Annotated in this window: 57 protein-coding genes and 2 tRNA genes (2 of these 59 only partly in view); 35 read left to right on the top strand and 24 right to left on the bottom strand. The window is 59.2% G+C overall.

What is annotated here, in order from left to right; genetic code table 11:
- The 3 genes in view from ACG74X_RS05815 to ACG74X_RS05825 are tightly spaced (at most 23 nt apart) and all read left to right on the top strand, a layout consistent with a single transcriptional unit that may run on beyond the window.
- Window positions 1-874: the 3' portion of a cysteine desulfurase gene (locus ACG74X_RS05815; RefSeq protein ID WP_411233206.1), read on the top strand. 347 nt of this gene lie to the left of the window's left edge; the window shows 874 of its 1,221 coding nt (coding positions 348-1,221); the start codon falls outside the window, past its left edge; the stop codon is at window positions 872-874.
- Window positions 875-897: 23 nt separating this feature from the next.
- Window positions 898-1,326, top strand: a complete 429-nt coding sequence (locus ACG74X_RS05820; RefSeq protein ID WP_411233207.1) for a GlcG/HbpS family heme-binding protein — start codon at window positions 898-900, stop codon at window positions 1,324-1,326.
- A 12-nt stretch (window positions 1,327-1,338) separates the two neighbouring features.
- Window positions 1,339-2,121 carry a gamma-glutamyl-gamma-aminobutyrate hydrolase family protein gene (locus tag ACG74X_RS05825; RefSeq protein WP_411233208.1) on the top strand — a complete coding sequence of 261 codons (783 nt, stop codon included), beginning with the start codon at window positions 1,339-1,341 and terminating at the stop codon, window positions 2,119-2,121.
- An 87-nt stretch (window positions 2,122-2,208) separates the two neighbouring features.
- Here ACG74X_RS05825 and ACG74X_RS05830 read toward each other — a convergent pair whose 3' ends face one another.
- Window positions 2,209-2,964, bottom strand: a complete 756-nt coding sequence (locus ACG74X_RS05830; protein WP_411233209.1) for an SDR family NAD(P)-dependent oxidoreductase — start codon at window positions 2,962-2,964, stop codon at window positions 2,209-2,211.
- 129 nt (window positions 2,965-3,093) lie between these two features.
- Between ACG74X_RS05830 and ACG74X_RS05835 the strand changes: the two genes are divergently transcribed.
- From ACG74X_RS05835 to ACG74X_RS05850, 4 genes are all read left to right on the top strand, one after another.
- Entirely contained in the window at window positions 3,094-4,041 is a 948-nt protein-coding gene (locus tag ACG74X_RS05835; protein ID WP_411233210.1) for an MBL fold metallo-hydrolase, read from the top strand.
- Between the two features lie 76 nt (window positions 4,042-4,117).
- Window positions 4,118-5,623, top strand: coding sequence for a choline-sulfatase (gene betC / locus ACG74X_RS05840; protein WP_411233211.1), 1,506 nt, complete (start codon window positions 4,118-4,120; stop codon window positions 5,621-5,623).
- Window positions 5,624-5,713: 90 nt separating this feature from the next.
- Window positions 5,714-6,364 (top strand): thermonuclease family protein, encoded by a 651-nt coding sequence (locus tag ACG74X_RS05845; protein ID WP_411233212.1) that lies wholly within the window; start codon window positions 5,714-5,716, stop codon window positions 6,362-6,364.
- A gap of 81 nt (window positions 6,365-6,445) precedes the next feature.
- Window positions 6,446-6,685: a YdcH family protein gene (locus ACG74X_RS05850; protein ID WP_411233213.1), complete on the top strand. Its 240-nt coding sequence runs from the start codon at window positions 6,446-6,448 to the stop codon at window positions 6,683-6,685.
- Here the strand turns inward: ACG74X_RS05850 and ACG74X_RS05855 are convergent.
- Window positions 6,682-7,200: a glutathione peroxidase gene (locus ACG74X_RS05855; protein ID WP_411233214.1), complete on the bottom strand. Its 519-nt coding sequence runs from the start codon at window positions 7,198-7,200 to the stop codon at window positions 6,682-6,684. The two genes, ACG74X_RS05850 and ACG74X_RS05855, sit on opposite strands and share 4 nt — an antisense overlap.
- Before the next feature lie 156 nt (window positions 7,201-7,356).
- Between ACG74X_RS05855 and ACG74X_RS05860 the strand changes: the two genes are divergently transcribed.
- Window positions 7,357-7,626 (top strand): DksA/TraR family C4-type zinc finger protein, encoded by a 270-nt coding sequence (locus ACG74X_RS05860; RefSeq protein ID WP_411233215.1) that lies wholly within the window; start codon window positions 7,357-7,359, stop codon window positions 7,624-7,626.
- Between the two features lie 309 nt (window positions 7,627-7,935).
- On the opposite strand, the gene ACG74X_RS05865 is transcribed toward ACG74X_RS05860, so the two are convergent.
- The 3 genes from ACG74X_RS05865 to ACG74X_RS05875 form a co-directional block, all read right to left on the bottom strand.
- Window positions 7,936-9,756 (bottom strand): M3 family oligoendopeptidase, encoded by a 1,821-nt coding sequence (locus tag ACG74X_RS05865; protein WP_411233216.1) that lies wholly within the window; start codon window positions 9,754-9,756, stop codon window positions 7,936-7,938.
- A gap of 71 nt (window positions 9,757-9,827) precedes the next feature.
- Window positions 9,828-11,420, bottom strand: coding sequence for an ATP-dependent DNA ligase (locus ACG74X_RS05870; RefSeq protein ID WP_411233217.1), 1,593 nt, complete (start codon window positions 11,418-11,420; stop codon window positions 9,828-9,830).
- A complete protein-coding gene (locus ACG74X_RS05875; protein ID WP_411233218.1) occupies window positions 11,417-12,427 on the bottom strand; it encodes a ligase-associated DNA damage response exonuclease in 1,011 nt (336 codons plus the stop codon). The genes ACG74X_RS05870 and ACG74X_RS05875 overlap by 4 nt, the downstream gene beginning before the upstream one ends.
- A gap of 124 nt (window positions 12,428-12,551) precedes the next feature.
- Here ACG74X_RS05875 and ACG74X_RS05880 point away from each other — a divergent pair, with 124 nt between their 5' ends.
- Together ACG74X_RS05880 and ACG74X_RS05885 are read left to right on the top strand one after the other, a co-directional pair.
- Window positions 12,552-13,322, top strand: a complete 771-nt coding sequence (locus ACG74X_RS05880) for an HpcH/HpaI aldolase family protein (protein ID WP_411233219.1) — start codon at window positions 12,552-12,554, stop codon at window positions 13,320-13,322.
- A 27-nt stretch (window positions 13,323-13,349) separates the two neighbouring features.
- The gene (locus tag ACG74X_RS05885; RefSeq protein WP_411233220.1) at window positions 13,350-13,766 is read left to right on the top strand and encodes a cupin domain-containing protein; all 417 of its coding nucleotides are present in this window, start codon (window positions 13,350-13,352) and stop codon (window positions 13,764-13,766) included.
- Between the two features lie 15 nt (window positions 13,767-13,781).
- Here the strand turns inward: ACG74X_RS05885 and ACG74X_RS05890 are convergent, their stop codons facing one another.
- Entirely contained in the window at window positions 13,782-14,717 is a 936-nt protein-coding gene (locus ACG74X_RS05890; protein WP_411233221.1) for an alpha/beta fold hydrolase, read from the bottom strand.
- Complete coding sequence (locus ACG74X_RS05895) at window positions 14,717-15,007, bottom strand: SCP2 sterol-binding domain-containing protein (protein WP_411233222.1); 291 nt, start codon at window positions 15,005-15,007, stop codon at window positions 14,717-14,719. Before ACG74X_RS05895 ends, ACG74X_RS05890 begins: the two co-directional genes overlap by 1 nt.
- A 91-nt stretch (window positions 15,008-15,098) precedes the next feature.
- On the opposite strand from ACG74X_RS05895, the gene ACG74X_RS05900 reads away from it, so the two are divergent.
- The 5 genes from ACG74X_RS05900 to ACG74X_RS05920 all read left to right on the top strand — a co-directional run bounded on the left by ACG74X_RS05900 (window position 15,099) and on the right by ACG74X_RS05920 (window position 20,196).
- Window positions 15,099-15,653, top strand: a complete 555-nt coding sequence (locus ACG74X_RS05900) for a hypothetical protein (protein ID WP_411233223.1) — start codon at window positions 15,099-15,101, stop codon at window positions 15,651-15,653.
- 46 nt (window positions 15,654-15,699) lie between these two features.
- Window positions 15,700-18,633 carry a helicase-related protein gene (locus ACG74X_RS05905; RefSeq protein ID WP_411233224.1) on the top strand — a complete coding sequence of 978 codons (2,934 nt, stop codon included), beginning with the start codon at window positions 15,700-15,702 and terminating at the stop codon, window positions 18,631-18,633.
- Between the two features lies 1 nt (window position 18,634).
- Window positions 18,635-19,015, top strand: coding sequence for an RNA-binding S4 domain-containing protein (locus ACG74X_RS05910; protein ID WP_411233225.1), 381 nt, complete (start codon window positions 18,635-18,637; stop codon window positions 19,013-19,015).
- Window positions 19,016-19,064: 49 nt separating this feature from the next.
- On the top strand, window positions 19,065-19,403 hold the full coding sequence (gene fdxA, locus ACG74X_RS05915) for a ferredoxin FdxA (RefSeq protein WP_411233226.1): 339 nt from the start codon (window positions 19,065-19,067) through the stop codon (window positions 19,401-19,403).
- A 274-nt stretch (window positions 19,404-19,677) separates the two neighbouring features.
- On the top strand, window positions 19,678-20,196 hold the full coding sequence (locus tag ACG74X_RS05920) for a CarD family transcriptional regulator (protein ID WP_411233227.1): 519 nt from the start codon (window positions 19,678-19,680) through the stop codon (window positions 20,194-20,196).
- Between the two features lie 46 nt (window positions 20,197-20,242).
- Here the strand turns inward: ACG74X_RS05920 and ACG74X_RS05925 are convergent, their stop codons facing one another.
- Window positions 20,243-22,123, bottom strand: coding sequence for a monovalent cation:proton antiporter-2 (CPA2) family protein (locus ACG74X_RS05925; protein ID WP_411233228.1), 1,881 nt, complete (start codon window positions 22,121-22,123; stop codon window positions 20,243-20,245).
- Between the two features lie 139 nt (window positions 22,124-22,262).
- Window positions 22,263-24,728, bottom strand: a complete 2,466-nt coding sequence (locus ACG74X_RS05930) for a hypothetical protein (RefSeq protein WP_411233229.1) — start codon at window positions 24,726-24,728, stop codon at window positions 22,263-22,265.
- Between the two features lie 199 nt (window positions 24,729-24,927).
- Between ACG74X_RS05930 and ACG74X_RS05935 the strand changes: the two genes are divergently transcribed.
- The 3 genes from ACG74X_RS05935 (at window position 24,928) to ACG74X_RS05945 (ending at window position 28,693) form a co-directional block, all read left to right on the top strand.
- Window positions 24,928-25,581, top strand: coding sequence for an SIMPL domain-containing protein (locus ACG74X_RS05935; protein WP_411233230.1), 654 nt, complete (start codon window positions 24,928-24,930; stop codon window positions 25,579-25,581).
- 72 nt (window positions 25,582-25,653) lie between these two features.
- Entirely contained in the window at window positions 25,654-26,658 is a 1,005-nt protein-coding gene (locus ACG74X_RS05940; RefSeq protein ID WP_411233231.1) for a hypothetical protein, read from the top strand.
- A gap of 157 nt (window positions 26,659-26,815) precedes the next feature.
- Window positions 26,816-28,693, top strand: a complete 1,878-nt coding sequence (locus ACG74X_RS05945) for a DUF4214 domain-containing protein (RefSeq protein ID WP_411233232.1) — start codon at window positions 26,816-26,818, stop codon at window positions 28,691-28,693.
- A gap of 155 nt (window positions 28,694-28,848) precedes the next feature.
- Here ACG74X_RS05945 and ACG74X_RS05950 read toward each other — a convergent pair.
- Window positions 28,849-28,938, bottom strand: a tRNA-Ser gene (locus tag ACG74X_RS05950).
- Between the two features lie 194 nt (window positions 28,939-29,132).
- On the opposite strand from ACG74X_RS05950, the gene ACG74X_RS05955 reads away from it, so the two are divergent.
- Complete coding sequence (locus tag ACG74X_RS05955) at window positions 29,133-29,840, top strand: hypothetical protein (RefSeq protein ID WP_411233233.1); 708 nt, start codon at window positions 29,133-29,135, stop codon at window positions 29,838-29,840.
- Here ACG74X_RS05955 and ACG74X_RS05960 read toward each other — a convergent pair.
- A complete protein-coding gene (locus tag ACG74X_RS05960; protein WP_411233234.1) occupies window positions 29,777-30,586 on the bottom strand; it encodes a helix-turn-helix transcriptional regulator in 810 nt (269 codons plus the stop codon). The genes ACG74X_RS05955 and ACG74X_RS05960 overlap by 64 nt on opposite strands.
- A gap of 196 nt (window positions 30,587-30,782) precedes the next feature.
- Here ACG74X_RS05960 and ACG74X_RS05965 point away from each other — a divergent pair, with 196 nt between their 5' ends.
- The 8 genes from ACG74X_RS05965 to ACG74X_RS06000 all read left to right on the top strand — a co-directional run bounded on the left by ACG74X_RS05965 (window position 30,783) and on the right by ACG74X_RS06000 (window position 38,059).
- Complete coding sequence (locus ACG74X_RS05965) at window positions 30,783-31,604, top strand: DUF2059 domain-containing protein (RefSeq protein WP_411233235.1); 822 nt, start codon at window positions 30,783-30,785, stop codon at window positions 31,602-31,604.
- Between the two features lie 189 nt (window positions 31,605-31,793).
- Window positions 31,794-32,447 (top strand): 50S ribosomal protein L21, encoded by a 654-nt coding sequence (locus ACG74X_RS05970; protein WP_411233236.1) that lies wholly within the window; start codon window positions 31,794-31,796, stop codon window positions 32,445-32,447.
- Between the two features lie 13 nt (window positions 32,448-32,460).
- The gene (rpmA, locus tag ACG74X_RS05975; protein WP_411233237.1) at window positions 32,461-32,730 is read left to right on the top strand and encodes a 50S ribosomal protein L27; all 270 of its coding nucleotides are present in this window, start codon (window positions 32,461-32,463) and stop codon (window positions 32,728-32,730) included.
- A gap of 106 nt (window positions 32,731-32,836) precedes the next feature.
- Entirely contained in the window at window positions 32,837-33,379 is a 543-nt protein-coding gene (locus ACG74X_RS05980) for a GNAT family N-acetyltransferase (RefSeq protein ID WP_411233238.1), read from the top strand.
- A 52-nt stretch (window positions 33,380-33,431) separates the two neighbouring features.
- Window positions 33,432-34,466 carry a GTPase ObgE gene (gene obgE, locus ACG74X_RS05985; RefSeq protein ID WP_411233239.1) on the top strand — a complete coding sequence of 345 codons (1,035 nt, stop codon included), beginning with the start codon at window positions 33,432-33,434 and terminating at the stop codon, window positions 34,464-34,466.
- Window positions 34,454-35,560, top strand: coding sequence for a glutamate 5-kinase (gene proB / locus ACG74X_RS05990; protein WP_411233240.1), 1,107 nt, complete (start codon window positions 34,454-34,456; stop codon window positions 35,558-35,560). The genes obgE and proB overlap by 13 nt, the downstream gene beginning before the upstream one ends.
- A 50-nt stretch (window positions 35,561-35,610) precedes the next feature.
- Window positions 35,611-36,876 carry a glutamate-5-semialdehyde dehydrogenase gene (locus ACG74X_RS05995; RefSeq protein WP_411233241.1) on the top strand — a complete coding sequence of 422 codons (1,266 nt, stop codon included), beginning with the start codon at window positions 35,611-35,613 and terminating at the stop codon, window positions 36,874-36,876.
- Window positions 36,877-36,994: 118 nt separating this feature from the next.
- A complete protein-coding gene (locus ACG74X_RS06000) occupies window positions 36,995-38,059 on the top strand; it encodes an ABC transporter ATP-binding protein (protein WP_411233242.1) in 1,065 nt (354 codons plus the stop codon).
- Window positions 38,060-38,066: 7 nt separating this feature from the next.
- On the opposite strand, the gene ACG74X_RS06005 is transcribed toward ACG74X_RS06000, so the two are convergent.
- The 3 genes from ACG74X_RS06005 to ACG74X_RS06015 all read right to left on the bottom strand — a co-directional run bounded on the left by ACG74X_RS06005 (window position 38,067) and on the right by ACG74X_RS06015 (window position 40,008).
- Window positions 38,067-39,125: a flagellar motor switch protein FliG gene (locus tag ACG74X_RS06005; RefSeq protein ID WP_411233243.1), complete on the bottom strand. Its 1,059-nt coding sequence runs from the start codon at window positions 39,123-39,125 to the stop codon at window positions 38,067-38,069.
- Window positions 39,126-39,343: 218 nt separating this feature from the next.
- Window positions 39,344-39,508 (bottom strand): carbohydrate-binding module family 14 protein, encoded by a 165-nt coding sequence (locus ACG74X_RS06010; protein ID WP_411233244.1) that lies wholly within the window; start codon window positions 39,506-39,508, stop codon window positions 39,344-39,346.
- A gap of 74 nt (window positions 39,509-39,582) precedes the next feature.
- Window positions 39,583-40,008: a DUF6314 family protein gene (locus tag ACG74X_RS06015; RefSeq protein WP_411233245.1), complete on the bottom strand. Its 426-nt coding sequence runs from the start codon at window positions 40,006-40,008 to the stop codon at window positions 39,583-39,585.
- Window positions 40,009-40,202: 194 nt separating this feature from the next.
- Between ACG74X_RS06015 and purB the strand changes: the two genes are divergently transcribed.
- The gene (purB, locus tag ACG74X_RS06020) at window positions 40,203-41,507 is read left to right on the top strand and encodes an adenylosuccinate lyase (protein ID WP_411233246.1); all 1,305 of its coding nucleotides are present in this window, start codon (window positions 40,203-40,205) and stop codon (window positions 41,505-41,507) included.
- Window positions 41,508-41,578: 71 nt separating this feature from the next.
- On the opposite strand, the gene ACG74X_RS06025 is transcribed toward purB, so the two are convergent.
- The 4 genes from ACG74X_RS06025 to ACG74X_RS06040 form a co-directional block, all read right to left on the bottom strand.
- Entirely contained in the window at window positions 41,579-42,709 is a 1,131-nt protein-coding gene (locus ACG74X_RS06025; RefSeq protein WP_411233247.1) for a saccharopine dehydrogenase family protein, read from the bottom strand.
- Entirely contained in the window at window positions 42,706-43,755 is a 1,050-nt protein-coding gene (locus ACG74X_RS06030) for a saccharopine dehydrogenase (protein ID WP_411233248.1), read from the bottom strand. Before ACG74X_RS06030 ends, ACG74X_RS06025 begins: the two co-directional genes overlap by 4 nt.
- A 179-nt stretch (window positions 43,756-43,934) precedes the next feature.
- On the bottom strand, window positions 43,935-44,594 hold the full coding sequence (locus ACG74X_RS06035; protein WP_411233249.1) for a histidine phosphatase family protein: 660 nt from the start codon (window positions 44,592-44,594) through the stop codon (window positions 43,935-43,937).
- A gap of 77 nt (window positions 44,595-44,671) precedes the next feature.
- Window positions 44,672-44,986 (bottom strand): DUF1476 domain-containing protein, encoded by a 315-nt coding sequence (locus ACG74X_RS06040; protein WP_411233250.1) that lies wholly within the window; start codon window positions 44,984-44,986, stop codon window positions 44,672-44,674.
- A gap of 193 nt (window positions 44,987-45,179) precedes the next feature.
- On the opposite strand from ACG74X_RS06040, the gene purC reads away from it, so the two are divergent.
- From purC to ACG74X_RS06065, 5 genes are all read left to right on the top strand, one after another.
- Window positions 45,180-45,941, top strand: a complete 762-nt coding sequence (purC, locus tag ACG74X_RS06045) for a phosphoribosylaminoimidazolesuccinocarboxamide synthase (RefSeq protein WP_411233341.1) — start codon at window positions 45,180-45,182, stop codon at window positions 45,939-45,941.
- A gap of 87 nt (window positions 45,942-46,028) precedes the next feature.
- Window positions 46,029-46,259, top strand: a complete 231-nt coding sequence (gene purS, locus ACG74X_RS06050; protein WP_411233251.1) for a phosphoribosylformylglycinamidine synthase subunit PurS — start codon at window positions 46,029-46,031, stop codon at window positions 46,257-46,259.
- Window positions 46,259-46,927, top strand: a complete 669-nt coding sequence (gene purQ, locus ACG74X_RS06055; RefSeq protein WP_411233252.1) for a phosphoribosylformylglycinamidine synthase subunit PurQ — start codon at window positions 46,259-46,261, stop codon at window positions 46,925-46,927. Before purS ends, purQ begins: the two co-directional genes overlap by 1 nt.
- Before the next feature lie 68 nt (window positions 46,928-46,995).
- A complete protein-coding gene (locus tag ACG74X_RS06060) occupies window positions 46,996-48,759 on the top strand; it encodes an ATP-binding protein (RefSeq protein WP_411233342.1) in 1,764 nt (587 codons plus the stop codon).
- A 4-nt stretch (window positions 48,760-48,763) separates the two neighbouring features.
- The gene (locus tag ACG74X_RS06065) at window positions 48,764-50,098 is read left to right on the top strand and encodes a sigma-54-dependent transcriptional regulator (protein ID WP_411233253.1); all 1,335 of its coding nucleotides are present in this window, start codon (window positions 48,764-48,766) and stop codon (window positions 50,096-50,098) included.
- A gap of 79 nt (window positions 50,099-50,177) precedes the next feature.
- Here ACG74X_RS06065 and ACG74X_RS06070 read toward each other — a convergent pair whose 3' ends face one another.
- Both ACG74X_RS06070 and rocF read right to left on the bottom strand, forming a co-directional pair.
- A complete protein-coding gene (locus ACG74X_RS06070) occupies window positions 50,178-51,218 on the bottom strand; it encodes an ornithine cyclodeaminase (RefSeq protein ID WP_411233254.1) in 1,041 nt (346 codons plus the stop codon).
- Window positions 51,219-51,227: 9 nt separating this feature from the next.
- Entirely contained in the window at window positions 51,228-52,151 is a 924-nt protein-coding gene (gene rocF / locus ACG74X_RS06075) for an arginase (protein ID WP_411233255.1), read from the bottom strand.
- Window positions 52,152-52,267: 116 nt separating this feature from the next.
- Here rocF and ACG74X_RS06080 point away from each other — a divergent pair, with 116 nt between their 5' ends.
- Window positions 52,268-52,696, top strand: coding sequence for an Lrp/AsnC family transcriptional regulator (locus ACG74X_RS06080; RefSeq protein WP_411233256.1), 429 nt, complete (start codon window positions 52,268-52,270; stop codon window positions 52,694-52,696).
- On the opposite strand, the gene ACG74X_RS06085 is transcribed toward ACG74X_RS06080, so the two are convergent.
- The gene (locus ACG74X_RS06085; RefSeq protein ID WP_411233257.1) at window positions 52,693-53,160 is read right to left on the bottom strand and encodes a disulfide bond formation protein B; all 468 of its coding nucleotides are present in this window, start codon (window positions 53,158-53,160) and stop codon (window positions 52,693-52,695) included. The genes ACG74X_RS06080 and ACG74X_RS06085 overlap by 4 nt on opposite strands.
- Before the next feature lies 1 nt (window position 53,161).
- Window positions 53,162-53,776 carry an exopolysaccharide biosynthesis protein gene (locus tag ACG74X_RS06090; protein ID WP_411233258.1) on the bottom strand — a complete coding sequence of 205 codons (615 nt, stop codon included), beginning with the start codon at window positions 53,774-53,776 and terminating at the stop codon, window positions 53,162-53,164.
- 204 nt (window positions 53,777-53,980) lie between these two features.
- Here ACG74X_RS06090 and ACG74X_RS06095 point away from each other — a divergent pair.
- Window positions 53,981-54,066 (top strand) — tRNA-Leu (locus ACG74X_RS06095).
- Between the two features lie 54 nt (window positions 54,067-54,120).
- On the opposite strand, the gene ACG74X_RS06100 is transcribed toward ACG74X_RS06095, so the two are convergent.
- Together ACG74X_RS06100 and ACG74X_RS06105 are read right to left on the bottom strand one after the other, a co-directional pair.
- Window positions 54,121-55,341, bottom strand: a complete 1,221-nt coding sequence (locus ACG74X_RS06100) for a DUF2201 family putative metallopeptidase (RefSeq protein WP_411233259.1) — start codon at window positions 55,339-55,341, stop codon at window positions 54,121-54,123.
- A 2-nt stretch (window positions 55,342-55,343) separates the two neighbouring features.
- Window positions 55,344-55,608 carry the final stretch of an AAA family ATPase gene (locus ACG74X_RS06105; protein WP_411233260.1) on the bottom strand. The gene runs 842 nt beyond the window's last position, so only the last 265 of its 1,107 coding nucleotides appear in the window; the start codon falls outside the window, past its right edge; its stop codon occupies window positions 55,344-55,346.

Here is a 55,608-nt window from a genome sequence, read left to right on the forward strand (position 1 = left end):
CCTGTCGGTGATGGAGCACCACGCCAATATTGTGCCCTGGCATTTCCTGCGCGAACGGCAAGGGATTGTGATCAAATGGGTCGATGTCGACAGCACCGGATATCTGGATCCGCAAGCGATCCTTGATGCGATCACGCCAAAGACCAAACTGATTGCGGTCACACATCTGTCCAATGTGCTGGGCACCGTTGTTGATGTGAAATCCATCTGCGATGGGGCGCGCGACAAGGGCGTTCGGGTGTTGGTGGATGGATCGCAGGCGGCGGTGCATATGCCGGTCAATGTCGATGAGATTGGGTGCGATTTCTACGCGATCACGGGGCATAAACTCTATGGCCCGTCCGCCTCGGGGGCGATCTTTATGAAGAAAGACCGCATGGCCGAGATGGTGCCCTTTATCGGCGGCGGTGACATGATCCGCGAGGTTCACAAGAACGAGGTGACCTGGAACGACCGGCCCATGATGTTCGAGGCGGGAACGCCGGGCATCGTGCAGCAGATCGGCCTTGGCGTGGCGCTTGAGTATATGATGGGCCTGGGGATGGAGAACATCGCCGCCCACGAGCAAAACCTTCGGGATTATGCGCGCAAGCGGCTGGACGGTCTGAACTGGTTGCAGGTGCAGGGCACGACGCCGGACAAGGCAGCCATCTTTAGCTTTACGCTGGATGGGGCGGGCCACGCGCATGACATTTCGACCATTCTTGACAAAAAGGGTGTTGCGGTGCGCGCCGGGCAGCACTGCACCGGGCCGCTGATGGATCATTTGGGGCTGAACGCGACCTGTCGGGCGTCCTTTGGGCTTTATAATACGGTAGAAGAGGTGGATGTTCTGGTCGATGCGCTTGAATTGGCGCATGATCTGTTTGCATAGAAAACCGACAGGGAAAGAACGACATGGCAACTCTTTCATTGCGCCGCGCGCGTACGATCATCCGCAAGACATTCGATGCCGGGCAGGCTGCCGGGATGAAACCTCTTTCCGTGTGTGTGCTGGATGCCGGGGGCAATGTCCTGGCGTTTGAGCGCGGAGACGGTGCCAGCCCGGGGCGGTTTCAGATCGCACAGGGCAAAGCGTATGGGGCTGTTATGCTGGGCATGCCCGGCAGCGCGCAGAAAGCGCGCGCCGAGAGCGAAGCGTTCTTCATCGCCTGCGCAAATGGCGCGTTGGGCGGCCAGTTGATCCCGGTTCCGGGCGGCATTCTGGTGCGGGATGCCAAGGGCCGCGTCCTTGGGTCGATCGGTGTGACCGGAGACACGTCCGACAATGACGCCGCAGCCGGCAAGGCGGGCATCGAAGCGGTTGGATTGGTCGCAGAAATCTAGGGGAGACACAGCATGGCCCGTCCGGTTGTTGGTATCATTGGAAACCAATACCTGATCAACGATCAGTACCCGGCGCATGCAGGTGGCCTGATGAATTCTGAAGCGGTTGCGCAGGTGTCGGGATGTTTGCCATTGCTGGTTCCGGCCGACCCGCGCTTTGTGAGTGTGGACGAGCTGCTTGACACCTGTGACGGGTTTTTACTGACCGGAGGGCGGCCCAATGTCCACCCCGAGGAATATGGCGAGGCAGAAACCGCGGCGCATGGTGAATTTGACCGCGCGCGCGATGCCATAACCTTGCCGCTGATCCGGGAATGTGTGGACCGCGGCCAGCCGTTTCTGGGCATATGCCGGGGCTTTCAAGAGGTGAACGTGGCGATGGGGGGCACGCTATATCCCGAGATCAGGGATTTGCCGGGCCGTTTGAATCACCGCATGCCGCCGGATGGGACGCTTGAGGAAAAATTCGCCTTGCGGCACGTAGTGACGCTGGACGAGGGCGGCGTGTTTCATCGCTTGTTCGGCACGACAGAGGTCATGACCAATACCTTGCATGGTCAGGGCATAAAGACACCTGGCGCGCAGATTGTGATTGACGGTCATGCGCCTGATGGCACGCCCGAAGCAATCTATATCGACGATGCGCCGGGCTTTACCCTGTCGGTGCAATGGCATCCGGAATGGGACGCTGCCAACGATCCGGTGTCGCGCCCGTTATTCGAAGCATTCGGCGATGCGGTGCGGGCGTGGTCCGGTCTGACGGCACCGGTGAACCGTCGCGCGGGTGCCATGTAGTCTGCGCAAGTGCGAAAGGGGCAGTGTGATGCTCAATCCGGGCGTGTCATGTTATCCGCGCACCGCGTTTCGGATCACACCCGGCGGTTAAAACTCACCTCCGGCGATCTGAATGGCCTGGCCGTTGATGCTGCTTGACTTGGTGTGACACAGCCAGAGTGCGGTCTCTGCGACCTCTTGCGGAGCGATCAGGCGGCCATGCGGGTTGGCCCCGACCATGACCTGTTTCGCTTCTTCTTCGGACATGCCAGTGCGGGCCATGATGCGTTCGACGTTCTGCGGCACGATGTCGGTGTCGACATAAGCGGGGCAGATGGCGTTGAACGTGAAGGGCTTACCCAGATAATCGGCAGCCAGCGCACGGATCAGCCCCACCATCGCGTGTTTGGATGCGGTGTAACAGGGCGCACCTTTGAGACCGCGCAGGCCCGCGATAGAGCTGATTGCAATAACGCGCCCCCAGTCGGTTTGATGCATGGATTTCAGGCATTCGCGGATGGTCAGGAACGTACCATCAACATTGGTGGCCATCATGGTGCGCCAGAACTCAAGATCGGTTTTGTGCAAGGCCCGGCCTTCGGCGATGCCCGCATTGGGCACACAGATCTGAACCGGGCCGTGATCGTCAACCGCTGCGGCCACACCGTCTATGACCGAGGATTCGTTCTGAACATCCATCACGCAGGGGGTCAGCCCGTGCTTCTTTGCGGCGCGGTCCAGCACGTCCTTGCGCCTGCCGGTGATTGTGACGGTGGCCCCGGCATCGCGCAAGGTGGCCGCGATGGCCAGCCCGATACCCGTGCCGCCACCTGTGATCAGGGCATGTTTTCCTGTCAGCGCCATCCGTGCCTCCGCGTCGCCATTGCGCCAAGCGTAACGGTCTGACAGGCCGTGGCAAGGTGACGGGGATTGAGGGGATTGTTTTTCCCATTCAGATCCGTGAATGTATCGTCAACCAAGGGAGGAACCATTATGCGTTTGACCGTATTTGTTGCCGCAGCGCTGGCTACGCAGGCCGCAGTGGCAAGTGAAGACATCGCCGACAAGTATCCGCAATCCGAGTTGTATAACAAACCGGTCGAGGTGATTCCTCATGTCTTTTCGGCGATCGGGGCCACCGCTCCGCCGACCTACGAAAACTCTGGTCACAACAACAACCTGAGTTTCGTCGTCACAGGCGATGGTGTGGTGGTGATCAACGGCGGGGCATCCGCCCGTCTGGCCGCTGCGCTGCATGACGAGATCAAGGCCGTCACCGACCAGCCGGTGAAGCTGGTGATCAATGAAAACGGGCAGGGCCATGCGATGCTTGGCAATTCGTATTGGGCCGGGCTTGGGATCGATATCCTCGCGCATGAGGACGCGATTGCCGAGGTAGAGCAGAACGGGCATTTCATTCTGGAAGGCATGAAGCAATACAACCGCGACAAGGCCGAGGGCACGGAAGTGGTGGCCGCCAATCTGAGTTTCTCGGACAGCTATGTTGTCGAAATGGGGGATGTCACGCTTGAGGTTCTGCATCTGGGCCCGGCGCATGATCCGGGGGATGTTCAGGTCTGGATTCCGCAATGGGACATCGTGATCGCCGGTGACATCGCTTTTCATGAACGGATGCCGCCGATCTTTCCGCATACCTGCACATCGTGCTGGATCGAAACCTTTGATGGCCCGTTCACCGCGCTGAATGCCACCTATGTGATCCCGGGTCACGGGCATCCGACGAATATGGCGCAGGTCACCCGCTATACCACCGATTACATCAAGGATCTGCGGGCCAAAATCGGCGCGCATATCGACGAGGGTGGAGATCTGACAGAGGCCTATTACGTCGATCAGTCCCGCTGGGCGCATCTGGATACGTTCGAGGAACTGGCGACCAAAAATGCCGGCCGTGTCTTTGAAGAAATGGAGTGGGAGTGATCCGGGCTGCGCGATGATTGACGGGTGACGCGATAGCCTCCAGTGTCGCGTGGATTGCGGGGCAGTGGGGGACGGTATGCAACCGAATATTCTTATTTTGATGGTGGATCAGCTGACCGGAACACTGTTTCCCGATGGCCCGTCAGACTGGTTGCACACTCCGAACCTCAAGCGTCTTGCGGCCCGGTCGACCCGGTTTCAAAACACCTACACCGCCAGCCCGCTTTGTGCTCCGGGGCGGGCGGCGTTTATGTCGGGACAATTGCCATCGGTCACCGGGGTATATGACAACGCCGCCGAATTTCCCTCTGCACTTCCAACCTATGCGCATCATTTGCGGCGGGCGGGGTATTTCACCGCGCTGTCGGGTAAAATGCATTTCGTCGGTCCAGATCAGTTACACGGGTTCGAGGCCCGTCTGACAACTGACATTTACCCGGCTGATTTTGGCTGGACGCCAGATTATCGCAAGCCCGGTGAACGAATTGATTGGTGGTATCACAATATGGGATCGGTCACCGGCGCAGGTGTGGCCGAGATTTCCAATCAGCTCGAATATGATGACGAGGTAGCGTATCAGACCAAGCTGCAGCTGTATGATCTGGCACGGCGCAAAGAGGATCGCCCGTGGTGCGTGACGGCCAGCTTTACCCACCCGCATGACCCGTATGTCGCGCGCAAAACGTATTGGGACCTGTACGAAGACTGCGCGCATCTTCTGCCTGAAGTCCCAGCCATGGCCTATGACGATCACGATCCGCATTCACAGCGTATCTTTGATGCCAATGACTGGCGCAGTTTTGACATCACCGAAGACCACATCCGCGCTGCGCGCCGGGCCTATTTCGCCAATATCTCGTATCTGGACGACAAGATTGGCGAGATCCTTCAGGTGTTGGAGGATACGCAGCAAGAGGCGATCATCCTGTTCGTGTCGGATCACGGCGATATGCTGGGTGAACGGGGGCTGTGGTTCAAGATGAGCTTTTACGAAGGATCATCCCGCGTGCCCTTGATGATCTCGGCTTCTGGAATGGAGCCTGGGGTGGTGACCGACCCGGTCTCAACCATCGACGTCTGCCCGACGCTGTGCGATCTGGCCGGGGTCAGCATGGACGAGGTCATGCCCTGGACCACGGGCGAAACGCTTGTGCCGCTGGGGCAGGGGGCGTCGCGCGACACACCGGTGGCGATGGAATACGCGGCCGAGGCGTCCTATGCGCCGATGGTGTCGTTGCGTTATGGCCGGTGGAAGTACAATCGCTGTGATCTTGATCCAGAGCAGCTGTTCGATCTTGACGCCGATCCGCATGAGTTACGCAATCTGGCGAACCTTCCCGCGCACCAGGGAACGCTGCAATCGCTGCGCGCTAAATCCGAGGCACGCTGGGATCTGGCGCGCTTTGACGCAGAAATCCGTGCCAGTCAGGCCAAGCGCCACGTGGTGTATGAGGCGTTGCGGCAGGGCGGGTATTTCCCCTGGGATTACCAACCGCTGCGCGATGCCTCAGAGCGGTTCATGCGCAACCACATGGATTTGAACCAACTGGAAAACAGCCAACGCTTTCCGCGGGCGGACTAAGCCCCAACCAGCCTTTGTGCCATTTTGAGGCCATAGTTTCATGCTGTTGTTCACAGTATGTTAAGGATTGCTGTGTTCTCTTTTTTGCTAATGATCGGGACGGACGCTGCGGCCGAACCGAACGGGGTTGTGCGGGTGATCGACGGCGACACGATTGATGTCGCGGGCACGCGCGTGCGCCTGCACGCCATCGACGCGCCGGAAACCGAACAATTGTGCGCATCGGCGCAAGGGGCCGATTGGACCTGCGGTGCGTGGGTGACACAACAGGTGACAGCCCTGTTTGACGGCAAACAGGCGCGGTGCCGCACAAAAGACACCGACCGCTACGGGCGTGCCGTTGCCAAATGCCAGGTGAATGGTCGCGACATGGGCGACGTGCTTGTGGCGCAAGGTCTGGCCTTTGCCTATCGTCGTTACGGTCTGGATTATGATCTGCAAGAAAAGCGCGCGGCCACCAATGCGCGCGGCTTACATGGATCACACGTGCAATCGCCTGCCGCATTCCGCAAGGCGCAACGCAAGGCGCAGGCGGTAAACACCAAGGCCTCCAGCCAGGCAGATGCATCGTCGCGGTCGTGCCGAATCAAGGGAAACATCTCCCGCTCGGGCGAACGTATTTTCCACGTCCCTGGCCAGGAATATTATGCCGCAACCCGCATCTCGCCCAACAAGGGAGAGCGGTGGTTCTGCACCGAAGCAGACGCTCGAAAGGCTGGGTGGAGAAAGGCGCGAAAATGACTGTGGATTGATCCGCGTCAAAGTGCGGATCGGCCGTCTCTGTCAGTCTTGGTCCGAACAATTACAGGAGCAAGGCGCGCCATGTCGCATACACCCCACGAGCTGGCAGAAGAATTCCCCGAACATGTGGAAAAAATGAGCAATCTCAAGCAGTCGGACGCACATTTCGCCAAATTGTTCGACACGTATCACGAGGTGAATCGCAGAGTGCACCGCGCTGAAACCAATGTCGAACCGATGGAGTCACTGGCCGAAACGGACTTGCGCAAACAGCGCAGCGCGCTCAATGACGAGATCTGGTCTTACTTGCAGAAATCCTAATCCAAAAACGCTGTGACCGCCGAGGTTATGGGTCGCGACATGGGGCGCGCGTTCGCCCCGAATGTCGCGGCCACGCGTCCATCGGGGGCGATGAGAATTTTGTTAAAATTCCAACCCGGCTGGAACCCTACCTCGTCTTTGACCCATTTGTAAAACGGATGCGCGGTGTCGCCAAGAATGGGGGTGATTGTAGTCATTGGGAACTCCAGGCCGAAATTCACCTCGCAGAATTCCTTGACGTCTTCATTCGACCCCAACTCTTGACGAAAATCATTGGAGGGTACGGCCAGCACAACAAGGCCCGCATCCCTATAGGTTTCATACAGCGCCTGAAGCCCATCATACTGACGGGTGTAGCCGCAGCGCGACGCCGTGTTGACCACCAGCACTGGCTGTCCGCGCCAGTCTGACAAGGATATGTCGCCGCCATCTATCGACGGAAAGGTGAAATTGGCGGATGCCGCCTGTGTGATGCTTGCTGCACACAGAAATACCAAGGCCAGAAGGCTGCGCATGTGAACTCTCCTTTCCGCACGATGTAGCGGGCGGCGGGCTTAGGAAAAGACCATAGGTTCTGGAAAGTCTCGCAACTTTTGCAATTTGCCCATGTCTTGGCAGATTGCCTGCCATATCCCATATATGACCAAAGCAACTGGCAAGGATGAAGGACCATGGCGGGCGGATGGGCGCGTGACGGCGCTGTTCAAGAACAGATCGATGCTTCCATCAACGATGAATTGGCGCGTCTGAAATCACAAAAAAGGCTGGTCGGGGAAAGCCTGACCCATTGTGCGGAATGTGAAGAACCGATCCCGGAAAAACGCCGCCTTGCGCTGCCGGGGGTGAAGCTGTGCATCGACTGCCAACAGGAACGCGACACGGCCTATCAGGCGCGGGGCGGGATCAACCGGCGTGGATCGAAAGACAGCCAGTTGAAATGATGCGCGTTCGCATTGTCTGAGGATTTGCCCCCCAAACCAGGCATCGCCCCTGTCTGGTACAAACCAGTTTTCGGCTGCTTTGACGTGTCTCAGACTGGCACACTTCGGACATGGATATTTTCAGCAAGAAGAAAGGGATGCCGGTTTCCCGAACATCCCCTGGAAGGTGAAACCTTCTCCTTGCACGGCCATCGGCGTCCCCGCCTGTACCGCGCCACAATCGTTGCACAGCTTGGTTAATATTGCGTTGACGGCTTTCTTCTTGCTAAAAATATCCCCGCCGGAGGCATCCCACGGGGACAGGCGCGCTTAGCGTTCCATGGCTTCCAATTCGTCGATAAAGCCCGAGATCATGCTTAGCCCCTTGTCCCAGAACTTGGGATCGCTGGCATCAAGGCCGAAGGGCGCAAGCAGGTCTTTGTGGTGCTTTGATCCGCCCGCTTTCAGCATGTCGAAATACTTGTCCTGAAAGCCATCAGGGTTTTCTTCGTAGACGGCATAAAGCGCGTTCACGAGGCCATCGCCAAAGGCGTAGGCGTAGACGTAGAAGGGCGAGTGCACGAAATGCGGGATGTAGGCCCAGAACGTCTCGTACCCGTCCATGAATTCAAACGCCGGTCCAAGGGATTCGGCCTGCACCGACATCCACAGCGCGTTGATGTCGTCGGGCGTGAGTTCGCCCGTCCGGCGCGCGGCGTGGAGTTTGCATTCGAAATCGTAGAACGCGATCTGGCGGACGACGGTGTTGATCATATCCTCGACCTTGCCCGCCAGCAGGACTTTCTTTTCGGCATCGTCCTTCGCGTTGTCGAGCATCCGGCGGAAGGTCAGCATTTCCCCGAACACTGATGCCGTTTCAGCAAGGGTCAAGGGCGTGGAAGCCAGCATTTCGCCCTGTTCGGCGGCCAGAACCTGATGCACGCCGTGGCCCAGCTCGTGTGCCAGTGTCATCACATCGCGCGGCTTGCCCAGATAGTTGAGCATCACGTAGGGGTGCACCGTTGTGACGGTGGGATGCGCGAAGGCGCCAGGGGCCTTGCCGGGTTTCACGGCGGCGTCGATCCAACCATCGGTGAAAAAGGGCTTGGCGATCTCGGCCATTCGTGGATCGAAGGCGTTGTAGGCGGACATGACCGTCTCGGTCGCCTCGTCCCAGTTGACGATCTTCGTGCTTTCCATCGGCAGGGGCGCGTTGCGGTCCCAGACCTGCATCACGTCAAGGCCCAGCCACTTGCGCTTGAGCTCGTAGTAGCGGTGGCTCAGCTTGGGGTAGGCGGCGACCACGGCGTCGCGCAGGGCTTCGACAACCTCGGGTTCCACATCGTTCGACAGATGCCGCCCGGTCTGTGCGCTGGGCATGCCGCGCCAGCGGTCCATGATCTCTTTTTCCTTGGCTTGGGTGTTGTGGACGCGGGCGAAAATCTTGATGTTTTCGGCAAAGACAGCAGCCAGCTCTTTCGCTGCCGCTTCACGTTTGCTGCGGTCCTGTTCAGTCAGCAGGTTCAACGTGCCTTCGATGTTGAGCGGCTCTCCGTCCACCTCGAATTCCAGCCCTGCGATGGTTTCATCGAACAGCCGTTCCCACGCGTCGCCGACAACGCCCAGATCGTGCAGGAATTTCTCCATCTCGTCGGACAGCTGATAGGGCTTCATCGCGCGGATGCGGCGGATGGCGGGTTTGTAGCGGGCCAGATCGGCGTTCTCGTCGAACAGCGCGTCGATCTTTGCATCCTCGATCCGGTTCAGTTCGAGCGTGAAGAAGACCAGAGGCGTGGTGTAGATCGTGATCTTCTCCTGATGGTCTGACATGAACTTGGCGCGCTCGGCGTCCGTGGTCAGCTGGTAGTAGCGCAGGCCCGCATAGGACATGATGCGGCCCGCGATGTTTTCGATCTTTTCGTGGCGGTGGATGGCGGTCAGAAAGCCGTCGGCATCCAGATCGGCCAGCTTGCCTTCGTAATCGGCGGCAAAGCTGCGGCAGGCCTCTTCCAGCCAATCCAGATCGCGCTTCAATTCGGCGGCGTCGTCGGAGGGGTAAAGATCTGTCAGGTCCCATTCCGGCAGGTTGCCAAGGTCCTTTCCCCCGCTTTGGGCGTTTGCATCATAGGTCGGGGAAGGGGTGCGCAGCATGGGTCGTCTCCTGTTCTTTTGTTATCCCTGAACCTGTGCTGTGCGCCCCGAAGGTTCAAGGGGCAAAGCGGTCAGCCATAGGTTTCCAGCAGCACCTTGAGGTGATCAAGCGTGTTCGCCTCTTGCAGCGGTTTGTCGTGCCGCCAGCGGGACATACGCGGAAACCGCAGCGCGATGCCGGATTTGTGCCGGGGAGAGGCGTGGATACCTTCAAACGCGATCTCGAACACATGATGCGGCGTGACCTGCCGCACGGGTCCAAAGCGCCGCTGCGTGTTCTTGCGCACCCAGGCAGTGATCTTGCGAAACTCCTCGTCCGTCAGGCCGGAATAAGCTTTGGTAAACGGCACCAGATCGTTGCCGTTCCAGACCGCAAAGGTGAAATCGGTGAACAGGTTTGCGCGCCGCCCGTGGCCTTGCTGGGCATAGATCATTACGGCGTCGACCGTGAGCGGGTCGAGCTTCCATTTCCACCAATCACCCTTCTTGCGGCCTGCAAGGTACGGGCTGTCCTTGCGTTTGAGCATAAGCCCTTCGGCGCGCGCGTCGCGGGCGGTGGCGCGGATGTTGGCAAGGGTGTCCCAACTGTCGAAAGTAAGCGGCGGCGCTGGGCGGATGGGGGCGTCTGCGGGCAGATCGTTAAGCAAAGCATCCATCCGCGCGCGGCGGTCTTGCAGGGGCAGATCGCGCAGGTCTTTGCCATTTTCTTCCAACAGATCATAGGCGAGGAGGATTACTGGCGCTTCTTTCAACAGCTTCTTGGGCACCGTCTTGCGCCCGATCCGGGCTTGCAGCGTGTTGAAGGGGAAAGGCTGTGTGCCGTCCCAGGCGACGATCTCTCCATCCAAAACGATACCATCTGGTAAAAAATCCCGCAGGCGGGCGAATTCGGGGAAGCGGTCGGTCATCAACTCTTCGCCGCGGGACCAGACGTGGTGCGTGCCACCCCGCAGGATCACTTGGCCACGGATGCCGTCCCATTTCCACTCCGCTTGCCAATCCTCGGGCGCGCCAAGGCTTTCGGGGCCATCTTCCAGTTGGTAGGCAAGGTAGAACGGGTATGGGCGGCTGTCGTCTGCGGCGGCGTCTTCGGCCTCGATCAAGTCGTGATAGGTCGTTGTTTCGGGAGTCCAGCCCCCCATGAGCCTATGTGCGAGGCTGGCCTCCTCTTGCCCCGTCGCCTTGGCCAAGGCGCGGGTCATCAGTTTCTGGCTGACGCCAATGCGAAACCCGCCGGTGATCAGTTTGTTGAACAGGAAGCGTTCCGTTGGGTCGAGCTGATCCCACGCGTCAAGAATACGCGCCTTGCGTTGGTCAATGTCGCGCGCCGCGAGCGATTTCAGCTCGGTGATCCAATGGGTCAGCGGCAGGTCGCTTTCCCGGCAGGGTGGCGGCAGGATCAGCGCGATGGTTTCGGCCAGATCGCCAACGATGGGATAACTTTCTTCCAGTAGCCAAAGGGGAACGCCGCCCACCTCGGCCGCCCATTCGCGCAGTTGGGTTGTGGTGACAGCACGCTTGGGGCGACGGCCCGAGAAGAGGGCGATGGTCCACAGCTTATCGTCGTCGCTGGCGCGGGCAAAGAAATCCGCAAGGGCATTGGTTTTAAGCGTCGTTTTGGTGGTCTGATCGACCGTGGTAAACAGGGCGGCAAAGTCTTTCATGCGGCTTCTTCCGCCTCATCGTCCTCGCCACCGAATTCGGTTGGCACCACCTGCGCGTTGTAGCCTTGTGTGTTCAGCCATCGGGCAAAGATATCCGTGTAACCATGCGTAGCATATATGTTTTCAGCGCCGGTCTGTTCAATCGCCTGCATCAAACCGGGCCAATCCGCGTGGTCTGAGATGACAAAGCCCCGATCCGCGGCCCGGCGGCGGCGGACACCGCGCAAGCGCATCCAGCCCGAGGCGAAGGCCGTGGAGGATGGGCCGAATTTGCGCGACCAGGCCGAGCCCAATGCCGAGGGCGGCGCGATGACCAACGCGCCGGGGTGGTCCTTGACGTTCAGGTCCGCGGTGACGTGGATCGTGTCAGGCAGGCTGTAGCCTTGGGCGCGCAGCACCGCGTTGGTGTTTTCCACCGCGCCGTGGGTCAGGATGGGGCCGATGTCTGCGTCGACCATCGACAGCAGGCGCTGTGCCTTGCCCAGCGAGTAGGCCCCGAGGATGGACGCTTTGCCGTCGCGCGCATTGGTCGCCCACCATTGGTTCAGCGACGCGGCCACGTTCTTCTGTTCGTCCCATTTGAAGACCGGCAACCCAAAGGTGCATTCGGTGATGAAGCTGTGGCATGGGACCGGCTCGAACGGCTCTGAAATGCCGTCGGGCACCACTTTGTAGTCGCCCGATGCGACCCAGACCTCGCCCTTGACCTCGACCCTGATCTGGGCAGAGCCGGGCAGGTGACCTGCGGGATGGAACGACACCAAAGCTTCGCCAATTTTACGCGCCTCACCGAATTTAACGGTTTCGACACGGATATCGCCCAATCTGTGCCGCATCACCGGCGCGCAGGCATCGGTGCACAGGTAGCGGCGATGCCCGGGGCGCGCGTGGTCGGCGTGGCCATGGGTGATAAGTGCGCGGTCAACCGGCCGCCATGGATCAATAAAGAAATCACCTGCCGCGCAATAAATGCCGCGGTCGGTGAAACTGAGAACTTGGTGGGTCATATGTGTCAGTATAGGGCCTGCACATCGCATCTCCAGAGGGTTGCCAAGCGCGATCCGGGGCGTAGTGTGGCGAAAACTGTCCCTAATCGCCTGACCATGGCGACCCGACCAGACGGAGTTTGCCATGCAAATCGACGGATTTCGCCAACGTCTATTGTCTCGCCTGCCATTGGCCGGCACTTTTCTTAAAACGCCCGCATATCAGTTGATCGAAATTCTGGCGCAGTCTGAACTGGATTTTGTCTGTTTGGACGCCGAGCACGCGCCATTTGATCGCAGCGCGATTGATGCCTGCTGTGCCATGGGGCGGGCGCTTGATTTTCCCGTGCTGATCCGGGTTGCCGACAGCTCTGCGCGGGAAATCCTGCAAGCCCTCGATTGTGGGGCGGTTGGGGTTGTGGTGCCGCATGTGGACAGCGCGGAAAAGGCGGCTCATGTTGCACGCTCAGCACGGTTCGGGCGCGGTGGGCGTGGCTATGCGGGATCGACGCGATGGGCTGGCTATGCCACTCACTCGATGCCGGATTTGCTGAAAAAATCGGTCGAAGAGACCGTTGTGATGGCCCAGATCGAGGAACCTGAAGGGGTCGACGCCTGTGACGACATCGCAGCAACGGACGGGATTGATGCGCTTTTTTTGGGGCCTGTCGACCTGTCGGTCGGGTATGGGCACGACAATCAGACATCGGACGACCTGTTCAATGCGATGGAGCGGGTTGGACGCGCGGCAACCGCGGCGGGCAAGGCGTATGTGTCGTGGGTGGCCAACGCGCAGAAAGCGCAGGATTGGTCAAAATACGGGATGAGCTGCTTTTTCATCTCGTCCGAACATTCCTGGATGCGGGCAGGGGCCACGGCAGAGGCGCGCGGCGTGCATGAAATCGGCAAGATTTGAGGTCTGAGGGCCAAAAAAGGACGACGTATGAAAGAAACATCGCTTCCGCCAGCTGCTGATGCAACATCGCCTGCTGGTGCCGATATTCGGTTCATCATGGACGGACCGACGGGAAATATGATTCACAGCACCGTTCCGCCTGGACAGATCAACAAAGCGACGCGTCATGCCACGGTCAGCGAGTTTTGGTATGTTCTGGAAGGCGAAGGAGAGATCTGGCGGCGAGAGGGTGATGCAGAACGCGTCACACGCCTTGTTCCCGGGCGTTCGATCGACATCCCTGTTGGAACCGCGTTTCAGTATCGGAATATCGGCAATATGCCTTTGACATTCATTTGCATTACAATGCCGCCCTGGCCCGGCGATCACGAAGCATCGCATCTTGACGGCGCATGGGAGCCAACCGTGGGAACCGATCATTCCAAGCCGCGATCAAAGACCTGACGCCCGCAAGTGGTGTCACGCCAGCCCCGAAAACAGCGAAATGGCCGACCCTGTGACCTGACGGCGGGTATTGGCGGCTTCCATGAGCACTTCGTGTTCTGCCCCGTCCACCAAAAGCAGTTTTCCCCCCGACCAGCGGGTCATGCGGTCGCGGATGGCCTGTGTGTCGACGATGCGTTCATTTGCGCCCACAAAGCACAAGGCCGGAATGGCCGGGGCGGGTTTGTTGGCAAGCGCGCCGCATTCGGTCAAAGCCGATTGCAACCAGCTGTAAGAGGGGCCGCCTAGCCCGAACCTGGGTTCGGCTTCGACATGGCGACGCATATAGGCAAACATCCCGGGATCGGTGGTCAGTAGGTTGTCCTTGAACGGGGCGCTGGTCAGGTAGCTTTCCCGTGCCGTGCCGGGGGCAAGGCGGTGGCCCTGACCAAAAAGCCCCATGACCCGTGGCAACACCCATGCCGCCGGGCGTAAATATGGGGCCATCATGATGCCCCACATCGGCCCGGTGAAAACGACGGCAGTCATATCAGCACCCTGAACAAGCGCGCGCAGCCCGATACAGCCCCCCATTGAATGCGCCAGCATGAACCACGGTTTCGGGAGCGCTTTTTGCAGGGCAAAGGCGCGCATCGCGGCCCAGTCTTTCTGGAAATCCTGAAACCGGTCAACATGACCCACCATCGGATCGGGGCTCAGGCGGTCTGCCATGCCCTGATTGCGCCAATCAATGGTCAAAACGTCAAATCCGGCCCCGGTAAAATCATCGGCGGTGTGGCCGTATTTTTCGATATATTCGGTGCGCCCTGGCAGAATAAAGACCGTGCCCTTGGCCTGGCTGCCGGGGGCATGCCCCACGCGAATACGCACCCCGTCCGAGGTGCGCAGCCAGTGGGCCTGGGTCTGTGGCCCTTCGGCCAGATCCGCCCGGTACGGTGCTGGGTCGGCCATCAGGCCAGCGTTGACGCCAGTTTCATCGCCATACCCATATCGCCGTCAATGGTCAGCCGGCCCGACATAAAGGCCGAGGTCGGATTGAGCGAGCCGTCAAAGATTTCACGATAGGTGTCCGCATCGGCGGTGAAGGTCACGTCGGCATCGCCTTCGCCTTCGCGCGCACCTTCGCTGTCGACGATCATGCTGCCTTCGCCTTCGATGTTGAACTGCGCGGTGCCGTCAATCCCGTTGCCACCCAGTTTTTCATTCAGGGCGGTCACCGCCTGTGCCACAACATCGCTCATACGCCTGTCTCCTTTGTGATCGCGCATTGAAAGGTGGGACTGGCTTTGTGCCAGCCACACGCTAGACTTAGCTCAAGTTATGAGGTGCTCCATGCGCAAATACAAATCTGCCGTTGCGGCATTTCTTTTGGTCTCGGGTGTTGCTGCGGTGCCTGTTGTCGCACAGGACGATCCGCTGGAAACCCTGATGCGGGATCTGGCGCAATCCGAGTCAGAGCAGGCGGCGGACCGGCTTGAACGTCAGGTGCGCCAGGAATGGGAGAAATCCGGCTCGGCTGCGATGGATCTGTTGCTCAAGCGTGGCAAGGACGCGATGGCGGTCGACGATAACGAGGCTGCGATGGACCATCTGACTGCGCTGACTGACCATGCCCCGGATTTTGCCGAAGGCTGGCATGCCTTGGCGCTGACCTATTACCGCGCCGAGATGTTCGGCCCTGCCGCCGATGCGCTTGAGCGCACGCTGGCGCTTAACCCGCATCATTTCGGGGCACTGCGTGGCTTGGGGGCCATCCTTGAGCACCTGGACAAGCCTGCGCTTGCTTATGATGCCTATTCGCGGGTACTGACCTTGCGTCCGCACGACTCTGATGTCATCGAGGCGATTGAGCGGTTGGAACGCGAGGTGACGGGCACACGCCTGTAACATCTGCAGCATCTGCGCTGGAACGAAGCGGTAAAAGGCAGGCAACATGGCCGGACACGCGCGGGTTGCGGCCATTCTTGGCCCGACCAACACAGGCAAAACCCACTACGCCATTGAACGGATGCTGGGCTATCGCACCGGCATGATTGGCCTTCCGTTGCGGCTTTTGGCGCGCGAAGTGTATGACAAGATTGTCGCAATTCGCGGGCCATCGGTGGTGGCGCTGGTCACTGGTGAAGAACGGATCGTGCCGCCGCGTGCGCAATACTGGGTCTGTACGGTTGAGGCCATGCCCGAGGGGATGGGCTGCGATTTTGTCGGTATTGATGAAATTCAGGTCTGTGCCGACCCCGAGCGGGGGCATGTGTTTACCGACCGGTTGTTACGGATGCGCGGGCTGCATGAGACCTTGTTCATGGGCTCAGACACCATGCGCGGGCCTATCGCGGAACTGGTGGATGGGGTTGAGTTTGTCCGCCGCGAGCGGATGAGCCAGCTGACCTATACCGGATCGAAAAAGATCAGCCGCTTGCAGCCCCGCACGGCGATTGTCGGCTTTTCGGTCGAGAACGTCTATGCGATTGCCGAATTGTTGCGCCGCCAGAAGGGCGGGGCGGCTGTTGTCATGGGTGCGCTCAGCCCCCGGACGCGGAATGCGCAGGTGGACCTCTACCAGAACGGAGAGGTGGATTACCTTGTCGCCACCGACGCTATCGGGATGGGGTTGAACCTCGATATCAAACATGTGGCGTTTTCGTCGTTGACCAAATTTGACGGGCGGCGGATGCGGCCTTTGATGCCAAATGAACTTGCGCAAATCGCGGGCCGGGCCGGTCGGGGCATGTCGAACGGCACATTTGGGGTCACCGGAGAGGCCAGCCCGCTGCCCGATGACGTGGCTGACGCGATCACCAATCACCGGTTTACCCCGTTGAAAAAGCTCAACTGGCGCAGCGCAGATCTGCGCTTTGGCAGTATTGATGCGCTGATTGCGTCGCTCGAAGTGGCTCCACAGGATGACCGTCTGGTCAAGGCGCGCGAAGCGGATGATCTGCAAGCGCTCAAGGCGCTAAGCCAGGTGGCCGAGGTCGTCGCCCGCGCCTCTGATCCGCGTTCGGTGCAGCTTTTGTGGGATGTGTGCCGTATTCCAGACTTCCGGGGCATCAGTCATGCGGAACATGCGGGGCTGTTGGACGTTATCTTCGGGCATCTGCACCAAAAAGGCACGATCCCGGATGATTTTCTGGCGCGACAGGTCAATCGCATAGATAGGACAGATGGCGACATTGACACGCTGTCCAAACGATTGGCGTATATCCGCACATGGACCTATGTGGCGCAACGCAAAGGCTGGGTGCATGACGAAAGCCATTGGCGCGGTCTGACGCGCGCTGTAGAAGACCGATTATCCGACGCCTTGCACGAGCGTCTGACACAACGATTTGTCGACCGGCGCACATCCGTGCTGCTGCGGCGGTTGAAACAGAAGGAGGCCCTCTTGGCCGAAGTGAATGATAAAGGTGAAGTCACCGTCGAAGGCGAATTTGTCGGGCGACTTGAAGGGTTTAGGTTCCGTCAGGACAAGGACGCGACCGGACAGGAAGCCAAGACGCTGAAAACAGCATCGTTGCAGGCATTGGCCCCGCATTTCCATTTGCGTGCCGATCGGTTCTATAACGCGCCCGATACCGAAATTGATTTCACCGAACAAGGTGGCCTCATGTGGGGCAATCAGGCGGTGGGCAAGCTGACCGCAGGCGATGATCCGCTCAAGCCGCGTGTTGTGGCCTTTGTCGATGATGAGGCCGGAGTGGACGTGGCCCAAAAGGTCGAACGCCGCTTGCAGCATTTCATTGACCGCAAGATTGCCGCGCTGTTCGAGCCGTTGCTGAACCTGCAAAATGACGAAACCCTGACCGGCCTGGCCCGTGGCTTTGCCTTTCGCATGGTCGAGGCGATGGGCATTTTGCCGCGTGCTGACGTGGCCGATGATGTCAAAGCGCTGGATCAAGAGGCGCGCGGGATGCTGCGCAAGCATGGTATCCGGTTTGGTCAGTTCACCATCTTCATGCCGCTGCTTTTGAAACCGGCCCCGACGCGTTTGCGTCTGGTGTTGTGGAGCCTCGCCAAGAATCTGGATGTGTTCCCCGAATCGCCGCCTCCGGGGCTGGTCACGGTCCCGAACACACCCGGCACACCTGCCGAGCATCATATGGTGTCAGGTTATCGTGCCGCCGGGGATCGGGCCATTCGCATCGACATGCTGGAACGGCTGGCCGATCTGCTGCGGGCGCAGGACAGTCGCAAGGGCTTTGAAGCCAATCCGGACATGCTGTCGATCACCGGGCTCACGCTTGAACAATTTGCCGATCTGATGGGCGGGCTGGGCTATAAGGCCGAAAAGGCCGAACGCGAAAAGGTCCGTCCGGTCGATGCGGTTATCCCCGGAGCGGATGCCGCTGTCGCCAAGGATCAGGACGCCGCCACGGACGGGGCGGTGCCGGTCGAGGACACGCCGGTGATGGATGCCGCGCACGACGGCGCACCCGGCGCGGTGGCCGACCCGGTCTCTGAAGAGCCCGCGCAGGTGGCCGACACAGGTGTTGCACCTGTCGCGGAAACACCGGTCGAAGCCCCCGCCGAAGGCGGTGTCGACGTCAATTCCGAAACCGAGATTGATCCAGGCGCAGCGCCGGACGCGGATGTGGCGGGCCCCGAAACCGAAGTCTTTTACACCTTCACCTGGCGCGGCACCCGCCCGAACCGCCAGGGCCCCCGCGATGGTGGTGCCGCACGGCGCGACGGCAAAAAGCCCCAAGGCGGCGACCGCCCACGCGGCAAAGGCAAACCGAAAGGCAAAGGCAAACCACGGGATGTAGGCCCAAAGACCTTTGCAGCCAAGCCACCGCGCAAGGAAAAGCAGATCGACCCGGACAATCCTTTTGCAGCAGCTTTGATGGGGCTGAAAGGCAAGGACTGACTTGACCGACGCGACGCAGAAACTGCGCGTGGACAAATGGCTGTGGCACGCGCGGTTTTTCAAGACACGCAGTCTGGCGGCCAAAGTGGTGTCGGCGGGTAAATTACGGGTCAATGGGCAACCGATTGCCAAACCGGCCTATGGGGTGGCCGCGGGGGATGTGCTGACCTTTCCGCAAGCCAAAGAGGTGCGGGTGATCAAGTTGATTGCCCTTGGTGAACGGCGCGGCCCTGCGCCCGAGGCACAGGCGCTGTACGAAGATCTTGATCCTCCCAAATTGCGGGATACAGTGCCGCAAGTGCCTCGTTTTGAAGGAAAAGGGCGTCCGACAAAGAAAGATCGTCGCGCTCTGCAACAAACCGGGTCTGATCTGCTTGAATGAGTCTAAACTCTGGCTTAGCTAGCGGGTGAACGTGTAACGGAAGCCTGACATGACATACATTGTTAATGACGCCTGTATTGCCTGTAAATACACCGACTGCGTTGAAGTGTGCCCGGTTGACTGCTTCTACGAAGGCGAGAACATGCTGGTGATCCACCCGGACGAATGTATCGACTGCGGTGTGTGCGAGCCGGAATGCCCTGCCGATGCCATCCGTCCCGATACCGAACCGGATATGGACAAGTGGGTGGAATTCAATCGCAAGTATTCCGAAATGTGGCCGGTGATCATCACCAAGAAAGACCCGCTGCCTGACGCTGAAGAGCGGGACGGAGAGAGCGGCAAGCTTGAGAAATACTTCTCCGAAGCGCCCGGCGAAGGCGGTTGATGATTCGCGCCGCAAACGGATCAGCCAAGGATGTGGCGCGTAGATGTCTGAATTTGTTGGGAAATGCGCAGGAATCTGAGCCCTACCGCAAACCGGCGATTCGTGGTATGCTTTGCGCAATGCAAACGACACATATGAGACATCGCCCCGCTGTTAGGGGCAGGATAGCTGACGCAAGCTAATTCTGAGTATCGGCAACAAACGTCCGGAAGCTTTGCTTCCGAGCGTCATTTTTGTTTGCGATCTCGCAGGTTCACGCCAGGAAAGGTTCCGAATGACCAAGTCAAAGAAAACAGAGTTTCGCCCGAATGAATATGTGGTTTATCCCGCCCATGGGGTAGGTCAGATCGTCTCTATCGAAGAGCAGGAGATTGCCGGGATCAATCTTGAGTTGTTTGTCATCTCTTTCGAGAAGGACAAAATGACGTTGCGGGTGCCGACACACAAGGCGACGGAAATCGGGATGCGCTCACTCAGCTCTCCTGATGTTGTCAATCAGGCGATGAAAACGCTCAAGGGCAAGGCCAAGGTGAAGCGGGCCATGTGGTCACGCCGGGCACAGGAATATGAACAGAAAATCAACTCGGGCGATCTGATTGCGATTGCCGAGGTGGTGCGCGACCTGCACCGCGCTGATGACCAGCGCGAGCAAAGCTATTCAGAGCGCCAGCTGTACGAAGCCGCGCTGGAGCGCTTGACGCGCGAGGTTGCCGCGACCTCTGGTGGAGACGAGCTGGCAGCGGCCAAGCAGGTCGGTGACGTTTTGCTGTCGCGCGCGCCCGCTGCCGCCTGATCCAGTCTGAATAATGTCAAAAACGGCTCCGCTTGGGGCCGTTTTTTTATGCGGCGTCGTTGGTATTGGCCTCAAGCGTGGCCAGCAGGGATGTTTCCAGTTCTTTATCAAGCTCTTTCGCGCGTTCAATATAGGCTTCGTTCTGCACCGACGGCACGTCCGGGTCCCACAGATTGGCCAGTTCCCGCACGGCGTATCTGTCGTGATGATAGAACAGACGTTCGGCCTCTGACGCTTCAAAATCGCTAAGGCCGACATTCTCAAGCACGTACCGTCCGGCGCGCAACGAACTGTCGAACAGTTCGCGCACAATGTCATTCGCACCGGCCTGATAAAGCCGGTACGTGTGCGTCCGGTCACGGGATCGGGCCACAATGTGAATGTCTGGACGGACGCGGCGCGCGTAATGCACCAGCTTTTCGGCCGCCACAGGATCGTCCAGAGCCACCATCAAAACGCGGGCTTTTTCGATCCCGGCGGCGTGCAAAAGATCAGGGCGCAGCGGATCGCCGAAAAATCCCTTGTATCCGTAGCGACGCATCAGCTGGATGGTTTTTAGATTGTTGTCGATGACGATGGTTTTAGCCCCGACCGATTGAACAAGGCGGTTCACGATTTGACCAAATCGGCCAATTCCGGCGATGATCACGGTGCCCTGATCGTCGATCTGGTCATGTTCAGGGTCTTCGGTGCCGTCTGTGATCCGTTTGGACAGAATTTCATACAAAATAAACGCCAAGGGTGTAATCAACATCGACAAGGCCACAATCAGCAGCAGTCGGTCCGCCATTTCTGGGGGCAGGATGGATTGCTGTAGCGAAAAGGAAATCAGCACGAAGCCGAATTCTCCGGCCTGTGCCAGCCCGAGTGTGAACAGCCATTGATCACGTCCCCGCAATTGAAATGCCCGGCCCAGTACGAACAGGATAACACCTTTGAGCAGCATCACACCCAAAGCGAGGCCCAGAATGATCACCGGTTCGGAAAACAGCAGGTTAAAGTCGATGCCTGCTCCCACGGTGATAAAGAACAGGCCCAGCAACAATCCCTTGAAAGGTTCGATGTCCGATTCCAGTTCGTGACGGAATTCGCTATTGGCAAGCACCACCCCCGCCAGAAAAGTGCCAAGCGCAGGTGACAACCCGACCGCTGTCATCAGAAAGGCAATGCCGATCACAATCAGCAGAGCCAGCGCGGTATACATTTCGCGCAGACGGGCGGCATGGATATAGCGGAAAAGCGGGCGCGCGCCGTATATTCCGCCCAGGATGATCAAGGCCACAGCCCCCAGTGTCACCAATGTGACGCCCCAACCGGGCAGTCCTTCGACCAACGACATCGTGTGCCCGTGGGCGTCGGCCCCATGGTCTTCCAAATTGCGCTGGATCGACCCATCAGAGGTCAGTGTCGGCCCCGGTGTCACTGCCAGCAGCGGCAGGAACACCAACATCGGAATGACCGCGATGTCCTGGGTCAGCAAAACCGAAAATGCGGATCGCCCGCCGCCGGTTTGCATCAAGCCCTTTTCGCTGAGCGTTTGCAAAACGATGGCGGTGGAGGACAGAGCGAAAATCATGCCGATTGCCAGTGAAACCTGCCAGACAAGCCCCATCATCATCGCCGCAACCATAACCGCCAGCATGGTGATGCCGATCTGCAGCCCGCCCAATCCGATCAGCCGGTGCCGCATGTCCCAAAGAGCGCGCGGTTCAAGTTCGAGGCCAATGATAAACAGCATCATGACAACGCCGAATTCCGCAAAATGCTGCAAATCGGTTGTGTCGGCCACAAGACCAAGCCCGGGTCCGATCGCGACACCGGCAAGCAGATAGCCCAGCACCGAGCCAAGACCCAATCGCGCGGCGATAGGAACAGCAATCACCGCCGCAAGCAGGAACACCGATGCCAGAAACAGAAATTCGCCCATAATCACATTGCCTTTTGCTCTGTGAGCAGGATGCAGGTGGCGGTGAGGGAATTGCAACCAAGCGGTGCTGAAACGGCGTAAATAATCGCGGTATTCCCGGTTTTATCACAGCGTATGGACCGCAGACCCGCGTTGACCGTCAGCCGTCCGGCATATCCAGAACAACGTTGCGCCCGTTTTTGGTGTAGCGCAGTTCGCTGGCACCAATAGCCGCGACCCGACCGCCGTCAAGCCGATCTCCGACCGCCACTTTCTGGTAACGGCCATTGGACAGCCGAACCAGCGCCCGCCGATTTGAGGGCTTGCCATAGACGCCGATCAGGTTGATCCGACGCAGATTGATTGCATTCGTGACTGTCGCTTGCCGGGCCACGCTGGCCGAGGATGGAATCCGGGGCTGGACCGTGCGTGGCGCAACTGCGGCGACTTGGGTGACTTCGGCTCTTTGCGTTTGCTGGACTTCACGCGCGCGGGCCACGATCCGAGAGAAATTTCTGGGCCGTGTGACCGGTTGAACCGATTGTGCGACGGCAAATTGGGTCGCTTCGGGCTGTGCGTTTTCCTCGGCCGCTTTCAAGGTGGCCGGGCGCAGAACGGGGCGGAACGCGGCAAGCTCGGCGCGGGTGTTGCCAGCCAATGTGGCGCGTTCATTGTTTTCGACCAGACCTTGCGGGCGGATGCGCGGCCTGACGTCTTGCAGCGGTGAGGCAACAGCGGCTTCGGCAGTGTCTTGATCTGGTTCAGGTATGACCTCGGGGGCAGCTGGTCTGGCGGGCGGCAAAGCCGGGGGCAAACCCGCAAAGATGCGCACACCTTCGGGGTTCAGCGCCCCTTCTGGTGTTGCAACCACCAGACCGCGCGGGTCCAGATCATAGCGTGATCCGGGGGGCGGTGGATTGGACAGGGACAGGTATGTTTCATCGTTGCGCAGCATCGTGGCACTGGGCAGAGCGACTGCATCGAATTGTTGGACGCTGCCGTCGATTGACGCCACATAAAGATCATCAAGCGAGGTCAGGGATGGCGGGGCCGGGGCATCTGGTGACTTTTGCCAGATGCCGGTCGCCGCATAGCGCGCTGCTGCCTCTTGGGGGGTAAGTGCAGCAGGCGGTGGCAAAACATCGGACAGGCCACTTGCGTCGGGTGCATCGCCATCACCGGTGTCCAGCGCGGCCACGTCAACATCTGCCTCATCCGGCGGTGCGGTTACCGACCCGTCAATCGGTTGCAATTCAACATCCGGCAATCGCGCAATCGACGGCGTGTCATCCCGGTCAAAGAAACGGGAAATGCCTTCATCGACAAACACCGTCGCCCAGGCCGCAACCGCCAAAAGAAAGATCAGCAAGGCGCTGGTCAGCATCAGGCCCAGAAAGCGGGGTTTGCCTCCGATCTGCGGTTCGGTTCGGGCACCGAAAACGGTCAGTCGCTGGCGTTCATCCGGGATGTTTGCCGGTTCATCAGCGGTTTTTGCGCCGGACCGGTTGGCGCGCATTGCGGCAATGCGGGCCACGGCAGCGCGGGCCGGGCCGGGATCATGGGGTGTTTTGACCTCGGGCGGCGTGGGCGGTGGCATTTTCGGCGCGGGTGGTGCAACGCTGTCCGGCTTGGGCGGTTTGCTGTTGGCGTCTTTTGTCCGGCGGCTGAACATGCCGACGCCTTTGCGCTGCTGCGGGTCATCTGCTGGTTCGACCTGCAGACCCGGAGCGGTGACATCGGTGTCACGGGCAGATTTGCGCGCCCCACCCAATTTGAAACGCGGCGCGGGGGCGTCGGTGTCAGCTTTCAGCGGGATCGCGGGCCCGGGGGGGGCTGCATCATCCGTTCGTGACGCGCGGATCGACGCGAAAGACACGGCAGGTGGAGGGGAGGGGAGGACAAGCGGCCTGTCGGATGTGCCGCTGTCCGTTTGTGATGGATCGGCGGCACCGGGGGTGAGGCCTATATCCTCATGTTCGTCCCGGTCCTGCGATGTATCACTGTCCTGAACCTCGGATGATGGTGGCGGGGACCGGTCCTCGGGTTCATCGGCGGGGTCTGTCGTATCGTCAGAAACGGTGTCGTCGCTTGCTTCTGGCGGCACGATGACAATCGCGGCGCTGTCTTTTACGGGGGCATCGCCGTCCCAGCTGGCTGTGGGTCCGAAAAAGACTTCACCTTCAAAATTGCCTTTTTCGGCGATTGCGGTAAAGCACACCGGTTCAAAATGATGGCTTTTGGCAAAGGCCTCGGCCTCGTCTAGGGTTTCATTGGCCACTGCGGCCACAAAAACGGTGCCGTCAGACACCGTCCAGTCAAATGTCAGATCATCAACCGCATATGGCGTGGCACCGTCCAGCGCGCGGCGAATGTCCTGTTGCAGCGCATCGCCGGTCAAACCGGTTTCCGGAAAGCGCAGATATTTGATCTGCTCATTGGGAAGAACCAGCTTTACCTGTCCGCCATGGGGCGACACGGCGTCGGCTTCGGTGCGCAGATCGGCGAGGGCGCTTCGCAGGTCGGTGGCGTCCAGGGCGACGTCACCAATGAGTGTCCATCCGCTGGACACGCGGCGCAGCAATGAAATACCATCGAAGGAAAGGGTCAGGGCAAAGTCTGGCGTCATACTTTATTTTAACAGTCCTTTGAGCGGGATGGGAGTCACTTAGACAGGTCTTTTAGGCTTTACAGCGGGCTTTTGCGCAGCGTCCGTTCGGGGCTTGTCAGGCACGCATCGGCCATGGACTCTGCGCCAAATTCAAATCAGGCACGAGGGTACAATGAACACAGTTAAAAGCATATTAGCCGTTATAAGCGCCGTTTTTATGGTGACAGCGGCGTCAGCCGATAGCGTGGGCCAGATCACCGTCACCGGGGAGGGACGCGTTTCGGCAGCTCCGGATATGGCTGTGATCACCATCGGGGCATCCGCAGAGGACAAGACGGCCAAGGTCGCGATGGACAAGACCTCGCAAGTCACGGGTGCGATTCTTGAGAATCTGACACAGTTCGACATCGCGCCACGGGACGTCCAGACCTCTGATCTGTCATTGCGACCTGTCTGGGACAACCGCGCCTCTGGAACAGATCAGCCGCGCATCCGCGCCTATTCCGCGTCCAACCGTGTCACCGTGCGCATTCGGAATCTAGATGATCTGGGAGCGGTCCTTGATGCCGTCCTGACGGATGGTGCTAACCAATTGGGCGGGTTGAGTTTCACCCTGTCTGATCCCGAACCGGTGCTGAATGATGCACGGATCAGGGCGGTGGCGGATGCGCGGGCGCGGGCTGAATTGTTCGCCCAGGCCGCCGGGGTTGAATTGGGTGCTTTGGTCAGTCTGAGCGAAACCGGCGCACGCACTCCGCGCCCCGAGATGTTCAGCATGGCGCGCGCGTCTGATGCGGGCGTGCCCGTAGCCCAGGGAGAGACGGAAATACGCGCAGGTGTCACACTTGTCTACGAGATCGCGACGCCTTGATTTCACACCTTTGCGAAGCCCCCGGCGCGCCATATACATTCGAAAAAATGCGCATGTTCGAGAAGGGGCTTCATGGCACAGGCCAAAACCAAGGATCACACCGTCAATGTTCTGATTATTGGGCAAATGGGGCGTCTGGCCTACGAGGCCCTGCTTTTTGCGCTTTCTCTTAAGGCAAGCACCGGCGGCACGCGGTTCAAGCTTTTCGTTGGCGAACCTCAGCCCTCTGATCGGTGGACCACTGACCCGACCATTCGTCCCGATGTTCTGAAAGATATGCTGGTCGCACAAGGGGCCACCATTCTTCCTTTTGAAACCCGGCATTTCGGCAGTGACTATCCCTATGGAAACAAGATCGAAGCGTTGTTTGCCTTGCCCAAGGATGAACCTTTTTTGTTCTTCGACACCGACACGCTGATCACTGATGACTTGGCGAAGGTTCCGTTTGATTATTCAAAACCGTCGGCGTCCTTGCGCGTCGAAGGCACCTGGCCGCAGATTGAATTATACGGGCCCGGATATTCCGATACCTGGAAATCGCTTTACACGCGCTTTGATCTGGATTTCGAAAGCTCGCTGGATTTGTCCCAGCCGGATGAGCATTGGCGGCGGTATCTTTATTTTAATGCGGGCTTCTTTTTCTACAAATGCCCGCATGTGTTCGGTCAAACCTTTCTCGACATGGCACTGTCGATCCAGTCCGATCCTCCTGCCGAATTGGTCTGTCAGCAATTGAAACCATGGCTTGACCAGATCGCTTTGCCGCTTGTCATTCACAAACTTGGCGGCGGCCGCGATACGGTGCCGCCCGGATATATTGATGGCAAAACCTCTGTCCATTACCGCAATATGCCGCTTCTTTATGCCCGGGAAAGCGATGATACTATCGCGTTTCTGGAAAAAATCGCGGCACCCAATCCAGTCAAGAAGATCCTCAAAGGCTATGAACCGTTCAAGCGGATGATCTATCAAAACCGCGGCCACAAGGTGCGTGCATTGTTCGACCGGGATCACCTGCCAACCCGCGAACAGCCCATTCGACAGAAGATCAAAAAGAACGGCTTCTGGATGGCGTGAACCTGCCGATTGTGCGGCCTGTGGCGGGTCATATCGCGGTTTACTTTGCCGGACGGGTGGTTAGGATCGCGCTGGAACGACCTTACCACACCCACAGTCAGGCGCGACCGGTGGACCGGCAGGTCCTGAGGTGCCGCACTTGTATCCCGGAGGACCCATGGCCTTTCAAACCGGTTTTTTCTTTGGTCCATCGACAAGCACTGTAATCGACGTCGTTTTGGGCGGGGCTGCATGGGATTTGGAACAATCCACCGTTCTGTCATGGGCAATTGCGGATGGGTTGAATGGCGAAACCTTTCCGGATCGGGCTTTTGCAATTGATTATTTCGGTGACGCCCTTGCCGCATTCGAGCCGTTTATCGACGTTACGTTCAATTACATCGGCGCGTTTGATGACCCAATCGCAGCAGGCGCGGCCGGATCGGATATCACCTATACGCTTGAATCGGATGCCTTTTCCGACACGCTGGCATTTGCCTATTATCCGGCCGAACCGGGCACGCCCTTTGAGCTCTATGCAGCCGAGCCGGGGGACGTTTTTCTCAACCTGGAACATCCGACAATTGCGGACTCCAGCTTCAGGCCTGGCTCGGAAGGTTATCTGACAGTTCTGCACGAGATCGGCCACGCGCTTGGCCTCAAGCATCCGTTTGAAACCGCGTTCGGGTTTCCGGCATTTGCGGACGCAAATCTTGATAATCTGCTTGAGACAGACTGGATCTCAATCATGTCCTATTCGGATCAGTTCGAGTTGCAAGAAGAGAAATGGGACCCGGCCACGCCGATGCTGCTTGATATTCTTGCGCTGCAATACATGTACGGGCCGAATCCGACGATCAATGCAGGCGACACGGTGCATCGCCTTGAAAACCAAGAGTATTATTATGCAATTGCCGATGCCAGTGGCACCGATACGATTGACATGTCAGCCATGTCAGAAGCATGGCAGGTGATTTTGCCGGACGGGCAGCCCAGCACGGAAGTGGACACGCAGGTCGGTTTTGCGACCAAACTGTCCGAGTATCGCGACGCCCTGACGGACATTGTCCCGACCGAATTTGTCTGGCTGACAGGCGAGATCGAAAACGCCATAGGGTCGCAGTTTGGGGATGGGCTGATTGGCAATGACGCGGTCAACAGGCTGGAGGGGGGGCGCGGCAATGACAGCTTTAAGGGCGGTGGCGGGAATGATGTCATTCTGGGCGGCGCTGGTAATGACACCAGCCAATATGACGCCCCGCAATCTGCCCACACGGTATCGCTGCGCGCTGATGGAATAACCGTCACCGACAGAACAGCAACCGGCGCAGGCCAGGACACCCTGTCCGAGATCGAGTTTCTTGAGTTTGGTTCGGGCGATGACAGATCGGTGTTCAACCTGTCCCAGTTTGGCGGCACCGCAGGGCTAACCGAGGCAGAGCTAAGTGCATTTATCGAACTCTATATCGCCTATTTCGACCGCGCCCCGGATGCGGTTGGTCTGGGCTTTTGGGGGACGTCCTTTGCCGATGGCACAACCCTGTCCGATATGGCGCGCCTGTTTATGACCCAGGACGAAACACGCGAGGCCTATCCGGCGGACATTAATAATGCGGCATTTGCCACGGTTGTGTATGACAACGTGCTGGGACGGACCCCCGATCAGGCGGGTTTTGACTTTTGGGTCAGTGCCTTGGACCGGGGCTCTGTGACGCGGGATCAGTTTATTCTCGAAGTTCTGAACGGCACCAAAGCCACGGCCGGTCCGGATGCATCGCAAGAGTTCATCGTTCAACAGCAGGCTGATCGTGACTACCTGTCGGCCAAAACCGAGATCGGCGCAACCTTCGCCGTCCATCGCGGCATGTCAGACGTTGCAAACGCCAGAGAGGTCATGTCTTTGTTCGACGGAAGCCAAGCCAGCCTCGACGCGGCCGCTGCCGCAATCGATCAATTCCACGCCGCCGCTCTGGACGCCGAAAATGGTGAATTCCTGCTTCAAATCATCGGCGTGATGGACCCGGCCTTGGCGTCAGACGATCTTGGCATCGCATAAGACAACACCCGCCCGAACTCGTCCCGCATATTGGTGAACGCCGGACGTGTCTTGCCCGGCAACGCCCCGTCGCCATGTCATAAATTGCTGGTGGTCAAGGTAAGATTTAGATTTCCACCCGCTCCGGGGTTTATCGTAGCATGGCTTGGGTGTGGTGGCGGAGAGACAGGGATTCGAACCCTGGGTGGGCTTGCACCCACAACGGTTTTCGAGACCGCCCCGTTCGACCACTCCGGCACCTCTCCGTCGTTGGCGTGACTAGAGTCTTCCAGACCCGACTGCAAGCCCCAATCGGCGTTTTGACCGATCGATTTCGATACGGCATTTCGCCGGTGCGGATTACCCACGGCTGCATCGCGTTCTTTGCAAGAGGGATGGTTATTCAGTTTGAATAAGATTGATCTTTGAAGCCTCTGATCAACCTAAAGTGGAGGCTTCCATGTCTATTGTTTCAAACCTAGATGTCATGACATTGTTCAGTACCTGCCTGTCCGGCCTGGCCGAGCGGGGTGTTTCGGTTCACGAGTCGTCGGATTTTGCGCAATGTGAGCAGCGGATGACGGCTATTGGCAAAGCCGGGTTCACGCCCATGTTGTCATCTGACTTTAACGATCTGTCCAAGGATCATGCCGGCTGGCTGATCCTGCATCGGGACGGGCGGGATATCGGCGGCGTGGCGGCGCGGCTTGACAGCTTGAACCGCGAAAGCCTGTCAGAGTTTTGGGCCCGCAGCTATGGTCGGATGTATAACGGATCGGGTGCGTTGAAGATGTCGCGCAATTGCGATGAAATTGCGGGCAAAGTCATGTATATGGGCGAGTTTTTCATTGCCAAAGAGGCGCGGGGGTCGCGGCATCTTTTGTCGCTTTTCACACATTTGTTGTTTGCTTATGCCGCGCTGCGCTGGCAGCCGGATTGGCTATATGCCTTTGTGCGCGCCGATGATGTGCGGTTGGGCTACGCATCGGAATACGGGTTCACCCGGCAATATCCCGGCGTTCATTTGTGGGACAAACGGCCAAAGGGGCGTGCCGAAGGCGAGTATCTTGTGGCGCTTCCGGCCGGGGATTTGATGCGTATGGCTCAGTTCTTCAGGGAACGGCCTTCGTGTCTTTTGGGCGTGGATTCGCTCAAAAGGGTCGAGTAATTCAGGACATAAGGCTGCCCGAAGGCGTCGGTCACGGGCAGCATCAACCGCACAAAGCTGATCTCAAGCGGCGCGTCGAGTTCGGGCAATTCGACGACGCGCGTCTGCTGCGAGATCATGCCTACGCCGGAATGAGAGACAGAGCGGATATGTGTGTTCAGCTCTTGCAGGTCCACATCATTCAAAGAGGCGAGAAACCGTTCCATCCGCTCGTTTGCGCTTGATCCCAATGTCGCGGCAGACAGACCAAGGGGGCCGACATGTTGAACACCCGGAATAGAGCCGTCGGCTTCGGCGGGTTTGATAAGGTCGACATGCGGCGTCAGCTCTGCGCATTGGGCCAGGTCGCCGCCGGTTTCTTTCCACCATGCGATGATCGAATCCATCGTCGGACGATCGCTCACCGCGTCGAGGGATTTTTCCGCCGCTTTGAAGATCGCGGACATCAGACGTGCGGCCTGTTGGTCGACATCCTGCAGGGGAAGAACCTGAAAGTCTTTGGCCAGATGGTGTTTGGGATCGCGCAACAGCACCTCGACCGGCACGTCCAGAGCGTTGGCCAGACGCAGCGGGACGGCCATATTAGGCAAGGTGGTGCCGTTCAGGATGCTGGCGACCTGTTCGGCATCGTCAAAGCCCGCGCGCTGTGACAGTTCGGCGGGGGTCATCCCATGCCGATCAAGCATCTGCTCTATGTTGGTTTTGAAGTTCTTCAGGACCGTTTCGTCAGAATGTGTCGCGTGCATGTGGTGCCTCAGGCGCAATCATGCGCAAGCCTCTATCAGCTTTTTCGCAATCGCGCTATGCGCGTGTATGATCCCGGCAGAATGTCGTTGCGTTAGGCGCGCGGCCCGGCGGGCGCTGGCTGATCACGGGGGTTTGGGTTGGCATTGCGCCGGGCAAGCCATAGGTAAAGCCCAAAGCGGTAACCATGAGGGCAGGATGATGCGCAATCTGTTGGCGACGGCAATCACCGGCATGACCTTTGCAATATGGACCGGTCTCGCCCAGGCCCAAAGCACGGATGAGCTGTTGGAGGCGCTGGGTGTACCGCAGATCGTCGATGTTATGCGGGATGAAGGCATCGTCTATGGCGATACTCTTGCGGCGGATATGGTGCCTGGTGGCAGCACCCCGTCCTGGGACGCCACGGTTGCGCGGATCTACGATGAAGACCGCATGTTCGAAACCGTGCGTCAGACATTCAGTACCGAATTCGGCGATGCGGATTTAGAGCCGTTGCTGGCCTTTTTCACATCCGAAACCGGGCAGCAGATCGTGGGTCTGGAACTTAGCGCGCGCACCGCGATGCGCGATCAAGAGATCGAAGACGCCGCCCGCGCGGCCTTTCGCGATCTGGAGGGGACCGAATCCGAGACGCTCGCCATGATATCGGAATTTGTCGATACAAATGATCTGGTCGAGGCAAACCTCGTCGGCTCGCTTAACGCCAATTACATGTTCTATCTTGGATTGGTCGATGGCGGGGCGTTGGATATGTCGGAACAGGATATTCTGACCGAGGTCTGGTCGTCTGAGCCGCAAACCCGGTCGGATACACGCGAATGGGTTTATGCGTTTTTGCTGATGGCGTACCGCCCCTTGGCCGACGGCGTGGTCGAAGACTATACCGAATTGTCCAAAACAGATCCCGGACGCGCCTTGAACCGGGCCTTGTTTGCAGGGTTCAACAAGATGTATGATGACATTTCATATGCGCTTGGGCGGGCGGTTGCGCGCCAGATGCAGGTTCAAGAGCTTTGACCCCCCCAAACCCGTTGACAAACGGGTCTGCGCGCCGCATAAGCCGCGCACGGCAAGACGGGGCTTCGGTCCCGCTTTTGTTTTTTGTAGACACAACGTTCTGAAACAGAGCGCGCTGTCCGAGGTGGGAATGCCCAGAAACGCCGGGAAACCGGGGCCAAAGGATGCGGATGACAAAGGAAAGACACGATGTTCGCGGTGATGAAAACCGGCGGCAAGCAGTACAAGGTCCAATCGGGCGACACACTGCGCGTCGAAAAACTGGCTGCCGATGCAGGCGAGAAAGTCCAGTTCAATGAAATTCTGATGGTTGGTGGCGACAAGGTTGTCGTTGGGGCCCCCTTGGTGGATGGCGCTGCTGTTCAGGCCGAGGTTGTGGACCAGATCAAAGGCGACAAGGTCATCAACTTCGTCAAGCGCCGCCGCAAGCACAGCTCGAAGCGGACCGTGGGTCATCGTCAGCAACTGACGCTGTTGCGCGTGACAGACATTCTTGAATCGGGCGCGGACAAGTCGGGCGTCAAGGCGGCCGTGGGTGCGGGCTCTGTATCCGGTGCGGCTGTTACGGCAGCGGCCCCGAAAAAGACCGCGCCGAAAGCTGAAAAAGCGGCTCCGAAAGCAGAGGCACCTGCCGCTGCGTCTGGCGCAGACGATCTCAAGCAATTGTCCGGCGTCGGCCCCGCACTTGAAAAGAAACTGCACGACGCAGGCGTTACATCCTTTGCGCAAATCGCAGCATGGACAGACGCGGACGTCGAGGAATTTGGCGAGAAACTGTCGTTCAAAGGCCGGATCGAGCGTGAAGGCTGGATCGAACAGGCCAAAGAACTGGCATCGAAGTAAGGAGACCTGACCTATGGCACATAAAAAAGCAGGCGGTTCATCCCGCAACGGTCGCGACTCTGCCGGACGCCGTCTTGGCGTCAAACTCTACGGTGGCCAGTCCGCGATTCCCGGCAACATAATCGTGCGTCAGCGCGGCACAAAGTTCTGGCCGGGCGAAGGCGTGGGCATGGGCAAGGATCACACGATCTTTTCCACCGTCGACGGCAACGTAACCTTCCACAAGGGCCTCAAGGGCCGTACCTTTATTTCGGTTCTTCCAGTGGCGGAGGCCGCCGAGTAAGCCGACCTTAAGGTTTTGACAAAACAAAGGGGATCGGCGGAACCGCCGGTCCTCTTTTTCGTTCGGGAAGGGGGCCCGTTCTATGTCTGCGATGAGGAGAGAGCGGATGAGTTTGGATAGCACTGTCACACTGCAACCTGTTATAGATACAGAGCGGTTCGTGTTGCGGCCTTTGCAAGTTTCGGATGTCGGTCTGATCGAGCATTACACAAGCGACAAGCGCGTGGCGGGTATGACCAGCTCGATACCGCACCCGCTTCCGCCGGGTGCTTGCCAGGCGTTTGTAGACCGTGCCCAGGCCCCGGACCGCGATGAGGATGTGTGGGCTATTGATGGCACTCAGGCAGGCGGACCCGAGGTGATGGGGGTGATTTCACTGCAACGCATGGATCGCAACCAATCGGAAATCGGGTATTGGGTGGCACCGCCGTTCTGGAACACCGGGCTTGCCTCGGATGCGGTCAAGGCGTTGGTGGCTGCCAATCCGCTGAACAACAAAACCATCTTTGCCAGCGTGTTTCAGGACAATCCGGCCTCGGCCCGTGTGCTGACCCATTGCGGCTTTGAATATATCGGCGATGCGGAATCCTTTTCCGTCGCGCGCAACGCAACCGTCCAAACCTGGACCTACCTGAAACGTATGGGCTGACGCGCGGCTTCAAATTCTGTAGACCGCGTGCAATCTGATCAAAGGCATACACATGAAGTTCCTCGATCTTTGCAAGGTCTACATCCGTTCCGGCGCGGGCGGGAATGGCTGCATCAGTTTCCGCCGCGAGAAATACATCGAATATGGTGGTCCCGATGGCGGTGACGGTGGACGCGGCGGCGATGTTTGGGTCGAAGCGGTCGATGGCCTGAACACGTTGATTGATTTTCGCTACCAGCAGCATTTCTTTGCCGACAATGGCCGCCCCGGTGCCGGCCGCCAGCGCACGGGCGCGGATGGCAAGGACATTGTTCTCAAGGTTCCGGTGGGCACCGAAATTCTGGATGAAGACGAAGAGACCGTGCTGGCCGATCTGACCGAACTGGGCCAGCGTGTTTTGCTGGCCAAGGGGGGAAATGGCGGCTGGGGTAACCTGCATTTCAAAACCTCGACCAATCAGGCCCCGCGCCGGGCCAATCCGGGGCAAGAGGGCGTGGAGCGCACGATTTGGCTGCGGCTCAAACTGATCGCGGATGTGGGGCTTTTGGGCCTGCCCAACGCGGGAAAATCTACCTTTTTGGCCGCGACGTCCAATGCGCGGCCTAAAGTGGCGGATTATCCTTTCACCACGCTGCACCCCAATCTCGGGGTTGTTGGCGTCGATGACGCCGAATTTGTCGTCGCCGATATTCCGGGGTTGATCGAAGGCGCGCACGAGGGCCGGGGGCTGGGGGATCTGTTTCTTGGTCATGTGGAACGCTGCGCCGCGCTGTTGCATCTTGTGGATGGAACATCCGGCACCCTGCTTGACGACTATCAGACGATCATTGATGAATTGCAGGCCTACGGGGCGGGGCTCGCGGACAAGCCGCGCATCACCGTGTTGAACAAGATCGACGCGCTTGACGACGAAGAACGCGCCTTTCTGAAAGAAGAGCTGGAAGACAAGGCCGGTCACGAGGTCATGCTGATGTCCGCCGTTTCAAAAGAAGGGCTGACCGAGGTGCTGCGCGCATTGCGCCAATACGTCAAAACCAGCCGCAAACGCGAAATCGAAACCGAGGAGACGGACCCTTGGCAACCCTGAGCGACGCGCGTCGGCTGGTTGTCAAAATCGGGTCGGCACTTCTGGTGGACGCCGCCGATGGCTCTTTGCGCCGCGATTGGCTGGTGTCCTTGGCGCAGGATGTGGCGCGGATCAAATCCCGCGGAACGGACGTCATCCTGGTGTCCTCGGGGTCTATCGCCCTCGGGCGCGGTGTTCTGAACTTGCCGCCTTCCGTGCTGCCGCTTGAACAATCGCAGGCCGCTGCCGCTGTCGGCCAGATCCGGTTGGCGCGGGCCTATGAAGAGGCGCTTGCGCCCCATGATCTGACCACCGCACAGGTGCTCGTCACACTGGAAGACAGCACCAATCGCCGTCGTTATCTGAACAGTCGCGCCACCCTGGAAACCCTGGTCGGGTTTGGCGTGGTGCCGATTGTCAATGAAAACGACACGGTTGCGACCGATGAAATTCGCTATGGCGACAATGACCGACTGGCGGCGCAGGTGGCAGCGACGGTCGGAGCGGATCAATTGATCCTGCTGTCGGATGTTGATGGCTTTTACAGCGCCAATCCCATGCACGACCCCACTGCGATGCATTTTCCAATCATCGACTCGATCACACCTGAAATTGAAGCGATGGCCGGCGATGCGGGATCGGGGCTGTCGAAAGGCGGGATGAAGACCAAAATCATGGCGGCAAAAACCGCCACAATGTCTGGCTGTGCGATGGCCATCACCGAAGGATCGTCGCTGCATCCGCTGCAAGCTTTGGAAGATGGCGCGCGCGCCACATGGTTTACACCGCAACTGGACCCGCACGCAGCCCGAAAACGGTGGATTGCGTCAATGAAACCTCAGGGCACGTTACGGGTCGATGAGGGGGCCGCGCGGGCGTTGCAACGCGGCACGTCGCTTTTGCCACCCGGTATCGTGGGGGTGTCCGGAACCTTTGGGCGGGGTGATCCCGTCGCGATCGCGGATGCGACAGGGCGCGAACTGGGGTTCGGTCTGACGCGCTATACCGCAACCGAAGCGCAGGCCATCAAGGGGCATAACTCGGCCGAGATCGAGGAAATTCTGGGCTATCCCGGACGTGCCGTGGTAATACATCGCGATGATATGGCGATTTGATCGCCGCAAGAGCACGACCGACCCGCTGACACTGCTGAAAGGCCAAAACGATGAAAGACCTGACAGATATTCCTGCGCTGATTCAAGATTTGGGATCGCGCGCCAAAGCCGCGGCCCACATGTTGGCGTTTGCGCCGGCGCAGCAAAAGAAAGACGCCTTGCTTGCGGCGGCTGACGCGGTCTGGGCGCAGCGCAAGGACATCATCGCCGCCAATGCGCAAGACCTTAAGTATGGTCGCGACAAAGGCCTGAGCGATGCGATGATGGATCGTTTGTTGCTGGATGAACCGCGCGTGAAAGCGATCGTCGACGGTCTGACCGCCGTGGCCGAACAAGACGATCCCGTGGGCGCGGTGATGGACGAATGGGACCGTCCAAATGGGCTGCATATCCAACGCATCCGCACGCCGCTAGGGGTGATCGGCGTGATCTACGAATCCCGCCCCAATGTCACGGCGGATGCCGGTGCGCTTTGTTTGAAAGCGGGAAATGCGGTGATTCTGCGCGGTGGATCTGAGAGCTTTCATTCGTCGACCGCGATCCATGCCTGTCTGGTTGCGGGCCTGCGCGCCGCCGGTTTGCCCGAAGACGCGATTCAGCTGGTGCCGACACGGGATCGCGCGGCGGTGAGCGAATTGCTGACCATGACCGATTATGTGGATGTGATTGTTCCGCGCGGCGGCAAGGGGCTTGTCGGGCTGGTACAGCGCGAGGCGCGCGTGCCGGTCTTTGCGCATCTGGAAGGCATTGTTCATATCTATGTCGATAAAGACGCGGATCCGGTCAAAAGCCTTAACGTGATCCTGAATGCCAAAACCCGGCGGACCGGAATTTGCGGCGCGGCTGAATGTTTGTTGATCCACAAGGATGTCGTGGACACCATTGGTCAAGGTGTCATTCGCGCCTTGATTGATGCCGGGGTCGAAATGCGTGTGGATCAGGCGCTGCTGGCCATCGAGGGCACTGTTGAAGCCAGCGAAAGCGACTGGGGCTGCGAATATCTTGACAGCATTCTTGCAGCAAAAGTGGTAGACGATGCGGATGCCGCGATTGTGCATATCAATCGGTTCAGTTCGAACCACACCGATTGCATCCTGACCGAGGACGACGCGACCGCGGCTCGGTTTTTTGAACGGATCGACAGTGCGATTCTGATGCGCAATGCGTCGACCCAGTTTGCCGATGGCGGGGAATTTGGCATGGGGGCCGAGATTGGGATCGCAACCGGAAAGATGCATGCGCGCGGTCCGGTCGGGGCACAACAACTGACCAGTTTCAAATACATCGTCGTGGGGGATGGCGCGACCCGCAGCTGAGGGGTTGCCGCCGGGAAATTGGCCTGTTACCTGAGCGTGAATAATCCGACCCTTTCGCTCGGAAACTCGTGAGGCAGCGTTGACCAAAGCCCATCCTCGGCTCGAAATCCGTAATATTGTGCGTGACTATGATGGCAAGCGCGTCGTGGATGACGTGTCTTTGACGATCGAGCCGGGCCATGTGACCTGTCTGTTGGGTCCATCGGGGTGCGGCAAGTCGACGACATTGCGCATCATCGCGGGTGTCGACATGCAAACCAGCGGCACGATCCATGTGGATGGCGCGCTGGTCTGCGATACGGTGTTCCGCCTGCCTCCGGAACGTCGGTCGATCGGATTGATTTTTCAGGATTTTGCGTTGTTCCCGCATCTGACGGTGGGGGACAATGTCGGCTTTGGCCTGAGCGGGTCGCGTAGCGATAAACGGCCCCGCGTTACCGAATTGCTGGAGCGGGTGGGGCTGTCGCATTATACCAACGAATTCCCGCATATGCTGTCTGGCGGAGAGCAGCAGCGGGTCGCTTTGGCCCGGGCCATTGCGCCACGGCCATCTATCATGTTGATGGATGAACCGTTCTCTGGCCTGGACAACAGATTGCGCGATGGCATCCGCGATGAAACCCTCGCTCTGCTCAAAGAGGAGGGGACATCGGTTCTTTTGGTGACGCACGAACCCGAAGAAGCAATGCGGATGGCAGATGAAATTGCCCTGATGCGCGATGGCAAGATCGTTCAGCGCGGTGCGCCCTACAACATTTATAACGCGCCGGCGGACAAGGCCGCTGTGGCGTTCTTTTCCGATATCAATCTGTTGACAGGCACGGTTCAGGGCGCACTGACAGACACGCCCTTCGGGCAATTTCTGGCACCGGGTGTGCCGGATGGTGAACAGGTTGAGATCGTGTTCCGGCCCCAGCATGTCGGCATTGACTTTGACCGCCACGGACGTGGACCAAACCCGACGCCCATGGCCGGTGCCCCGGCGCGTGGTGTGGTAGAGCGGGCGCGTTTTATGGGATCGGAAAGCCTGGTCGAGTTCCGCATGGATCATGACCAAAGCCTGATCCGCGCGACGGTGCCAAATGTCTTTTTGCCAAACGCGGGAACGGTGATGTGGCTGACCGTGCGCCGGGACCGGTGTTTTGTGTTTCGCAAAGACAGTGGAACGGTGATCCGAACCTGACGGAGGCTCACTCGTCTTCCTCCTCCGATGGCATCGTCAAACTGATTTCACCGCTGTCAGACAGATCGCGCACGGCGCGGATGATTGTGCTCATCGCGGCTTCGGCCTGTTTTGGTTTGACCTCTCCCATGTCCGCTGCTGCCTCGCGAAGAGAATCCGCCATACGTGTGGAGATATTTGACAAAATGAAGTCGCATGTCTGTTTGTCGGCGTCTGTAACAGCGCCGGCAATAGCCTGAGCCAGCGTATCTTGTTCCACATCGCGCGTGATCTTTGGTGCATCTATTGCAGCCATGCGTTCGGGGATATGTGCGAAGGTGAAGATGGATTTACGCACCTCTTCGGCAAAAACCTGGTCTTCTTCGTCCAGGGCTGTGAGCAATTCATCCCGTTTGGCCGCGCGGGAAAAGTTCAGGATTGCCCCAACGCGTTTTGACGGCTCTGAGCGGAAGGCTTTTGCAGGTTCTGCATCCAACTGTGTGGCAAGGCTCAGTCCGATTCGATCCACCGCATCGGGTGTGACCGCATCGGTCATCGACATGGCGTAGGCAATGCGGCGCGCCACGTCGCCGGGCAGGCTGCTTAAAAGATCGGCAGCTTTGCTGACATCCAGTTTTGAAACAAGCACAGCAGCCACCTGCACGGATTCGGAGTTCACCAGGGATTGCAGCCGGTCTTTTGGCAAGGCCGCGATGCGTTGCCAGGGATCGCCGATTTGTCGAACACCGGCTTCCTTGCGCAAACGCGCGGCGGTTTGGTCGCTTATCTTGCCATCCAGCGCCGACAATGCGCCGGCAATATCGCCGGGGAATGACAGGCCGATGGAGTCCAGTTCCTGCGCGAATTCTTCGATCACGGCATTCATCGTGGTGCGATCAATATAGCGCATTTCGCCTAACAACTGGGTCAGCTGCATCTGCAAATCCTCTGGCAGGGATGTCAGAGGCACATCGGCACCTTCTTTTAGTATAAATTGCACAATAATCGCCGCTTTGGCACGGCGAGTTAGCGCGGCTGCCCTGGGGGCGGGCGGTGTTCCCATGGGGACCTCTGAAAGCTGCGTCATGATCCGAACTCCATCCTGTTTGATCGTGGATAGGCGCGGAGTATTAACAAAGCGTAGGAGATCGGAATTTTTGTTCGTTTTTTGTTCTGGTCTGATGTTTGGGTTAAAAATGGGCTTCGATCGGCTGCGACGTCAGTTTTTTTACCCGAATCCTAAACAATACACACAAAAAAAGACGGCCAGACCGGCCGCCCTCAGAGTTTTACCAATAGGTCGCTTCAGCCGCTTAGTGTTTTGCAGCTTTGCGTTTCGGCATCGTACACGGTGCCTTCGGCACAGCTCATGGATGCGGTTTCGGCTTTGCCCCATTGGCAACTGGCAAAGCTGGATGTGGCTGTCACAAGAACAACAGCCGATGCAGTCAGAAGGGTCTTGATGGTCATCATTAATCTCCTGTTGTGGAAGCTGGATGGTAGCATTGTTTCCGCATTTGGCAAAATATGTGGGATCAATATGCTTAATTTTCTGTTTTACGCCTGTAGGACGTGGTCATGCGGTAGGCTTTTTGGGGCCCCGAGACATCCCATGTGCTGTGCCAAACCGGCCATGCCGAAAAGTCATAGGTGACATCATACATATCGGGATCGCACCAATGCCGGGCGTTCCGGGTGTTTGGTGGCAGGCTGTGAAACGGGCGGCGATCGTCGAAATCGACGTAAAGGATGTGGTCTTCGCATCGCCAAAAATAGCGGCGTTCCGCCTTGAACGGAGGGTGGCCATCAAGGTGCAGATGCCCCGTTTCAACATAGGCCAATCCGCCAGTATCAGGGGAAAACACGGCCGTGCCATCAAACTGTCCGGTGCGGCCCGAGCGATGATTGTGGATGGAGCGATGAACCAGCCATGTGCCAAGAAACGCTGACAAAGCGGGACGTTTGTTCACCGCTTTATGCCGTTTGTCTTGGCGGTCTGCTGTAATGTGCGTCTGGCTTTGCGTGCTGGTGACGGCCAGACACCCCACGCTGTTTTAGTCAGGGCAAAGCGTCTCATACGGTGTGGGGTCTCTTGTGGCGATGATCTGCGCAGTCTAGGACTGCGCGCAAATTCCGCAAGCCAGCCCATGAAAGGATCGTGCTTATGATCCCCCGCTATTCCCGCCCCGATATGGTTGCCATCTGGGAGCCCGCCACCAAGTTCCGCATCTGGTACGAGATCGAGGCCCATGCCTGTGACGCGATGGCCGATCTGGGGGTGATCCCGCGCGAAAACGCCGACGCGGTGTGGAAGGCCAAGGATGTCGAGTTTGACGTGGCCCGGATCGACGAGATCGAGGCGGTGACCAAGCATGACGTGATCGCCTTTCTGACGCATCTGGCCGAACATGTCGGGTCGGATGAGGCACGGTTTGTGCATCAGGGCATGACCTCGTCCGACGTTCTGGACACCACGTTCAATGTGCAGCTGGTGCGGGCAGCCGATATCCTGATCGCTGATCTGGAAGGGCTGCTGGCGGCGCTGAAGCGGCGCGCCTACGAGCACAAGGACACGGTCCGCATTGGCCGGTCTCATGGCATTCACGCCGAACCCACGACAATGGGTCTGACCTTTGCCCGGTTCTATGCCGAGATGGACCGCAACCTGAGCCGGATGCGTGACGCGCGCGCCGAAGTGGCGACGGGGGCGATTTCGGGTGCGGTTGGGACGTTTGCCAATGTCGATCCGGCGGTCGAGGAGCATGTCTGCGACAAGCTGGGCCTTGTGCCCGAGCCGATCAGCACGCAAGTCATCCCACGCGACCGTCATGCGGCGTTCTTTGCCACGCTGGGTGTGATCGCGTCGTCGGTTGAGAATATCGCCATCGAGATCCGGCATATGCAGCGCACCGAGGTTCTGGAAGGCGCGGAGTTTTTCTCGATGGGGCAGAAGGGGTCTTCGGCCATGCCGCACAAGAAGAACCCGGTGCTGACCGAGAACCTGACGGGGCTGGCGCGCATGGTGCGGTCGGCGGTGATCCCGGCGATGGAGAACGTCGCGCTTTGGCATGAACGGGATATCTCGCATTCCTCGGTGGAACGGATGATTGGGCCGGATGCGACGATCACGCTGGATTTCGCGCTGGCGCGTCTGACCGGTGTGATCGACAAGATGCTGATCTTCCCTGACAACATGCTGGAAAACATGAACAAGTTTCCGGGTTTGGTGATGAGCCAGCGGGTGCTTCTGGCGTTGACGCAAGCCGGGGTGAGCCGCGAGGATGCCTATTCCTACGTGCAGCGCAACGCGCTGAAGGTCTGGGAACACCGGACGGATTTCAAAGAGGAATTGCTTGCTGATCCCGATGTCGTCGCAGCTCTAAGCGCCGAAGAGATCGAGGAGAAGTTCGACCTTGGCTACCACACCAAGCATGTCGACACGATCTTCGCGCGGGTGTTTGCGGAGTAAGCGTTTTCGAAAACGCTTGGTTACGCCATGTGGCCATGGCGTAACCAAAGCGCTTGCAAGCGCCTTAGCACCTAGCTCAGATGATCCACCACCATCAGGTGCTGGGCTTCGGTCTGGACGGCGTCCAACCACCGTTGTACCAGCTTGGGATCATGCGGGGCGGGGCTGACGCCGGGGGCGATTTCGCGGTTGAGCACCGCCTCGATCGCCAGCGCCACAGGGTTTGACACCAGCCGCGCCATCGCCGATCCGCGCGCGTCGCCCCAGGCGTCCATCACGTAGGTCTTGTGCCAGACCGGCGCACCGTCCCGTTCCGCCATCAGATCCACGCACAGCACCACGCGATCCGGTTCGCCGGGGGCATAGGCATTTTTGGCCAGCAAGTCCTCTGCCAATTCGGTCAGCCGCGCGTCATCAGCGCTGCCCATTTCGGCAAAGATGTCAGCCCAGGCGTCGGCCCAGCCATTCAGCCGCAAGGTGCCGCGGACGAATTCCTTGACCTTCCACGTGGGATCGAACTGGTAGTCGGCCATGAAGGGCAGGCTGTCCCGGTTCGGGTAAACCTCAAAGGATTCCGGTGTGGGCAGCGGCGCGTCATAGCGCGAGATGGCGTCCCACGGGTGGGCGACGTCCAGTTCGGTGAAATGGCGGATTGATTTCGACGGTGAGCGCAGCGCCTTGAGTACACCCACCGGGGCCCAGCTGAACTTGTAGCGAAACGCATTGGCCTGTTTCGGCACGCCCCCGCAATAGGATTTGAACGAGACGACGTTGTCGGTGTCATAGGCGGCGCTGGCGCGGTACTCGGCGATCAGGTGATGCGCCATCAGGTGGTCGATGCCGGGGTCCAGCCCCACCTCGTTGACCTGTGCGACGCCTGCCGCGCGCGCGTCGCTGTCCAGCGCGCGCATCTCCGGGGCGATGTAGGAGGACGACACGAAATGCGCGCCCTTGGCGATGGCCATTTTGGCCAGCGGAACGTGCCAGTCGCCGGGCAGCATGGAGACGACCACGTCCCCGGCTTTGGTCTGCGCGGTCAGCGCATCGAGGTCAAAGACATGGATGTCGTCGGTCAGATCCCCCACCGCCGCGCGTGCCCTGTCGGCGGTCCGGTTCCAGACGGTCACGGGTGTGCCGTTCTGGATCAACCGCCGCAGGCCAGGGATGGCCGACAGGCCCGTGCCGCACCAATGTACCGTCATGAGGAAGCCTTTCCGATATGGTCGTCAAAATGTGTTTTGGCCCGGCCCCAGACACCGCGTTCTGGGCTGTCCAGCGTTTTGAGATGGGGCAGCAGCTGCGATGCGAAATCCTCCGAGGATTCGCGGGGCATCAGGGATGGCAGATTGTCGATCGCCATAACATCCAATGGCGGCGCGTGGCACACGCGGGTCACTGGTTCTGTCCAGCTTGTGGCGGCGTCGTAGACCTTGATCGGGGAAAAATCGCTGTCGGGATCGCAGGCAATGTCGCCAATGACCCGCAAAGCCCGGTCGCGGCTGCAGGTGTCTGCAGGCACAAAGACCGGCGTGCCGGGCCGCGCGAGGATGCAGTTGAAAAACAGCGTGTGGTTCAGCACTTCGGGAAACGGACCGCCATGAGCGGTTTCAGTCAAATCCCATTTGGTCACGGACAGGCCAACCGCTTCGCATAAATCGCAGGCCCCGGTGCCGACCCGGCCCAAAGCGCCAATGACCAGCGCGTCCGGCGTGGCCCCGTCAAGCGCGGCCGCCACATCGGCGCGCATCGCCTCAGACGAGGCCCATGTGGATACCGGCGGGCAGGTGCCGTGGTCCTGCGCGGCAAAGGCCAGCAAGGACACAGCGGCACCGGCATAACCGGCCCAGTAGCCAAAGGCGGCCACCCGGCGGCCCTCGGGGTTTTCGAGATATTCGAGATCGTAGAGCGTGCCGCCACCCGCCTTGAACCGCGCCAGCAACCGCTGGCCTGCGGGCTGGCCTTTGTAGGCGTGGCCAAACATGATGTGGCGGTGCCGCAAGGCGGACCCATCGTCCGGCAGTTCTTTCAGGCCAAAGACAATGGCGTCTTTCGGGGCGCGAACCCAGGTGCCATTGGGCGCGATATCCGCACCCGCAGCGCGGAAATGATCAATGGGCACACAGCGCGTGTCGCTGTCTTCAACGGTGACGCGCATGCCTTGCGCAATCAGCTCTGCCACGCCGTCCGGCATGATCCCGACACGCTCTTCATTGTCACGGCTTTCCGCCCGGACCCATAGATGTGTCATACTGCTTTGCGCCCCCAAGCCATTGTCGCTGGCGCACCCTAGCCAGCCGACACAGCGGACAAAAGCCCCGAACGTGGTCTCTCTGTTTCAAAAATATCTCCGCCGGAGGCAAAACAGGCCTGCCAATCGTAGATGAGACCTAACCTGCGACAGGGGCGCGTCGCTTTGGCCTGGACCAGCTAGATATGGGTTTGGGCAAACAGCCTGTCGGGCGTGTCAAGGTGGGGAAGGGCGTTGAATTGGGTCAGCGCCAAATGTCCCTCAAGCGGCAGCCAACTGCTCAGCGATGTGTTCTGGATCGACAAACACACATTGCAAAACGCTGTCATATCCAGCCGAAGGGTAAGCCGCATGGCCATTCCGATCAGCCCCCCTGATGTGACAATCAGGGATCGCCCCGAGGCCGCGCTGATTTCATGCAGGGCATCGCGGACGCGGGTTTCGAAATTGGCAAAACTCTCGGGCGCACCTTCCAGTTTGCCGTCCTGCCAATGCTGAAACAGGCAGGGCAGATGACGCACAAAGCCCTCGCGGGTTGCCGGAAGCGTGATGCCATGCTGCTCTGCCAGCAGCTGTGACATCGTAAAATACTCCAGCTCATTCAAACGCGGATCGCGGGTGACCTGCGCCGGAGAGGCCGCCGCAATACCATCGGCGGTTTCGATATGCCGCTGCAGCGTACCGGTCCAGACATGGGCAAACACGTCCCCCCTGTCGCGGAAATGGGCCCCAAGCCAACCCGCCTGTTTGTGACCCAGAGGGCTCAGCCTGTCATAGCCCCGTTCGTCTTTGGCACCGGAATTGGCTTGTCCGTGACGGACCAGAACGATGTGCGACATGGGGCCTCAGAGCGACAGGACGGCAAAGAACAACACGTCCGCATCTGCGGACGTATCACTGGCAAGAGGGACGGATGTCACTCTTCTTCCATGATCTGGCTTTTGGCAACAACCATCAGCTCTGCCATCTTCGCCCGGATTTCGTCATCGGTGACTTTGCCTGCCACATCTCCAGAGACCTTGCGCACGACATCTTCGTGGCCGGCTTCCTCGAAATCGGCTTTGACAACCTCCTTGGCGTATTCGGCGGCCTCCTGTTCGGATTTGCCCATCAGGTCAGCGGCCCAAAGGCCAAGCAGCTTGTTCCTGCGCGCCTCTGCCTTGAACTGCATCTCGGCGTCATGGGCATATTTATTTTCAAAAGCGCTTTCGCGGTCGTCAAAAGTGGACATGGGGTCGGTCTCCTGCCGGTGGGTCTGTGTTGAAAAAGATATGCCCGCAGGCGGCGCGGGCTTCAAGAGCGCAGGTCGCTTGCGACACCGTTGCGCATGCACTAAGAGGCACCTATCTTTGGATCTCACGCAGGATTCCGACGCGTGCCCAAGCTTCCCGCGCGAATTTGCGCACATGACAGAAAGACCCCGCATGGCCCGTCGCAAGAAGATTTACGAAGGCAAAGCCAAAATCCTGTATGAAGGCCCGGAACCGGGCACGATCGTTCAATACTTCAAAGACGATGCGACGGCATTCAACGCCGAGAAAAAAGACGTGATCGACGGCAAAGGCGCGCTGAACAACCGCTTGAGCGAGTTTTTCATGGTCGGGCTGAACTCGATCGGTGTGCCGACACATTTCATGAAGCGCCTGAACATGCGCGAACAATTGGTCCGCGCTTGCGAGATCATCCCTTTGGAAGTGATCGTGCGCAATTACGCCGCCGGCACGATGGCCAAGCGTCTTGGCATCGAGGAAGGCACCGCACTGCCGCGCCCGGTTGTGGAGTATTGCTACAAGGATGACAGTCTTGGCGACCCGCTGGTCACCGAAGAGCATATCGCCGCCTTTGGCTGGGCCAGTCAGCAGGACATGGACGACATCCTGAGCCTCGCGTTGAGGGTCAATGACTTCATGTCCGGCCTGATGTATGGCGTCGGCATCAAGCTGGTGGATTTCAAGATCGAGATTGGCCGCGTCTACGAGGGGGATTTTCAACGGCTGATCGTGGCCGACGAAATCAGCCCCGACAGCTGCCGCTTGTGGGATATCGAGTCGGGCCGCAAGCTTGATAAAGACGTGTTCCGCCGCGATCTGGGCGATCTGGCGGATGCCTATACCGAAGTGGCGCGGCGCTTGGGCGTGATGCCGGGCAATGCGACACCGATGGAAAAGCCAAAGCTGATCAATTGACGGCAGGCTGCAGTGCGGCCGTTGGATTGGCATATTTTTGAAAAGAAGATGGGTGGGGTATGGCCCCGATCCAAGACGGAGAGCACAATGAAAGCACGGGTGCATGTGATGCTGAAAGACGGGGTCCTCGATCCGCAGGGGGACGCTGTGCGGCACGCTCTGGGGGGGCTTGGTTTTGACGGTGTCGAAAAGGTGCGTCAGGGCAAGATTATCGAGCTGGATCTGGCGGACGGCACGTCTGAGCAGACGGTGCGCGAGATGTGTGAAAAACTGCTCGCGAACACGGTGATCGAAAGCTATCAGATCGAGCTGGCCTGATGCGCGCGGCGGTTGTTGTTTTCCCCGGATCGAATTGTGACCGGGATCTTGCGGTGGCGTTCCGTGCGGCGGGATGTCAGGTCGAGATGGTGTGGCACAAGGATACATCCCTGCCGGATGGAATTGATATTGTCGGACTTCCCGGCGGGTTTTCTTTTGGCGATTACCTGCGTTGCGGCGCGATTGCGGCCAATTCCCCGATCTGCAGCGAAGTGAAAGCCCATGCAGAGCGTGGCGGCTTTGTTCTTGGCATCTGCAACGGGTTCCAAATCCTGACCGAAACCGGTCTGTTGCCCGGCGCGCTGCTGCGCAATGCGGGGATCAAATATATCTGCCGCACGGTTCCGTTGAGTGTTGCAACCACCGACAGCGTCTATACCAGCGGCTATTCCGATGGTCAGGAGATCGCCATCCCGATCGCCCATCATGACGGCAATTATACCGCGTCCGATGCGGTGGTTCAGAAGCTCGACGATGAGGATCGCATCGCCTTTCGCTATCTGGCCAACCCGAACGGGTCGACCGCGGATATTGCGGGCATCCTGTCGGCCAACCGCCGCGTGCTTGGCATGATGCCCCATCCCGAAAGGGCGGCGGATGACGGCCATGGCGGAACCGATGGCACGGCGCTTTTCACCAGCATTGCGAGCGCCTTGGCGGCTGCATAGCGCAGGGCTGGACATCGCGGTGATCTATCCCTGCTTGAGCGCGGCCCGTGTTGCGCCTATCGTTGGGCATGGTCAATGAAAGCAGCTTTTTGAAAGACAACAGACGGTCCGGATCGCTGTCGTGGCAGGTCCGTCTGGCACTTTGTGCATTGATTGCGGTTGCGGTTGCCACGGTTTTTGTCACCAATCACTATTTGACCAATCGCTTCACCGAAAGCACCCAGAACCGGGCTGAACTGCGCCTGGCGCTGTATTCCGGCAATCTGGTGTCCGAGCTGCGCCGGAATGCGATTGTGCCGCAATTGCTGGCGCGCGATCCGGCGCTGATAGGCGCGTTGAATTCGGGTGATTTTTCCCAAAGCTCGCAACGTCTGATTTCCTTTGTGGATGAGATTGGCGCGGCATCTTTGATGTTGCTGGATGTAGATGGTCGCACGGTTGCATCGACCAATCGCGAACGGTTGGGCGAGCAGCACCGCAGCGAGGCCTATTTCGTCGATGCGCTGCGATCCAATGCCACTGTCTTTAGTGCGCAGCGCGAAGAGGTGGGCAGTTTCAATTTCAGCTATTCGCGCCGGATCGAAAGCCAGGGACAATCTATTGGTGTGATCGTGGTCGAGGTCGACCTGGCCAAGTTCGAACGCGCCTGGGCGGGCATTTCGGATGCGGTTCTGGTGACCAATAGCGAAGGGGAGATCATTCTGGCCACCGAGCCGCGCTGGCGCGGACAGACCGTTGAAACCGCGCTCCAACGCGAACCTCCCGACAGCGCCATCGAACGCGCGATCCGGGCCACATCCTATTGGACCGCGCTGCCGGCCGATGCCTATTTCAAAGGCGAGGCAGTCATGCAGATCGAGGGGCGTATCCCGTTCCGCGGCTGGACCATGACAACGTTCACCACCTATGCCAGCGTCCGGGAGCGGGTCAACGCGGTGCTGGCGCTCGAGATCATGGGTTTTGCGATTCTCCTGGCGCTCGCGTTTTATGTGCTGAGCCGCAAGACCGCGCTGCGGATGGCGCTGTTCCAACGCGAGTCGGCAGAGCTTCGCGCATTGAACCAGAGGCTACAGCGAGAAATCGCCGAGCGTGAACGCGTCCAGGAGACGCTCGCGGTGGCCGAACAGACCCTTGCGCAATCGTCGAAACTGGCCGCTTTAGGCGAGATGTCGGCGGCTGTCAGTCACGAGTTGAACCAACCGCTCGCGGCGATGAAAACCTATCTGGCGGGGGCCAAGCTTTTGATGCGGCGCAACCGGGTCGAAGAAGCGTTTTCCGCCTTTTCGAGGATTGATGATCTGATCGAGCGGATGGGCGGCATTACACGTCAGCTCAAGAGTTACGCGCGCAAGGGGCAAGAGGCGTTTTGCCCTGTGAACATGGGCGATGCGCTTACCGCCAGCCTGGCCATGATGGAGCCCCAGCTGAAGTCCCGGAAGGTCAAGATCACCAAGATTTTGCCCGAGGAAAAGGTGCTGGTGATGGGCGATCGGATGCGCATCGAACAGGTCATGGTGAACCTGTTGCGCAATGCGCTGGATGCCACAAAAACCGTGACAGATCCTCAGCTTGAGATCATCCTGGCCAGCGGTGAAACCGCGACATTGGCGATCCGCGACAATGGTCATGGGATCGAAGACCTCGATGCGCTGTTCGAGCCGTTTTACACCACCAAGCAACCGGGGGATGGGGTGGGTCTGGGCCTTGCCATTTCTTCGGGGATCGTGAACGACCTTGGGGGACGGTTACTGGCGCGCAACGCTGAAAAAGGCGGCGCGGTCTTTGAAATGCAGTTGCCGATCTTAAATGAACAGACGCAGGCGGCGGAGTAGGTCCATGGGAAAAGCCATGAAAATTGCGATTGTCGACGACGAAAAAGATATGCGCCAGTCAATCAGCCAGTGGCTGGCCTTGTCCGGCTATGACACCGAGACATTTTCCAGCGCCGAAGAGGCGCTTGGTACGCTTGGGCCGGATTATCCCGGCATTGTAATTTCCGACATCAAGATGCCCGGGATGGATGGCATCCAATTGCTGCGCAAACTGATGGGATCGGACAGCGCATTGCCCGTGATCATGATCACAGGCCACGGCGATGTGCCGATCGCAGTTGAAGCGATGCGCATCGGGGCGTTTGATTTTCTGGAAAAGCCGTTCAACCCGGACCGGATGTCGGACCTTGCCAAGAAGGCCACCAATGCCCGTCGCCTGACGCTGGACAACCGCGCGTTGCGGCGCGAATTGGGGGATGGCAACCAGATGATGCGCAAGCTGATCGGGGCCAGCCCGGCGATGGAGCGGTTGCGCGAGGATATTCTGGATCTGGGCCAGGCCGATGGCCATGTGTTGATCGACGGCGAAACCGGCACCGGCAAGACGCTGGTGGCGCATGCGCTGCACGCAGTGGGAAGCCGGGCGGGCAAGAAATTTGTGCTGATTTCCTGTGCGGCGATGGACGAAGACACGCTGATCCGGCGCTTGTTTGGCCCGATGCAGCCGGATGATACCCGCCTGCCTGCGGTCGAAGAGGCGCGGGGCGGGACGCTGGTTCTGGAAGACATCGAGGCGTTGTCGGATTCCGTTCAGGCGCGCCTGCTGACGATGATCAATGATCAGGGCACACCGCCGGAAACCCGCATCGTGGCCATCTGCAATCTTCAGGACGAAGGGCGCACCTGTGAGGACGCGTTGCGACCGGATCTTTACTACCGGTTGGCAGCGCTCAAGATCACGGCCCCGCCGCTGCGCAATCGCGGTGAGGATATTCTGACATTGTTCACCGCGCTGGCCGAGCAATATTCCGATGAATATGGCTGTGAGGCCCCGCAGGTCAGCGCCCAGGAGGCGGCCCAGTTGCTGCAAGCGCCGTGGCCGGGCAATGTTCGCCAACTGATCAATCTGGCAGAGCGGGCCGTGCTACAATCGCGGCGTGGGACGGGCACCATTGCATCGCTTTTGATGTCCGATCACGAGGAAATGCAGCCGGTGATGACGACCGAAGGCAAGCCGCTCAAGGAATATGTCGAGGCGTTTGAACGCATGCTCATCGACAACACCATGCGCCGCCATCGCGGATCGATCGCATCGGTCATGGAAGAACTGTGCCTGCCGCGCCGGACGCTGAATGAAAAGATGGCCAAATACGGGCTGCAGCGGTCGGATTACCTTTAAGGCGGGCAAGCGCCTTTAAAGGCGCTTGAAAAGCGGTTTTGAAACCGCGTTTTTAAGGGCTTTCGAAAGCCCTTTCTGCTTAGCTCGCGCGCATCAGCATCCCGTAAAGGTCGCGGGGATCGTCCGGGTCGGCCAACAGGTCAAGCGGCAGATTCAGCCCCGTTTCCCGTGTCAGATCATGCACCACACGCAGGGCCGAGAAATCCTCGATGGCAAAGCCGACACTGTCAAAAAGCGTGATCTCTCGGGCCTCAGTTCGGCCCGGCACGGCCCCGGTGATCACCTGCCACAGCTCGGTCACCGGATGGTCCTGCGCAAGTTGCTGAATTTCGCCTTCGACCCGTGTTTGCGGCGGGTATTCCACAAAGATTGATGATCGGAGCAGGATGGCCTGTGCCAGTTCGGTCTTGCCGGGGCAATCGCCGCCAATCGCATTGATGTGAACCCCACTGCCGACCAGATTGTCGCTTAAAATTGTCGCATACTGCTTGTCTGCGGTACATGTGGTCAGGATATGCGCGCCTTGAACGGCCTCTTCCGCCGAGGTGCAGACAACCACGTTCAGACCGGTTTTGCTAAGATTCGCGGCGCATTTCCGGGTGGCATTTGGGTCTTTGTCGTACAGACGCACGGTTGTAATCCCACAAATTGCCTGCATTGCGATGCTTTGGAATTCGGCCTGCGCGCCATTGCCGATCATCGCCATCGTGGTGGCCCCTTTGGGGGCCAGGTGTTTGGCGGCCAAAGCCGACATGGCGGCGGTGCGCAGCGCGGTCAGCAGCGTCATTTCGGACAAAAGCACTGGATAGCCGGTGTTCACATCTGCCAGCAGGCCAAAGGCAGTCACGGTTTGCAACCCCTCGGACGTGTTCTTTGGATGCCCGTTGACGTATTTGAACGCATATTGCGTGTCGTTGGCGGTGGGCATCAATTCGATCACGCCCACGGGGCTGTGGGCGGCGACGCGTGGGGTTTTATCGAAGCTTTCCCAACGGCGGAAATCCTCTTCGATGGCATCGGCGATGCGGGTGATCATTTCGGCCAGGCCGACATGATGCACAATCTGCATCATGTGATCGACCGAAACAAAGGGCACGAGAGCTTTGTCTGACGGTTGCATGTGCGGTCCTTACATCAAACGTGGGGTGGGGCGATCAAAGATGCGGCGACCAAGGGCCGAAGCGGCGAGATCCACCATCAGATGGGCGGTCCGTCCGCGTTCATCCAGCATGGGGTTCAACTCGACCAGATCCAGAGAGGTCATCAGCCCGCTGTCACACAGCAGCTCCATCACCAGATGGGCCTCGCGCACGGTGGCTCCGCCGGGAACGGTGGTTCCGACAGCCGGTGCGTGGCTTGGATCGAGGAAATCCACATCAAGCGACACATGCAGCGCGCCACCTGCGCGGGCCACATCATCCAGAAACGGGGTCAGCAGGGCGGCCACACCAGATTCGTCCATCGCGCGCATATCGAAACCGCGAATGTCGGTCTTTTGCATCAACGCGCGTTCGGGAAGGTCAACAGAGCGCAGGCCGATGATGCAGGTGTGATTGGGCGGCACGGCGGCGGGCAGGGGCGGGAAGCCGTCAAACCCGGATTGACCGGTGGCATAGGCCAGCGGTGTGCCGTGCAGGTTGCCGGATTCTGTCGTCTCTAGCGTGTTGAAATCGCTATGCGCATCAAGCCACAGAACGAATTGGGGCCGGCCCTGTTTCGCGGCATGGGCGGCAACGCCCGGAACGGTGCCCAGGGACAGGGCATGGTCACCGCCAAGGAAAATCGGCAGGCCGTTTTGCATCGCGTCTTCGGCGGCGCGCATCAGGGCGGTGGTCCAGCCCAGCGTTTCGCCAAGATCGACCAGACCGTCGCGGTCCGGGGTGTCATTGGCATCCGGCACGACGTCACCTGCATCGCTGACGCCGTGACCCAGATCGGTCAGCGCGCGGGCCAGACCCGCTGTGCGATAAGCGTCCGGTCCCATGAGGCAGCCTCGGCGCGCTTTGCCGCAGTCGAGGGGGGCACCGACCAAGATAATGTTCTGCGAATCCATGTCTTTTCCTTTGCGGGGATCACGCAGACTTAATCTGCGGAATGCGCAGTGCAGAAGTGGTCAAAGCGAACAATCTGGTTTAATGTTGACCGAAACGCTAAGTACGAGTGATCAAAATGGATCAGACGGATAGACGCCTGATTTCGGCCCTGCGCCATGATGGACGGGCGTCTGTGTCGGATCTGGCGGGGCTTTTGCAGATCTCGCGCGCAACCGTGCGGGCGCGGCTTGACCGATTGCGACATTCCGGCGAGGTGATTGGCTATACGGTTGTTCTAAAGGACGATGTCGCGCGCGATTCGGTTCGGGCGCTGATGATGATCGGGATCGAAGGCCGTGGCACCGATCGAATTTTGCGCCAGATTTCGGGGTTGTCGGACGTCCGGGCCGTACATTCCACCAATGGCCGATGGGATGTCATCGCCGAACTTGGCACCGACACGTTAGAGGCGCTGGACGCGGTGTTGTCCCGCATTCGCAAATTCGAAGGTGTGACCCAATCCGAAACATCGCTGTTGCTGTCCACGCGCAAAAGCGCGCTTTAGGCCGGGCGACGCGCCGCTGCGATCCAGATACCGGCAAGGATCAAGGACAGGATCATGTTCCAGCTGGCCATTGACAGACCCATGAACGCCCATGCGACATCGTCGCAGCGGACAACCGGAGCTGTCATGATCTGTTCAAACAACTCGTCCGTGCTGAGCCCGCCAATGGACTGAGCGGAACAGCTTGTCGGCCCTTCCCACCAGCCGCGTTCAACGCCGGTGTGATAGCCGCCGATCCCCGCCGTCACAAACGCCGCCAAAGCGCCCAGCCACGCTAGGGCGGCGTTGCCGAAACGCACGGCGATAAGCCCGATTGCGATGGCAATGATATGCGGGTAGCGCTGCCAGATGCACATCTGGCAGGGGGCAAGACCGCCCAGATGCTGGAACGCGTAAGCCCCCAGCATCAAAGCCAGCGACCCCGCGGCTGCGGTCAGCATCAGCATCTTGCGTGTGAGCATCATGTCAAAACCCTATCCATGTCGTGATCAGGCTGGCCAGCGTGGCACCTGCAATCAACAGTGTGGCGATCCATGCCGTGCCCAGAAGCGCGCCCAGGATCACAAGAATACCGTCGCGCTGTAGCAGACCCATGGCGACCACAACAACCGCGAACCCCGGCACCGTGTTTGTGCCGGGCAAAGGCACCAGAATAGACGCGCTGAACAACACCAGCGCCAGGCCGACGATCCGGTCCAGCGGGGTGCGGGTCAGAAAACTGAGCCTGGGGCGGCTGAATGCCTCGATCCGTCGCAGCCACGGTCCGGCGCGCTGTGCGAGGCTGTGCAAATCCCTGGACGAGACACTGCGCGCGGCCAGAGGCGAGGGCAACCACGGCATGCGGCGGCCCAGCAGGATTTGCGCCGACACGAACATCAGCGGCAATGAGACCACCTGCGGGATGCCATACAAAAAAGGGATGCAGCAGGGCAGGGCCAGGATCAGCAGGAACAATCCGAACGCGCGTTCGTTCAACTGTGCAAGAACCCAGCCCAGCGTGGTAGGCTGACCTTCGGACTCTGTTGCAAGCTGATCAAGCCGATCTGAAATCGCCATGTCCTCTGAAGGGGCCGCTGTCATTTGGGTGTCTCCATAGAGGGGGCAAGGCGATGTATGACGTCTGTATTGGCGCGTCAGGTAGCAAATCGCTACGGCTTGCACCAGCGCCTTGCATGCAGTTGGCTGCGGTTCTGGGCAGGCCCGCAGCCGCAAGTGATATCCCGACACTTTCTGCGTGATAGGGACTGGACCTTTTCGGACAACTTCGCTAGCACCACGACCGTGGCCCAAGTGGCGGAATGGTAGACGCAGGGGATTCAAAATCCCCCGCCTTCACGGGCGTGAGAGTTCGAGTCTCTCCTTGGGCACCACTTTTTTCACCGTCTGCAAACACGCGCCCTCGGGGTTCGCCGGGTCCGACCCTGTCAGCGATCCATCTCGACCAGTGTTCCAAACGGCGGCGCAGGCGTTACCGGGGCGGGCACAGCCCATAAAACCGGGTGTTTAGGACGTTTGGGAAGCGGCGCGTCAAGATCGGTGAGGACAATCAACAAAGATGGGTCAAGGCTTTTGGCCGTTGCGAAAACCGGCTCAAGATTTGTGCCGCCGCCCCGGTTCAGCTCTAGCCGGGTCAGGTCGTCATGCCGCTCTAGCTTGAGCTGGCTATGAACCACGGTGTCGAATCCCAGCAAATGGACGTCCGTCCCGCTGCGCCGTTGAATGCCAAGGGTTTCCGCCGCAAACAGATCAAGCTGGCTGTCGGTGATCGAACTTGACGTGTCCAGCGCAACCACAAGGCGCGGACGTTGAATATCGCGACTGACGCCCGGTTCATAGGCCGGGGACCGCGCGGCGTTTTGCCGGGCAAACGCCTCTTGCGCGATCCATCGAGACGCCGGGCGTTTGTATGACAGTCGGAGCATGTCGCTGACCGCCTTTGCCAGCAACCGCCGCAACCGCAATTCCCACGGCACGCTTGAATGCGGAAGATCGCCAAAGCGAACCAGCGCCGCACCGATCCCGATCCCAGCGGCACGGCCAAGGTCAAGCGCCTGATCCACACGGCCCGACCAGAAGTCGCTGTCGGTTTCAAATGTGCCGCTGGTGGTCAGATCGGGGGCGAATTTGCGTTTGAGCATATACGCCTCAACGGTCGGCTGGCGGTCTGATGGATCGCCGTCCAGAGGTTTTGCAAGCGCATGGTACAGTCGGTCCGTGTCCCATTCGGCCAGAATGTTGGGCGCGACATTGTCGGGTCCGGGCAACAGATCAATCACCTCTTTGGCCCGCACAGCAGGGCGCGGCAGCGCATGACCACCGGTCAAAAGAGTCTCGTTTATGATCGCATCGGAGGCCAGATTATACAGCCTTGGCTGAAACTTGCGGCCCAGTCTGGATGCCATTTCTGCAGATCTTGCGCTGTGGCGCAGGGCGACATGCAGGATATGATGTGCGGCCAGTCCGATTTGTTCGGGCACCGACAGGTGTTCAAAATCCGGACCATACAGAATTGTGTCGCCGTCGGTGCGGGTCGCGTCTGCGTGGTCGTGATGGCTGCACCAAAGGGCCAGGGCGGCAATTGCCGGATCGACATCCCCCATCTGCGCCAAAGCAACCCGCGCGCGGCGCGTGTGGGACGCAGACATCCCTAAAGCGCCCCGGCCGCGCGGCGATCTTGTGCATATTCGGCATAGGCTTTGGAGTCGCGAAAGGCGTCCTCAAGCCCGTTGGACAATGCCTTGCGGATGAGCAGCTCAAACCCAAAGCTGGTCAATTCACCCAAGGGCAACGCGGCCACATCACTGGATCTCAGGGTGCGGATGTCGGCCATCACATCGATGATATCAGGCAAGGACGCCTTGTCCGCCTGCGTGACCAACCCGTAAATAAGGCCGACCAGCCCGTTCATCGTG

The organism is Marivita sp. S0852, from assembly GCF_046591575.1.
Lineage (GTDB): Bacteria > Pseudomonadota > Alphaproteobacteria > Rhodobacterales > Rhodobacteraceae > Marivita.

Coding starts and splice junctions, on each gene's coding strand:
- ACG74X_RS05860 (WP_411233215.1), top strand. CDS start 7,357: ATGGCGGGCGGATGGGCGCGTGACGGCGCTGTTCAAGAACAGATCGAT.
- ACG74X_RS06085 (WP_411233257.1), bottom strand. CDS start 53,160: ATGATGCTCACACGCAAGATGCTGATGCTGACCGCAGCCGCGGGGTCG.
- ACG74X_RS05895 (WP_411233222.1), bottom strand. CDS start 15,007: ATGAGCGATGTTGTGGCACAGGCGGTGACCGCCCTGAATGAAAAACTG.
- ACG74X_RS05835 (WP_411233210.1), top strand. CDS start 3,094: ATGCGTTTGACCGTATTTGTTGCCGCAGCGCTGGCTACGCAGGCCGCA.
- ACG74X_RS05935 (WP_411233230.1), top strand. CDS start 24,928: ATGGTGACAGCGGCGTCAGCCGATAGCGTGGGCCAGATCACCGTCACC.
- ACG74X_RS05820 (WP_411233207.1), top strand. CDS start 898: ATGGCAACTCTTTCATTGCGCCGCGCGCGTACGATCATCCGCAAGACA.
- ACG74X_RS05855 (WP_411233214.1), bottom strand. CDS start 7,200: ATGCGCAGCCTTCTGGCCTTGGTATTTCTGTGTGCAGCAAGCATCACA.
- ACG74X_RS05960 (WP_411233234.1), bottom strand. CDS start 30,586: ATGCACGCGACACATTCTGACGAAACGGTCCTGAAGAACTTCAAAACC.
- ACG74X_RS05870 (WP_411233217.1), bottom strand. CDS start 11,420: ATGAAAGACTTTGCCGCCCTGTTTACCACGGTCGATCAGACCACCAAA.
- ACG74X_RS05825 (WP_411233208.1), top strand. CDS start 1,339: ATGGCCCGTCCGGTTGTTGGTATCATTGGAAACCAATACCTGATCAAC.
- ACG74X_RS05955 (WP_411233233.1), top strand. CDS start 29,133: ATGTCTATTGTTTCAAACCTAGATGTCATGACATTGTTCAGTACCTGC.
- ACG74X_RS05845 (WP_411233212.1), top strand. CDS start 5,714: ATGATCGGGACGGACGCTGCGGCCGAACCGAACGGGGTTGTGCGGGTG.
- ACG74X_RS05905 (WP_411233224.1), top strand. CDS start 15,700: ATGGCCGGACACGCGCGGGTTGCGGCCATTCTTGGCCCGACCAACACA.
- ACG74X_RS05920 (WP_411233227.1), top strand. CDS start 19,678: ATGACCAAGTCAAAGAAAACAGAGTTTCGCCCGAATGAATATGTGGTT.
- ACG74X_RS06030 (WP_411233248.1), bottom strand. CDS start 43,755: ATGACACATCTATGGGTCCGGGCGGAAAGCCGTGACAATGAAGAGCGT.
- ACG74X_RS05965 (WP_411233235.1), top strand. CDS start 30,783: ATGATGCGCAATCTGTTGGCGACGGCAATCACCGGCATGACCTTTGCA.
- obgE (WP_411233239.1), top strand. CDS start 33,432: ATGAAGTTCCTCGATCTTTGCAAGGTCTACATCCGTTCCGGCGCGGGC.
- ACG74X_RS05850 (WP_411233213.1), top strand. CDS start 6,446: ATGTCGCATACACCCCACGAGCTGGCAGAAGAATTCCCCGAACATGTG.
- ACG74X_RS05875 (WP_411233218.1), bottom strand. CDS start 12,427: ATGACCCACCAAGTTCTCAGTTTCACCGACCGCGGCATTTATTGCGCG.
- ACG74X_RS06010 (WP_411233244.1), bottom strand. CDS start 39,508: ATGACCATCAAGACCCTTCTGACTGCATCGGCTGTTGTTCTTGTGACA.
- ACG74X_RS05925 (WP_411233228.1), bottom strand. CDS start 22,123: ATGGGCGAATTTCTGTTTCTGGCATCGGTGTTCCTGCTTGCGGCGGTG.
- ACG74X_RS06090 (WP_411233258.1), bottom strand. CDS start 53,776: ATGACAGCGGCCCCTTCAGAGGACATGGCGATTTCAGATCGGCTTGAT.
- ACG74X_RS06025 (WP_411233247.1), bottom strand. CDS start 42,709: ATGACGGTACATTGGTGCGGCACGGGCCTGTCGGCCATCCCTGGCCTG.
- ACG74X_RS05980 (WP_411233238.1), top strand. CDS start 32,837: ATGAGTTTGGATAGCACTGTCACACTGCAACCTGTTATAGATACAGAG.
- ACG74X_RS05890 (WP_411233221.1), bottom strand. CDS start 14,717: ATGGCCGACCCAGCACCGTACCGGGCGGATCTGGCCGAAGGGCCACAG.
- ACG74X_RS05900 (WP_411233223.1), top strand. CDS start 15,099: ATGCGCAAATACAAATCTGCCGTTGCGGCATTTCTTTTGGTCTCGGGT.
- purB (WP_411233246.1), top strand. CDS start 40,203: ATGATCCCCCGCTATTCCCGCCCCGATATGGTTGCCATCTGGGAGCCC.
- ACG74X_RS05885 (WP_411233220.1), top strand. CDS start 13,350: ATGAAAGAAACATCGCTTCCGCCAGCTGCTGATGCAACATCGCCTGCT.
- purS (WP_411233251.1), top strand. CDS start 46,029: ATGAAAGCACGGGTGCATGTGATGCTGAAAGACGGGGTCCTCGATCCG.
- rpmA (WP_411233237.1), top strand. CDS start 32,461: ATGGCACATAAAAAAGCAGGCGGTTCATCCCGCAACGGTCGCGACTCT.
- ACG74X_RS06040 (WP_411233250.1), bottom strand. CDS start 44,986: ATGTCCACTTTTGACGACCGCGAAAGCGCTTTTGAAAATAAATATGCC.
- ACG74X_RS05930 (WP_411233229.1), bottom strand. CDS start 24,728: ATGACGCCAGACTTTGCCCTGACCCTTTCCTTCGATGGTATTTCATTG.
- ACG74X_RS05995 (WP_411233241.1), top strand. CDS start 35,611: ATGAAAGACCTGACAGATATTCCTGCGCTGATTCAAGATTTGGGATCG.
- betC (WP_411233211.1), top strand. CDS start 4,118: ATGCAACCGAATATTCTTATTTTGATGGTGGATCAGCTGACCGGAACA.
- ACG74X_RS05970 (WP_411233236.1), top strand. CDS start 31,794: ATGTTCGCGGTGATGAAAACCGGCGGCAAGCAGTACAAGGTCCAATCG.
- ACG74X_RS06060 (WP_411233342.1), top strand. CDS start 46,996: ATGGTCAATGAAAGCAGCTTTTTGAAAGACAACAGACGGTCCGGATCG.
- ACG74X_RS06005 (WP_411233243.1), bottom strand. CDS start 39,125: ATGACGCAGCTTTCAGAGGTCCCCATGGGAACACCGCCCGCCCCCAGG.
- ACG74X_RS06065 (WP_411233253.1), top strand. CDS start 48,764: ATGGGAAAAGCCATGAAAATTGCGATTGTCGACGACGAAAAAGATATG.
- ACG74X_RS05880 (WP_411233219.1), top strand. CDS start 12,552: ATGCAAATCGACGGATTTCGCCAACGTCTATTGTCTCGCCTGCCATTG.
- purQ (WP_411233252.1), top strand. CDS start 46,259: ATGCGCGCGGCGGTTGTTGTTTTCCCCGGATCGAATTGTGACCGGGAT.
- ACG74X_RS06035 (WP_411233249.1), bottom strand. CDS start 44,594: ATGTCGCACATCGTTCTGGTCCGTCACGGACAAGCCAATTCCGGTGCC.
- ACG74X_RS05865 (WP_411233216.1), bottom strand. CDS start 9,756: ATGCTGCGCACCCCTTCCCCGACCTATGATGCAAACGCCCAAAGCGGG.
- ACG74X_RS06070 (WP_411233254.1), bottom strand. CDS start 51,218: ATGCAACCGTCAGACAAAGCTCTCGTGCCCTTTGTTTCGGTCGATCAC.
- ACG74X_RS06100 (WP_411233259.1), bottom strand. CDS start 55,341: ATGTCTGCGTCCCACACGCGCCGCGCGCGGGTTGCTTTGGCGCAGATG.
- ACG74X_RS05830 (WP_411233209.1), bottom strand. CDS start 2,964: ATGGCGCTGACAGGAAAACATGCCCTGATCACAGGTGGCGGCACGGGT.
- rocF (WP_411233255.1), bottom strand. CDS start 52,151: ATGGATTCGCAGAACATTATCTTGGTCGGTGCCCCCCTCGACTGCGGC.
- ACG74X_RS06080 (WP_411233256.1), top strand. CDS start 52,268: ATGGATCAGACGGATAGACGCCTGATTTCGGCCCTGCGCCATGATGGA.
- fdxA (WP_411233226.1), top strand. CDS start 19,065: ATGACATACATTGTTAATGACGCCTGTATTGCCTGTAAATACACCGAC.
- ACG74X_RS05940 (WP_411233231.1), top strand. CDS start 25,654: ATGGCACAGGCCAAAACCAAGGATCACACCGTCAATGTTCTGATTATT.
- ACG74X_RS05945 (WP_411233232.1), top strand. CDS start 26,816: ATGGCCTTTCAAACCGGTTTTTTCTTTGGTCCATCGACAAGCACTGTA.
- purC (WP_411233341.1), top strand. CDS start 45,180: ATGGCCCGTCGCAAGAAGATTTACGAAGGCAAAGCCAAAATCCTGTAT.